Below are 54548 nucleotides of genomic sequence, written 5' to 3' on the forward strand. Positions count from 1 at the left end.
CCTATGAGAAGGCCCGCGCCTGGGCCGCGGCGAACCCGGACGAAACCGCCCAGATCCTTGCCGACGTCGCGGGCCTGGACCTCGCCGTCGCGAAGACGGTGGTGCTGGAACGCAGCAACCTCGACGTCGACCCGGCGCCGGGCGAGGCGCAGCGGAAGGTCCTCGCAAAAATCGGGCCGACCTTCGTGGAGACCGGCGATGTTGCAAGCCAGAAGCAGATCGACGACGCAGTCGCCTCCATACTTGATGACTCGCTGGTGAAGAAGGCGGACGCGTCCGCCATCAAGGATTCCTGATGTCACACCTCGGAAATCCCTTCCTCACCGGCAACAGTGTTGCGGATGGACGCGCTGCAGCCGTCCCCGCAACTCCAGCAGACGCCGCCCAGCCGGGCTCGCCCGATTCGGGACCGAGCGGCTCCCCGGCGAACGGATGGTCCCCCGCCGGGATTCTAGCCAACGGCTGGGCGCGTCTGCTCCTTGGACTGATCCTTCCGGCGGCGGTGCTGGCGGCCTGGCAGCTGTCCACCGCGGCCGGGATCTTCAGCGTCGTACAGCTCCCGCCGCCCGCCATGGTGTTGGAGGCCGGAATCGACCTGCTCCAGCGCGGGCAGCTGGGCCAGCACATTGCCATCTCCACCCAGCGCGTCCTGATCGGCTTCGCCGCCGGGGCTGCCCTCGGACTCGTGTTCGGCTCCCTCGTGGGGCTGTCCCGGTTCGCCGATGTTCTGCTGGCCCCGACCATCGGGGCGCTCCGGGCGGTACCGTCACTGGCTTGGGTTCCGCTTCTCATCCTCTGGATGAAAATCGGCGAGGACTCCAAGATCACCCTGATCCTGATCGGCGCCTTCTTCCCGGTCTTCACTACGGTCTCCCTGGCCCTGCGCCATGTGGACCGGAACCTCGTCGAGGCAGCGCGGGCCTTCGGACTCAAGGGTGTGAGGCTCCTGACCACCGTCCAGCTCCCGGCTGTCGTCCCCGCGGTCTTCTCCGGACTCCGGCTGGCGCTGGCGCAGGCATGGCTGTTCCTCGTGGCCGCCGAACTCATCGCCTCCTCAATGGGGCTTGGCTTCCTGCTGACGGATTCCCAGAACAACGGCCGCACTGACCGGTTGCTGCTGACAATCGTGTTGCTCGCGGTGATCGGAAAGATAACTGATGGCCTGCTGGGACTTGCAGAGAAATGGGCGGTGAAACGATGGGCCTGACGACGACCGCAACCCCGCTGACCGAGGCCGGCGTTTTTGCCGCCACCGCCCGCGGCGCCGCCCCCGGCACCGAGGCCGAACGCATCGCGTTCTGGGAGCAGGCCGCCCTGCGCCTGGACTGGGAGCCGGCGCCGGGCAGCCAGTCCGCCGGGCAGGACAAGCCGTGGCACACAGCGCACCGTCTCGTCCCCGCCGACGTCGAGGCCGGCACCGGCCCGGCCATCACCTGGTTCGAAGGCGGGAAGCTCAACGTCGCCTACAACTGCGTGGACCGCCATGTCGACGCCGGGCGAGGCGGGAAGGTGGCCCTGCATTTCGAAGGCGAACCCGGTGACCGCCGCTCCATCACCTACGCTGACCTCCAGCGCGAGGTGTCCAAGGCAGCCAACGCGCTGCTGGGCCTCGGCATCACCAAGGGCGACCGGGTGGTCATCTACCTGCCCGTCATCCCGGAAACCGTGATCATCACCCTGGCTGTGGCCCGCATCGGCGCCATCCACTCACTCGTCTTCGGCGGCTTCTCCGCCGAGGCGCTCAAGTTCCGGGTCGAGGACACCGGCGCAAAGCTGCTCGTCACCACCGACGGCCAGTTCCGCCGCGGCACGGCCGTGCCGGTCAAGGACAACGCCGACGCCGCCGTCTCCGGCGACAACGCGATCGAACATGTCCTGGTGGTCAACCGCACCACCGCACCGGAACTGCTGCACACTGTGCCGATGACCGAAGGCCGCGACGTCTGGTGGCACGACGCCGTCGGGCAGGCCTCCGAAGTCCACACGCCCGAAGCGTTCGACGCCGAGACGCCGCTGTTCATCATGTACACCTCCGGGACCACCGGCAAGCCCAAGGGCCTCGTGCACACCTCCGGCGGTTACCTCACCCAGGCGTCCTGGAGCTACGAACACCTGTTCAGCAATCCGGACCCTACGCTCCGCGACCAGGACGTCCACTGGTGCACCGCCGACCTCGCCTGGGTCACGGCCCACACCTACGAGCTGTACGGTCCGCTGTCCAACGGCGTCAGCCAGGTGATCTTCGAAGGCACGCCGAACACCCCGCACCCAGGCCGGCACTTCGAGATCATCGAACGCTACGGCGTGACCCAGTACTACACCGCGCCCACCCTGGTCCGCTCCCTGATGGGCTGGTTCCCCGACGGCGTCCCGGCCAGTTACGACCTCTCCTCCATCCGGCTGCTCGGCACCGTCGGTGAAGCGGTCAACCCCGAGGCGTGGCGCTGGTTCCGCGAGAATATCGGCGCCGGGACCGCTCCCGTGGTGGACACCTGGTGGCAGTCCGAAACCGGCGCCACTATCCTCTCCCCGGCTCCCACCGACACGGAGTTCAAGCCTGGCTGCGCGGCCCGCCCGCTGCCCGGGGTCGGCACCCGGATCGTGGACGACGCCGGCCGGACGGTACCGCCGGGCGTCCACGGCTTCATCGTGGTGGACGCCCCCGGCCCCGCCATCGCCCGAACGGTGTGGGGCAATCCGCAGCGGTACTTCGATTCGTACTGGCGCCAGTACGCGGCGCAGGGCTGGTTCCTTGCCGGCGACGGCGCCAAGTATGACGACGACGGCGATATCTGGATCCTCGGAAGGGTGGATGACACCCTCAACGTCTCCGGGCACCTGCTCTCCACCATCGAGATCGAATCGGCCCTCGTGTCGCACCCGGACGTCGTGGAGGCCGGCGTCTGCCCGGTTGCGGACCCGAAGACCGGCCACGCGATCGTCGCGTTCGTGGTGCTCCGGAAGTCGCACGCAAGCTTGGACATCACGTCAGACTTGAAGGCGCACGTCGCGAAGCGGATCGGGCCGATCGCCAAGCCGCGCGACGTCGTCGTCGTTCCCGATGTGCCGAAGACCCGCAGCGGCAAGATCATGCGCCGGCTGCTCACCCAGCTGTTCGAAGGAACCACGCTCGGCGACACCACCTCGCTCCAGAACGAACCATCCATCGCGGACATCCAGGATGTCCTGCGCAGCCGCACTAACCACGCAGAAATTACCGGAAGTAAGGAACACTCATGACTGAGATCAGCAACGTCGCCCGCCTTTCCGAACCGCTCAAATTCGCCTACTGGGTTCCGAATGTCTCCGGCGGTCTGGTGGTATCCACGATCGAACAGCGCACCGGCTGGGACTTCGACTACAACAAGAAGCTCGCCCGGATCGCCGAGAACTCCGGCTTCGAATACGCGCTGTCCCAGACGCGCTACGCCGCCTCCTACGGCGCGGACAAGCAGCACGAGGCGACCTCCTTCAGCCTGGCGCTGCTGGCCGCGACCGAGCGGCTGAAGGTCATTGCGGCCGTCCACCCTGGCATGTGGCACCCCGGGGTCCTGGCGAAATACATCATCACGGCCGACCACATCTCCAACGGCCGCGCGGCCGTGAACATCGTCTCCGGCTGGCTGAAGAACGAGTTCACCAACTTCGGCCTCGAATGGCTGGAACACGACGAACGCTACGTCCGCACCGAGGAATTCATCAAGGTCCTCCGCGGGCTGTGGACCGAGCAGGACTACACCCAGTCCGGCAAGTACTACAACATCACCGACTTCACGCTGAACCCGGCCCCGGTGGACGTGCCCGGCCGCGCGCACCCGGAAATCTTCTTCGGCGGCAACTCCACCGCAGCCCAGGCCACGGCCGGCCGCGTGGCCGACTGGTACTTCTCCAACGGCAAGGATCTCGAAGGCTTCAAGGAGAACATCGCCGGCGTGGTCTCCGCCGCAGGAGAAAGCGGGGGCGAGAGCAAGCGCGGAACCGACGGCGCACTCCCCGCCCCGCGCTTCGGCCTCAACGGCTTCGTGATCGCCCGGGATTCCGAGAAGGAAGCCCGCGACACCCTCCGCGAGATCGTGGCGAAAGCACACAAGCCCGCCGTCGAGGGCTTCCGCGCCGCCGTCCAGGAGGCCGGAGCGTCCACTAAGGACGGCAAGGGCATGTGGGCCGACTCGAGCTTCGAGGACCTGGTCCAGTACAACGACGGCTTCAAGACCCAGCTGATCGGCACGCCCGAGCAGATCGCGGAGCGGATCGTGGCGTACAAGAAGATCGGCGTGAACCTGTTCCTGACCGGCTACCTGCACTTCCAGGAGGAAGTCGCGGCGTTCGGCCAGGACATCCTGCCGATCGTCCGCCAACTCGAAGCGGACCTCGCCCGGAAGAACGGCATGGAACTGGACCTCTCCGGCGTTCCGGTCGCCCAGGTTGAGGTGGCTGCGTAATGGCTGACCGCAAGTTCGGGTTCCGCACCCGCGCCCTGCACGCCGGCGGCACGCCCGACGCCGAGCACGGCGCCCGCGCCGTGCCGATCTACCAGACCACATCGTTCGTGTTCAAGGACACCCAGGAGGCCGCGAACCTCTTCGCGCTGCAGAAGTACGGCAACATCTATTCCCGGATCGGCAACCCCACGGTCGCCGCGTTCGAGGAGCGCATCGCTTCCCTCGAGGGCGGCATCGGTGCGGTGGCAACGTCCTCGGGGATGGCCGCGGAGTTCATCACCTTCGCCGCGCTGACCCAGGCGGGCGATCACATCGTGGCGGCGTCCCAGCTCTACGGCGGCACGGTCACCCAGCTGGACGTCACGCTGCGGCGCTTCGGCGTGGACACCACCTTCGTTCCCGGCACCGACCCGGCGGACTATGCCGCCGCGGTGCGCCAGAACACAAAGGCGATCTTCGTCGAGGTGGTGGCCAATCCGTCGTCGGAAGTCCAGGACCTTGAGGGCCTCGCCAAAGTCGCGCACGACGCCGGCGTCCCCCTCGTCGTCGACGCCACCTTGAGCACGCCCTACCTCGTGCGGCCGATCGAACACGGGGCGGACATCGTGATCCACTCCGCCACCAAGTTCCTCGGCGGCCACGGCACCACCCTGGGCGGCGTGATCGTCGAAAGCGGCCGGTTCAACTGGGGCAACGGCAAGTTCCCGACCATGACCGAACCGGTAGCCTCCTACGGCAACGTCTCATGGTGGGGGAACTTCGGCGAGTACGGCTTCCTCACCAAGCTCCGCTGCGAGCAGTTGCGCGACATCGGACCGGCGCTCTCCCCGCAGTCGGCGTTCCAGCTGCTGCAGGGCGTCGAAACGCTCCCGCAGCGGCTGGACGAGCATCTGAAGAACGCGCAGGCTGTCGCGGAATGGCTGGAGGCCGACGAGCGTGTGGCCTACGTGAACTTCTCCGGGCTGCCCTCGCATCCCCACTTCGACCGGGCCAGGAAGTACCTGCCGCTGGGACCGGGCTCGGTGTTCTCCTTCGGAGTGAAGGGCGGCCGCGCCGCGGGCCAGAAGTTCATCGAATCCCTGCAACTGGCCTCGCACCTGGCCAATGTGGGCGACTCCCGGACCCTCGTGATCCATCCCGGTTCCACCACCCACCAGCAGCTGAGCCCGGAGCAGCTCGAATCCGCCGGCATCCCCGAAGACCTGGTCCGGATCTCGATCGGGCTGGAAGACATCGAGGACATCCTCTGGGACCTCGACCAGGCCCTCGCCGCGGCAGCCGAAGAGTCCGCCTCGGATGCATCCGAGGATGCGCGGTCGGCTGAATCCTGCACGATCGGAGCACTGTCATGAGCATGGAAGACCGCACCTGGACCGGCCCGTCGGCGCCGGAACGGCTGAACCTACTGCGTCAGGCGAAGTCCATCGCGATTGTGGGGGCCTCGGACAAGCCCTCCCGGGCCAGCTACTTCGTGGCCACCTATCTGCAGTCCTCCACCCGCTACAAGGTGTACTTCGTGAACCCCGTGGTGAAGGAGATCCTCGGCGAGCAGACGTACGCGTCGCTGGCCGATCTGCCGGAAAGCCCGGACATCGTGGACGTGTTCCGCAAACACGACGACCTGCCCGGAGTCCTCGACGAGGCCATCGCGGCGGGCGCCAAGACGCTGTGGCTGCAGCTGGGTTCGTGGCATGAGGACGTTGCCAAGGAAGCGGAAGCCGCCGGGCTCGACGTCGTGATGGACCGCTGCGTGAAGATTGAGCATGCCCGCTTCCACGGCGGCCTGCATCTGGCCGGCTTCGACACCGGCGTCATTTCCTCGAAGCGGCAGGTCCTGGCCTAGTCGCCCCGCTTCCTGCCGGCTCCGTCGGCAGGGAGCCGGCGCCAGGGGGCCGGCCCCGGCCTGCCCTGGGTATCAGGGCTCCGGGACGTCGGCGTCGTCCTGCAGGACCACCCTGTAGGCCTCGACTCTCCGGTCTGTAACCGTGGTGGGTGACTCCAGGTGCACGGCGCCGGACGGAAGGATGCCGGCACCGCCGAACTTCTCCATGACGCGCCACTGCGCCACGACGTCCTCCCCGGCGTGCTCCGGAGGCAGGAGCGGCCAGAAGCCGAATCCGCCGGTGGCGTCCAGCGCTTTACGGTCGTACAGGGTACAGCCACCCAGCCAGGCCACCTTGTACGGAACCCACTCACCCGGCCGCAGGCCAAGGTCCGCGCCCAGGTGAGTGAGGTTGGCGGCGCTGTGCAGCGGCCATCGCCCAAAGGCCGGGCTGTCCGGCCGGATCCTTTCCGGCTCAACGGTTCCTTCCCAGCGCTCGAAAGTCAGCACCTCCTGCGGTCGCCGGTCGTCCAGGAACGACAGTCCTTGGGGAGCCATCCCCACAAAGCCGCACCGCAACTGGGTCAGCGCCTCTGACATGCACTGCAGTGCGCCCGGTTCCAGCCAGATGTCGTCGTCGAGAAACAGGCACTGCGGGGCCTGTGCCTGCTCCAGCAGGAAGTGCCGGTGCTCGGCCAGGCCCCGCCGGGGTACATGTCGGAGAACCACTACTTCACGGCCTTGGGCCTGCAAAACACGGATCATCGCTGCCGGGGCCGGGTGCTGCCAGGCCGGCTGTTCCTGCGACTGGTCGCTGACCACCACCCGGAAGGACGGTTCGCGTTGGGCAGCCAGGCCGGCGAGGGTGACCCCCAGTTCCGCCGGACGGTCGCAGGTCGGAATCAGGACATCCACGCTGGCGGGGTCGGCAGCCGGGCCTGGGCTATGCGCCCACGAATCCGATGATCTTTGGCTCAAGATGTCCCCTCCCACGGTTTAGTGTCGCGATTCGTCCGCCGCTGCCAGGCGTTTGCCAGGCGCCGGCGCGCGGGATCCCGGAGCGCTAGCTGGCGCCGCGGCGCTCCCCGGCACCGGCTGGTGGCACGCGGTCCGTGTCCTCGCGATCCGGGCCTTCGGCAGGCTCCTGCGCATGGACCCGGATCTCCGAGATGTCCGCATCCGGATCCCCCTCAGCCGGCGCCTCGCTGTGGCGGCGCTCGCCTGCCTCTGGCATTTCACTCATCTCGAGTCCTTTCGTATCACGTCCACGGCGGCCGTTCCACGGTCGCTCCTTGGCACCCGCCCGGGGAATCCGGCAGCGCCGGAAAGTGCTTCTTTTGCTCATGGTGTCTTGGACACGATCCACGGTCAAGGTTTTGTTTAACGACGACGGCGGGCAACCCTTTCAGGTGACCCGCCGTCGTCGAGCGTCAGTTGGCAGTGCGTCAGTCGTTGATCAGGTCGTTGATCACGATCGTCTGGTCGCGGTCCGGGCCGACTCCGATCGCCGAGAAACGCGTGCCGGAAAGCTTTTCCAGGGCGAGCACGTAGTTCCTGGCGTTCTCCGGGAGGTCGTCCAGGGTGCGGGCACCGGTGATGTCTTCGGTCCAGCCCTCGAAGATCTCGAAGATCGGCTTGGCGTGGTGGAACTCGGTCTGGGTCATCGGCATTTCGTCATACCGGACGCCGTCAACGTCGTAGGCCACGCAGACCGGAATCTGCTCGATGCCGGTGAGCACGTCCAGCTTGGTGACGAAGTAGTCCGTGAACCCGTTGACCCGGGAGGCGTGGCGCGCCAGCACGGCGTCGTACCAGCCGCAGCGGCGGGGACGGCCCGTGTTGACGCCGAATTCGCCGCCGGTCTTCTGCAGGTACATGCCCATCTCATCGAACAGTTCCGTGGGGAACGGACCCGCACCGACACGGGTGGTGTAGGCCTTGATGATGCCGATGGAACGCGAGATCCGGGTGGGGCCGATGCCCGAGCCCACGGAGGCGCCGCCGGCGGTCGGGTTCGAGGACGTCACGAAGGGGTAGGTGCCGTGGTCGACGTCCAGGAACGTGGCCTGGCCGCCTTCCATCAGGACCACCTTGCCCTCGTCGAGGGCGGTGTTCAGGACGAAGGTGCTGTCGATCACCAGCGGGCGGAGGCGCTCGGCGAAGGACAGGAAGTATTCCACGATCTCGTCCACCTCGATGTCGCGGCGGTTGTAGACCTTGACCAGCAGTTCGTTCTTCTGGCGGAGCGAGCCCTCGACCTTCTGGCGCAGGATGGAGGCGTCGAAGACGTCCTGCACACGGATACCCAGGCGGGCCACCTTGTCCATGTAGGCCGGACCGATGCCGCGGCCGGTGGTGCCGATGGCCCGGCTGCCGAGGAAACGCTCGGTGACCTTGTCCAGAACCTGGTGGTAGGGCGCCACGAGGTGGGCGTTGGCGGAGACGCGCAGCTTGGAGGTGTCAGCCCCGCGGGCTTCCAGTCCGTCGATCTCCTGGAACAGGGCCTCCAGGTTCACCACGCAGCCGTTGCCGATGATCGGAACAGCGTTCGGGCTCAGGATGCCGGCCGGAAGGAGCTTAAGCTCATACTTCTCACCGCCTACGACAACGGTGTGCCCGGCGTTGTTGCCGCCGTTGGGCTTGACGACATAGTCAACCCGGCCGCCAAGCAGGTCAGTGGCTTTACCTTTGCCTTCGTCGCCCCATTGGGCTCCGACGATCACGATTGCTGGCATGGGATCCTCCCCCATTCGTTCGGGCTGACTTCCGTTGATCCACCGAGGAATGCACCCTAGTTGGATGCGCCAAGGTGATTCACCTGAGGTCAGCGCCGTTCATGAGAATGCCCCGAATCTACCGCTGTGCTCTTCCATCAACGCCAGAGTCCGGGGCTCTTACCACCCAAGTTTAGCCGATCAAGCCCATATGCAGGGTGTGGCGACGTTTTGCGCCTCCTAGCCTCGTGCGCGGCGCTCTTGGCCTACGCCCCGTCGCCACGCGGGCAGGGCAGGTGCCCCGCGGGCTGTGGCCGCCGGCCCGCGTCCGGTTCAGCATTTCGCAGGGCTTGATAGACTGGTAATGATCGACTCGGAATCGGTCTACCTCACATTTTCAAACCACATCGTATTTTGGCGTGCCCGCAATTGGGCGTTCCCGTGCACGGTCTGGCAGCTTGACCAATCCCGCAGGAGACTCAGCAATATATGACAGCCTTGGCCACTGAAAATTTTCGCGAACAGCTTCTGAACCGCCGCTACGAACCTAGTGTCGCGGCCGTCAACGAACTGTGCGACACGCTGCAGTCCGCCAAACCCGGCACGAATGTCCCGTATGTGGACCCGATGCACGACGTCGACGAGTGCCGCATCATCAGCCTCTACTCCAACATCGGCACCGCCGACCCGTCCGGCTTCATCACCGCCGGTGACGACGAAGCGGCAACCCGCATGCTGGGCGTCCAATGGAAGCTGGGCCTGCGCCCGGAGTTCGTCATGCCCTGGAACGTCCACCCCTGGCACATCGCGGGCGAGCCCAACGGCAAGTTCACGCCGGACCAGATCTCGGCCGGCCTGAAGCCGCTGCTGAAATTCCTGGCACTCGTGCCGCGCGCTTCCGTGATCGTCGCCCACGGCACCGAGGCCAACCGCCTGGCCAATCTGCTGCTGAAGACCGAAGTGCCCATGATCTGGCGCCGTGGCCTGAAGACCTACAAGGTCCGCTCACTCAGCGGCCGCGCCTTCGCCGGCACCCCGGCCCGCCAGGAGCAATACCTCGAGGAGATGCACACGGCCTACGCCGATGCCATGGCGCGCACCGGACTGACCAAGCCCAGCTAGTCCCCACCCCCTCCCTGACCTCGCAAGCTCGGCCAGGGAACCCCGCGGGTGTGGGCCCACCCACCCGCTCCCTGACCACCCGCACTAAAACGACGGCGGGCGCCCACCGAAAGGTGGACGCCCGCCGTCGTCGTTAATGCGCTTACTTGGCTTCGATCGCTGCCTTCGCGGTGGGATCGGAGTCCTTGAGGAACTTCTCGATCCGTTCCGGTTCCTCGGCTTCGCCGATCGCGGCGGAGGCCCGGCCCAGCGAGTACAGGGCCCGCAGGAAGCCGCGGTTGGGCTCGTGCTCCCACGGGATCGGACCGACGCCGCGCCAGCCGTGCCGCCGCAGGGAATCGAGGCCGCGGTGGTAGCCGACGCGGGAGTAGGCGTAGGAGTCAATGGTCCGGCCCTCGTTCCACGCTTCCTCGGCCAGCACGGCCCAGAGCAGCGAGGATGTCGGGTGCTTCTCCACCAGGTCCAGCGCTTCCTGGCCCGCGTCCAGCGCCGCGTAGATCTCGGTCTCGGCCGGCAGGAGCGTCGGCTCAGGACCCATCAGGTTCTTGCGGAACTCGTCGGACATTACTTGAGCGACTTGCCGGTGGAGCCGAGCTGCTGGGCGGCCTCCACGACGCGGGCCGCGAGGCCGGCTTCGGCGGACGCGCCCCAGACGCGGGGATCGTAGAGCTTCTTGTTGCCGACTTCGCCGTCAACCTTCAGCACGCCGTCGTAGTTGCGGAACATGTGGTCCACCACGGGGCGGGTGTAGGCGTACTGCGTGTCGGTGTCGATGTTCATCTTGATGGTACCGAAGGAGACGGCGTCGGCGATTTCCTTCTCCGAGGAGCCGGAGCCTCCGTGGAAGACGAGGTCGAACGGGTTGGCCTTGCCGATCTTGGCACCGACCTGCTCCTGGATGTCCTTGAGGATTTCCGGGCGGAGCTTGACGCCGCCGGGCTTGTAGACCCCGTGCACGTTGCCGAAGGTCAGCGCCGTGATGTAGCGGCCGTTTTCGCCGGCGCCGAGCGCGTCGATGGTGGCGAGGGCGTCCTCGACCGTGCTGTAGAGCTTGTCGTTGATGGCGTTCTCGACGCCGTCCTCCTCGCCGCCGACGGTGCCGATCTCGACCTCGAGGATCATTTTGGCGGCCGCGGTGCGCTCCAGGAGTTCACGGGCGATCCGCAGGTTTTCCTGCAGGGTCTCGGCGGAGCCGTCCCACATATGGGAGTTGAACAGCGGGTCGCGGCCGGCCTTGACCTCGGCCTCGGAAGCGGTGAGCAGCGGCAGGACGAAGCCGTCCAGCTTGTCCTTCGGGCAGTGGTCCGTGTGCAGGGCGACGTTGACGCCGTACTTTTTGGCAACTTCCCGGGCAAACGCGGCGAAGCCCAGCGAACCGGCCACCATGTCCTTGACGGAGGCGCCGGACCAGTAGGCGGCGCCGCCGGTGGAGACCTGGACGATTCCGTCGGACTCGGCCTCGGCGAAGCCACGCAGGGCGGCGTTGAGGGTCTGGGAAGAGGTGACGTTGACGGCCGGGAACGCGAAGCCGTCCGCCTTTGCACGGTCGATCATCTCGGAGTAGATCTCTGGGGTTGCAATGGGCATGCTGACTCCTAAAGTGAATTTCGTCTGCGGGTTGGGTTGACCCTGGAGTGAACCTCGTCGGCTAGGAACCATCCTAGCCATTCCTGCGCGCGGGGCCGTGTTTCTCCTCACTCGGCCCTGTAATACTGGCGCCCTAGCCCGGGAGCTGGTTGAAGACGTGGCGGCGGATCCACGCGTGCATCGCAATGGCCGCGGCGGAGGCCGCGTTGATGGACCGGGTGGAGCCGAACTGCTCGATGGACAAGGTGTCCACAGCGGCCTCGTGGACCTCAGGGGTCAACCCCGGACCCTCCTGGCCGAACACCAGCACGCAGTCCTTGGGCAGTTCGTACGTCTCCAGCGGCACGGAATCCGGGAAGATGTCGATCCCGATGATCGCCAGCCCCTCCCCCTGCGCCCAGGCCACGAAGTCGTCCACTGTGGGGTGGTGGCGGACATGCTGGTAGCGGTCGGTGACCATGGCCCCACGGCGGTTCCACCGGCGTCGGCCGATGATGTGCACTTCCTTGGCCAGGAACGCATTGGCGGTGCGGACGACGGTGCCGATGTTCATGTCGTGCTGCCAGTTTTCAATCGCGATGTGGAAGTTGTGCCGCTTGGCGTCGAGGTCCGCCACGATTGCCTCGTGCTTCCAGTAGCGGTATTTGTCCACGACATTCCGCCGGTCGCCGTCGGCCAGGAGGTCGGGATCCCAGTGCCCGCCGGCAGGGCGCTCGCCTTCCCAGGGACCGACGCCGACCTCCGCCTTGGCCTCTTCCTCGAGAGCAGGGTTGGCAGGGGGGCCGCTGGGGGTCTCCGGTTCAGTCACCACTCAACATTAGACTGGGACGCAGTTAGCGGCACACTATCGGCGGAGGACACCATGGCGGACCAGCGGAGACACGAACGAACAGATCCGGACCAAGTACGTTCCATGGCGTCGGTGTACCGCAGCGGCCAGGAGATCGAGTGCTGGCTGACCGACATGGACGGCGTGCTGGTGCATGAGAACCAGCCCATCCCCGGCGCCGCGGAACTCATCCAGCGCTGGGTGGACACGTCCCGGCGCTTCCTCGTCCTGACCAACAACTCGATCTTCACTCCCCGGGACCTCGCCGCCCGGCTCAAGAGTTCCGGCCTGGAAATCCCGGAGGAGAACATCTGGACCTCGGCCCTGGCCACGGCCCAGTTCCTCAAGGACCAGGTGCGGGGCTCGGAATCCGGGAACCGTGCCTACACGATCGGCGAGGCCGGACTCACGACGGCGCTGCACGAGGCCGGCTTCATCCTCACCGACCAGGACCCCGACTTTGTGGTGCTCGGCGAAACCCGCACCTACTCCTTTGAGGCCATCACAATGGCGATCCGGCTGATCCTGGGCGGCGCGCGCTTCATCGCCACCAACCCGGACGCCACCGGGCCCTCGAAGGACGGCCCGATGCCGGCCACCGGCGCCATCGCCGCACTCATCACCAAGGCGACCGGCCGCGAGCCCTACATCGTCGGCAAGCCGAACCCGATGATGTTCCGCTCCGCAATGAACCAGATCGATGCCCATTCCGAGACCACCGCCATGATCGGTGACCGCATGGACACCGACATCATCGCCGGCATGGAAGCGGGGCTGCACACGGTACTGGTGCTCAGCGGCATCACGCACAAGGACGACATCGCCGCATACCCGTTCCGGCCGAACCAGATCCTGAACTCCGTGGCGGACCTGAAGAACCAGATCTAGGCCGAAGCGGCAACGCCCCTGCCGGCCTACTAGAAGACCGTCTTCCTGCCGCCCCCGGAGGGCAACGGGAACAGCCCGTCCTGCAGCTTGTCGATGATCGGCCGGTAGACGAAAGGGCTCCAGCCCGGGCTGGCGTGCGCCGGCCGTGCGCCGTCGGTGTGGAGCGTTTCCGGCGCCATGTTGTCTTTGAAGGTCAGTGTCCAGGAGTCTTTGGCGGTCTCGTAGTCCACGGTGCGGTCACGTGGGTTGCCGATGAAGGCCATCCGCGTAGCGCCGAGTTTCCCGGCGAAGCGGCTGGCATTGAAGTGATAGATGTAGGCCGACTCGGACTGGACCAGGACGCTGGACGGGGCGATCGGCGCGAGCTGCTCCAGCGTCTGGTCCAGGATCTGGCCCCAGCTGCGCTCATCCTTGTGCAGCATCCGCTCACCTAGTTCGTAGCCGCCGCGCAGTACCGTGGGGAAGCGGAAGCCGCTCTCATAGAGGAGAACAACACCCTCGAACCAGCTCTGGTCCAGGACATCGTATTTACTGTACGGGCTGGAATCGAGCAGGATAAACGCCACTTCGAGGCCGTGCAGCTCACGGAGCCGGGCGGCGACCTGGGTTGCCACCATGCCGCCGAAGCTGTGGCCGTAGAAGTACAGCTGGTTCAGTTTGTGGGTCCGCGCATGCTCGACGACGGCGATCACGATCTGGTCGATGTCGAGGCCCATGTTGGAGTATCCGACGGCGGCGAGCTGGCCGCGCTTGTTCAGCGAACCTCGCAGGGCGTTCAGGATCCACAGCGCCTCCTCCCAGCTCGTTTTGTAGCCGGGGAACAGGAACCAGCTTGCATTGGGGAAGTACTTCTCGGCCGTTTCGTCCGGGACCGTGAGGATCTTGTGGACGCGTCTCTCGGCCTGGACCCGCCGGGTGAACAGCATGTCCGCCGCCAGCAGGGATGCGGAGCCGGTGCCGACGAGGAAGGTCCGGCGCGAAAACCGCTTCAGGTCCGCGGCGTGCCGAAGTATGCGGGCCTCGGCAGAACCGGGACCCCAGAGATCACTTTCCCTCTCACGCGGCACACCCCTACCGTATCCACTGCCGAACTGGGATCAGAAGCCCAGAGCGGATAACAGCTCAGCCACAGCCTTCGCGGCGGAACCCGGTCTACGCGGGTTCCGGCTGTCGTCCGTCCCCGCGCCTGGAGACCCCGGTCGGGTCCGGCAGCGCCCCGGCAACGTCCGGGGTTATGGGAGCTGATGCCCATGTGGCGTACACGCTGGATAGTCTGCAACAGGGAGGGACACGATACCCGCGTGAGGCTCCCCCGGAGATCCGTCCGGACAACATCCGAGGCGATGTCGATCAGCCGCACCTGCTCAGACAGCCTCTTTCGGGCCCGGTTCGTCGAAGTGCGTGCGCGCTGCGGACCCTCCCACTGACCGCACGAGGGAAGCCGCGATCTCACGGAGTTTCACGTTGCCATTGCTGGACGCGTCGGTGAGGATCCGGACGGCGGTCTGCTGGCTGCAGCGGTTTTGCGCCATCACGATCCCGATGGCCATGTCAATGACGGTGCGGGATTCCAGCGTTGCCCGGAGGTTCGCGGCGCTGTCGGTCTGCAGGGAGAAGCGGACCGCCAGTCGCAGGGCCTGGGAGATCTCCCGGGTGTAGCCGCGGGCGCGGGCGGCGAGGTCGCCGTCGAATTTGTGCGGCACGTCGGAATACAGGTTGAGGGCCGCCTTGGCGTCGCCCTGAAGGTGGAACGGCACGGACAGCACCGAACGCAGCCCGTGCGAGGCCACCGCCTGGGCGTAGTCGGGGCCCCAACCGTCCTCATCAAAGAGGTCCGGGACGTAGACTTCGCGTTCCTCCTGGGCCGCCGTCAGGCAGGGTCCCTGGGACAGCGAGTACTGGATCTCGTCCACCTCGCGGGCGGAGTCGCTGCTCCAGCCGATGGTTGCGGCTTTGCGGTTCCGCAGGAGCGTGATGCCGCACAAAGCGTCCTCGCCGGAGCCGGCCATCTGGTGCGCCGAAAACCGGGCCAGTTCGTTCAGGAACGCCTCGAAGTCGGCGCTGTCCAGGATCAAATTCTGGATCTGCTCGACGGTACTCAGCGGCACCTCGGAACGCGGCGATGCACCCGTAGGCGGGGACTGTTCGAATGGGAGCATGGGCGCGTGTTCTCCAAAGGTAAGTACTGACCGGTAATTAGGCAAATGATAGGTCAGTCCTCCGCACCGGTCCACATGCCCCGCCCGGGGTCGGCGGGGTCAGCTGAGGCCGAGTTCATCCTTTCCGAAGGCGAACAGGTAGGGAACGCCGGCCTCGGCTTCGATTTTTTCCTTGGCGCCGGTATCGCGGTCTACGATCACGGCCACGGCCACCACGTTGCCGCCCGCCTTGCGGACACCTTCGACGGCGGTCAGTGCGGAGCCGCCGGTCGTGGAAGTGTCCTCCAGGACCAGCACCTTCCGGCCCTCAACAGAGGGACCTTCCACCTGGCGGCCCATGCCGTAGGACTTCTGCGCCTTCCGGACCACGAAGGCGTCGACCGGACGGCCGGCGTCGACGGCGGCGTGCATCACGGCCGTGCCGACGGGATCCGCACCCATGGTGAGGCCACCGGCGCACTCAAAGTCGATCCCGGCGTCGTCCAGCAGTGAGAGCATGACCTGCCCGACCAGCTTGGACGCTTCGTGGTGCAGGGTGATCCGGCGCAGGTCGATGTAGTAGTCGGCCTCCGCGCCGCTGGAGAGGATGACCTTGCCGCGCACGACGGCCAGTTCCTTGATCAGTTCAAGCAGGCGGACACGTGCGAAGGCAGCGTCAGCTGCAAAGTTACCGGTGGAAGTCATGGGTTCCAGTTTAGTGGGAGCCCGGCGGCGGAAATCCAGCCGTGCGCCCAGCAGCCGGCGCCCAGATCCCGGCGCCGCTTTGCGGGCGCCAGTTTGCGGGCGCCAGTTTGCGGGCGCCCTTTTTACGGGCGCCATTTTTACCGGCGCCCTGTCAGGCGCTGTCAGGAGGGCCGTTCAGGTGGAGCGTTCCGAGAGGCGCCTCAATAGGGCGCCTGCACACGCCGGGCAAACGCGGGCGCATGTTCGGGCCGCGGGCCGAACGCGATGAACCGCGGCGCCAACCGTCCGACTGCCGGAACGCGCCGCGCCAGAAACAGCAGCACGGCCGGGGCGCCGGACCGCTTCCCGGTCATGATTGGCTCGAACAGCACGCGGTGCAGCAACCGCTGGACCGTCTGCACGACGACGGTGGGCGGGCGTCGCCGTCGTTCGACCCTGGCGAGGTCTTGTCGGCGCACCTGGCCCCGGAGGAGCACCGGCGCCGTGACGTCCGCGGCCGCGACGGCGTCCTGGATGGCGAGATTGATCCCCACCCCGCCTGCCGGGGACATTGCATGGGCGGCGTCGCCGATGCAGAGCATCCCGTTGATGTGCCATTTGCGCAGCCGGTCCAGGCGCACGTCCAGCCAATGCAGATCCTCCAGCGATGCAATGGCGTCCACCCTGTCGGCGAGATCCGGACGGAGCGCCGCGACCCGGCGGCGGAATCCCTCGACGCCCTCGGCCCGGATCCGCGCGCCCGTGCCTTTGGGTGCGAGGTAGCCCATCTGGAAATAGTCGTCGCGGAACAGGGCCAGCAGCGCTTCGCCCCGTCCGAAGGCCGGCACGATTCCCGCCACTTCGCCCCGCTCGGAAGGATAGCGCGGCAGCCGGAACCACCAGGTGTCGAAGGGCACAGGATATTCCTTCGGCACCAGCCCGGCCTGGCGGCGCAGGATTGAATGGCGGCCATCCGCAGCGACCACCAGATCTGCCTGAATCTCGCCGTCGACGCCGTCAGCGGTCCGGTAACGGACTCCTGTGACGCGGCCGCCGTTGCGGACCAGCGCGGTGCTCTTGTGGCCCATCCTCAAGCTGAAGGACGGTTCCTGGGCAGCGGCTTCGGCAAGGAAGTTCAGGAAGTCCCATTGCGGCATCATCGCGACATAGTTGTACGGCGGACGCAGCGAATCGAAGTTGCCCATGGTCACGGGCGGCCCGCCGGGCACCGGGAAGGCGACGCTGTTCAACCTGCTCTGCGGGAGCCGGCGGAACTCATCGCCAAGGCCGAGTTCGTCGATCAGCCGGATGGTCGCCGCATGGACGGTGTCGCCGCGGAAGTCGCGGAAGAAGTCCCCGTGTTTTTCCAGCACCGTCACGGCCACACCGGCGCGCGCCAGCAGCAGGCCCAGCATCATGCCGGCCGGTCCGCCGCCGGCCACAACGCATCCGGTCTTCTCCATGGCCTCACGGTACGCCGCCGCGGCCCCGAGCGGGAGCAGTTTTCGCGGCGGATTCGCCCCGGCGCTGCGCAGAATGCCCGGCGCTACCGGTATTCCCGTAGCGTCTGGCACTCCCCGCAGCGCAGGACGCATTCCATAGCGACTGGCACTCTCCGCAGCGCTAGACGCATTCCATAGCGACTGGCACTCCCCGCAGCGCAGGACGCATTCCGTAGCACAATCCGTTCCGCGCAGCGCGGCGCACTCTCCGCAGCGCTATTCGGCCGGACACAGTTGAGCGTCATTGACACTGCTGGCTAGGCTTTGAGTCATGCGTGAACTCCAGGCGAAGATAGTTGAAGAAATGGGCGTGCAGCCCCGGATCGACCCCGCCGAGGAGGTGCGCAAACGCGTCACGTTCCTGAAGGAGTATCTCAAGGCGACTCATACCAAGGGTTTCGTGCTGGGAATCTCGGGCGGCCTGGATTCCTCCCTGGCCGGGCGGCTGGCCCAGCTGGCGGTCAACGAGCTCGAAGCCGAAGGGGTGGAGGCGAACTTCGTGGCCGTCCGGCTTCCCTATGGCGTGCAGCATGACGAGCACGACGCGCAGGCCGCGCTGGACTTCATTGGCGCGGAAACGGAGTGGACCTTCAACATCGCGCCCGCCGTGGACGGCTTCGAGCAGGAATTCGAGAAGACCACGAGCGAGCAGGTGTCGGATTTCACCAAGGGCAACATGAAAGCCCGCTCCCGGATGATTGCGCAGTACGCGCTCGCCGGCCAACACAACTACCTGGTAATCGGCACGGACCACGGCGCCGAATCCGTGACCGGCTTCTTCACCAAGTATGGCGACGGCGGCGCCGACGTGCTGCCGCTGTTCGGGCTCAACAAGCGTCAGAACCGGGCGCTGCTCGCCGAGCTCGGGGCGCCGGCGCGGATCTGGGACAAGGTGCCCACCGCCGACCTCCTCGACGGAAAACCGGGCCGGACCGACGAGGACGAACTCGGCCTGAAGTATGACGAGATCGACGATTACCTTGAGGGCCGCGAGGTCCCGGACGAGGTGGCCGAACGCATTGAGCAGAAGTACCTGCGCACCCGCCACAAGCGCACCGTTCCGGTCACCATCGGCGACACCTGGTGGAAGCACGAAGGCCCCGAGGAGCCCCGGGTAGGGCTTTGAGTTGAGATGAACCACGACGCTCCATCGCTCCGGGGGCACTTTGAGCCAGGGTTTCGCGCTATCCGGCCCTTCGGCCGGCGTGTCCGCGTCAATGTGCCCCGCGACGGCGCCGAGCCCGCCAAAATACCTCCGGAAAGCTGAGCTGGGCTGAACCACGACGTCGAGGCGTACCTCGCTGGGAAGCCCGCCCGCCGTCGCACTCTTCCGGGCCTTCCGGCGGTTGGTGCTGGCGGCCGGCGAATGCGAGGAACGCGTCCACCCGACCGAGGTGGCCTGGGCGGACAAACGCGTCTTCGCCTCGGCGTTCATCAAGTCCGGCCGGCTCGAGATCGCGATCGACCTGCTCCGGACCGTGGACCATCCCACCTTGCGCCAGGCCTTCCCGACCACCCGGAAGGTCTACACACACCGCTTCACCATCACCACGGCAGAACAGTTGGACCAGCAGATCCGCGACTGGCTGGCGGAAGCCCACGACAGTGTGGGGCCGGGAACCCGCTGATCATCAGCGGGCCGGCCTACCCGTGGCCCTGCAGCAGGGTCGAAATCCGGTGGGCTTCGTCCATCAGCAGCCGGCCCAGCTCCGCCTGCCGCTCCTGCCGGAAACGCGGCTCAATGCCGGTCAGGGACAAGGCCCAAGCGGGGCGTCCGCGCTGATCGAACACCGCGGCGCCCATCCCCCAGCTTCCTTCCAGCACCAGCCCCGGGTTCACGGAGAAGCCCGCCTGCCGCGTGGCCTGCAGGTTCCGGCGGACCAGCGACTCGGTGTGGACCGCCGCGAAGCTGCCCGCATGCGTGGCCCAGCCGGCCAGCAGCTCCTCCTGTTCCTCCGGGGGCAGGAACGCCATGATGGCGGTGCCGGCCGAGGCCACTCCCAGCGGGAAGCGCACACCCTCGTGCAGCACGAAGGAACGCACCGGGAAGCTCCCCTCCTCCCGCAGCAGGCACACCGTTTCGGCGCCGCGGCGGATGGAGAAGAAGGCGCTTTCGCCCGTTTCCTCGGCCAGCCGCCGGAGGCTGGGCCGAGCAATATCCTCCAGCGGGAACCGCGCCGAGGCCACCGAACCCATCAGCAGGATCTCGGGCCCCAGCACCCAGTTGCCGCTGTGCGGTTCCTGGTCCAACAGGCCCTCGGCCGCCAGCGAGCTGAGCAGCCGGTGCACCGTAGGTCGGGTGAGCCCGGATTCGCGGACCAGTTCCACTAACGGAGAGCCTTCCGGCCGGCGCCCGACAATGCGCAGCAGCGCCGCGACCCGGCTGACCACCTGGGCGCCCTGTACTGGTGCGGAGTTCATCTTTCACCTCTGGATTCCTCAAACTATCCATATTGTGGACACGACCCATCCTAGCGTCCACGTTGTAAAAATGCACCAGGAATGGAAGAATGCGGGCGTTGACAGCGGTTCACGGCGCACCGTAGGCTCCTTCTTCAGACGAACAGTCCACAAAGTGGACTTCTGCCTAGAGCTCAATGAGGAGATGCAATCTCAAAGCTACAATCCGGAGCGGCCGCCGCGCTCCACGACGTGCTGCGGGACGGCATGACGCTCGCCGTCGGCGGCTTCGGCCTCAGCGGCATCCCCGCGGACCTGATCGAGGCCGTGCGCGACTCCGGCGTCAAGGACCTCACGGTCGTGTCCAACAACATGGGCGTGGACGGCAAGGGGCTGGGTGTCCTGATCGAGGCCGGCCAGGTCCGCAAGGTGATCGCCTCCTACGTGGGAGAAAACAAGCTCTTCGCCGAGCAGTACCTCGCCGGAAAGCTGGAAGTGGAGTTCACTCCGCAGGGCACGCTCGCCGAGCGCCTCCGCGCCGGCGGTGCGGGCATCCCCGCCTTCTACACCAAGACCGGAGTCGGCACGCTCGTCGCAGAAGGCAAGCCGCTGGCGGAGTTCGACGGCGAGACGTACGTCCAGGAGCGCGCCATCAAAGCCGATGTCGCCCTGGTCCACGCGCACACCGCGGACACGGACGGCAACCTGATCTACCGCTATACCGCGCAGAACTTCAACCCGGTGGTGGCCACCGCGGGCGCCGTGACCGTCGCGGAAGCCGAGGTGATCGTCGAACCCGGCAAGCTCGACCCGAACCACATCGTCACCCCCGGCGTCTTTGTCCAGCGCCTGGTGCAGGCCGACGGCCGGGTCAAGGACATCGAACAGCGGACGGTCCGGCCCCGGGCCGAGGCCGCCGAGGCCGCCCAGTCCGCACCGTCCGGCGTGCCGGCCTGAACTGCGCCGGCCTGAACCGCCGCCCCCAAAAACCTGAGGAGAACACCATGGCCTGGACCCGGAATGAAATGGCTGCCATCGCGGCCGAAGAACTGAACGACGGCGACTACGTCAACCTTGGCATCGGCATCCCCACGCTGGTCGCCAACAACCTGCGCGAGGGCGTCCGCGTCGTCCTGCAGAGCGAGAACGGCCTGCTCGGCATGGGCCCGTTCCCCTACGAAGGTGAAGAAGACGCGGACCTGATCAACGCCGGCAAGCAGACCGTCACCGTCCTGCCCGGCGGCAGCATCTTCGACTCCGCGACGTCCTTCGGCATGATCCGCGGCGGCCACGTCAAGGTCGCCATCCTCGGCGCCATGCAGGTCTCCGGGGCCGGTGACCTCGCCAACTGGACCATCCCCGGCAAAATGGTCAAAGGCATGGGCGGCGCCATGGACCTCGTCGCCGGCACGCCGCGCGTCGTGGTCCTCACCGAGCACAACGCCAAGGACGGCACGGCCAAGATCGTTAAGGAATGCACCCTGCCGCTGACCGGCCTGAGCTGCGTGGACCGCATCATCAGCGACCTGGCGGTGTTTGACCTGGACAGGCCCGAACATGAAACAGGCGGCGGCCGCCGGCTCACGCTCACCCGCCTCGCCCCGGGCGCCACCGTGGAGGAGATCCGCGAGAAGACCGAGGCAGCGTTCGACGTCGCTCTCGAGGACGCCGCGGATGCAGCGCCCGAGCTCGAGGGAGCACCGGCATGAGCCTGCGCGAACAGTTCGGCAAGGACGTCCTGCTCACCGGTTGGGGCCACAGCCGCTTCGGGAAACTGACCGACGAGACCCTCGAATCCCTGATCGTCCAGGTCGCCACCGAGGCGATCGGAAACGCCGGCATCGAGCCCGGGCAGATTGACGAGATCTACCTCGGCCAGTTCAACTCCGGCATGATGCCGCTGGCCTTCCCGTCCTCGCTCGCCCTGCAGGCGTCCGAGCAGTTGGCCAATGTTCCGTCCACCCGGGTCGAGAACGCCTGCGCCTCAGGATCGGCTGCCTTCCAGCAGGGCACCAAGTCCCTGCTGGCCGGCACCGCCAAGACGGTGCTGGTGATCGGCGCGGAAAAGATGACCCAGGCAGGCGCCGACGTTGTGGGCGCCGCGCTGCTGGGGGCCGACTACGACATGGCGGGCAAGTCCTCCACCACGGGCTTTACCGGGCTGTTCGCGGAGGTCGCCAAGCACTACGAGAAGCGTTACGGCGACGGTTGGGGACAATTGGGCTACGGGAAGCTTGGTGACGCCCTGGGCACGATTGCGGCGAAGAACCACCGCAACGGCGTGGACAACCCCTATGCCCAGCTCCGCAAGGACCTCGGTGAGGAGTTCTGCCGGACCGTCTCGGACAAGAACCCCATGGTGGCGGATCCGCTCCGCCGCACCGACTGCTCCCCCGTCTCCGACGGCGCCGCCGCCGTCGTGCTGAGCCTCGCCCCGACCGGTGGGGCCGCCGCCCCGGTCCGGCTCGCCGGCTTCGGCCAGGCGAACGATTTTTTCCCGGCAGAACGCCGGGACCCGACTGCCTTCGCCGCGACGCGCGCGTCGTGGCAGCGCGCGCTGGCGATGGCCGGCGTCGGGCTGGAGGACCTGGACTTCGCGGAGGTGCACGACTGCTTCACCATTGCCGAACTGCTGATGTACGAGGCCATGGGACTGACCGAACCCGGTCAGGGCGCCCGCGCCCTGCAGGAAGGCTGGGTCTTCAAGGACGGCAAGCTCCCCGTCAACGTCTCCGGCGGGCTCAAGGCCAAGGGCCACCCGGTCGGCGCCACCGGAGTCTCCCAGCACGTCATCGCCGCGATGCAGCTCACCGGCACTGCCGGTGACATGCAGCTGGGCACCGCCCGCCGCGCCGCCGTCCAGAACATGGGCGGCGTGGGTATCGCCAACTACGTCAGCGTGCTGGAGGCGGTCTGAGGGGTAGGGAGACGCCGCGGCGCACAATCACCCCGGCTGTTCCCGCTCCCGGATCAGCTTCGCGATGGCGCCGAAGCCCAGCCGCTCGGCGTTCTGCAGCGCGGTGCGCCCCTGGGGGTCCCGGATGTCCGGGTCGGCGCCGGCAGCGAGAAGTTGCCGGACCACTTCCTGCTGTCTGGGACCTCCGTTATTCAGGAGGATTGCCTCCTGCATCGCCGTCCAGCCGAGATTGTTGACGTGGTTCACCGGAACCCCGGCGGCGATGAGGATCCGGACTGTGTCCACGTGTCCGTGCTCACTCGCCGGAATCAAGGCTGTGCCGCCGAAGCGGTTGGTGCTGGCCACATCGGCGCCGTTCGCGAGCGTCAGCAGCAGGATTTCGTTGAACCCCTCCGCCCCGGCATACAGGAACGCCGAATCCTGGATGGCATCCTTGGCGTTGACATTCGCTCCGGACCGGATCAGCTCTGCCGCGAGGGCCGCGTCGTTGGCTTTCGCGGCCGCCACCAGACGCTGATCAAGCTCCTGCTGGACCTGTGGCGGAAGCGGGGGCGGGGTTGCGGTCGACGGCGGCACCGGCCTGGGGACCTGGACCTCGGACGGGGACGCCGGGGGAACGGCTGGCGCCGATGGACCGCCCGATGACACCTGCACAGCGGGCGGCGACGTAACCGGCACCGGGACGTCTTCGTCTGCGCTGCAGCCGGCGAGAACTGCGACCAGGACGGCCCACCCGACAGCCGAGTACCGCACCGACGGCCGAAGGCCCAGACCCTCGGGGGGATTCATACTCCGAGCCTACGTGGCCCCAAATCCCCGGGCTAGACTCGGAGAGAATTCAGCCCCTCAACGCCAGGAGCCGTCATGCGCGCCACGATCATTTACGGCCCCGGTGACATCCGGGTCGAAGACCGGGAGTACCCTACGGTCCAGCTGCCCAGCGACGTCATCGTCAAGGTGACCGCGTCCTGCGTCTGCGGCTCGGACCTTTGGCCGTACCGCGGCGTCAAGCCCACCCGCCGGCCCTCAGCAATCGGGCACGAATTCATCGGCACCGTGGAATCCATCGGCGACGCGATCACCAGCCTGGCGGTCGGCGACCTCGTGATCGCCCCGTTCGTCGTCAGTTGCGGCGCCTGCCCGCAGTGCCTTAACGGCGTCACCGTCGCATGCGACCACCTGGCCGGCTGGGGCGGCAAGGACGATTCCGGCCTCGCCATCGATGGCGGACAGGGACAGGCGGTCCGCGTTCCGCTGGCCGACTCCACCCTGGTCAAAGTTCCCGGCGTTACGGAGCCGGACGACGCGCTCCGGAACAGCCTGCTGACCCTGTCCGATGTGATGGCCACCGGCCACCATGCGGCCCTCGCCGCGAAGGTCGGTCCCGGCCGGACCGTCGTGGTGGTGGGAGACGGCGCCGTCGGACTGTGCGGCGTGTTGGCGGCCAAGCGGCTCGGGGCGGAGCGGGTCATCGCTATGTCCCGGCACGCCGACCGCCAGGCTATTGCGCGGGAGTTCGGTGCCACCGATATCGTGGCCGAGCGTGGCGAAGACGGTGTCGCCAGGGTCCGCGAACTCCTCGGCGGAGTGCTGGCCGACTCCGTACTGGAGTGCGTCGGAACCAAGGAGTCCATGGAGCAAGCCCTCCACAGCGTCCGTCCCGGCGGTGCACTCGGCTTCGTCGGCGTCCCGACGGGCGGCGCCGAAGCCCCCCTGCGCTACCTCTTCGACACCAACATCTCAATTGCCGGCGGGATGGCCCCGGCACGGACCTACATTCCGGAGCTGCTGGCCGATGTACTCGACGGCACCATCAACCCGGGACGGGTTTTCGACGTCGTTCTGCCGCTGGAGGAGGCGCCCGAGGCGTACCGGGCCATGGACGAACGGCGCGCGATCAAGGTCCTGCTGACCCCCTAGCCGGGTTGCGGCCGACGGCGGCCACGGCGGCGGACGCCACACTCAGTGCCGACGCCTGCCATGGCACCGGACTGCCGCCACGGGTACACTCATAAGTGACCTTACTAATTTTTGGTTGGCGGATCGATAAGTGAAGGAGTTCCAAATGAACTTGGGCAACATCATCAAGAATGCCGCTGGACGATACGCGGGCAGGACGAGGGGCACCACCGGGCGTACGCCGGGCGCCGGCCGCTACAATGCTCCCGCCGGACGTGCGGCGGGCAGCACCGGCGGCGCCGCGGGCGGAATCACCCGCCGGATTCTGGAGATGCTGAAGCGGCGTTAGCCCCTTCCGGTGGGCGCAGCACGCCGCGCCCGCCGGCAGAACGCACGGAGCAGGCCCCGGGCAATCCGGGGCCTGCTGGTTTGCCGGGTGGCAGTGGCTCGATCTATTGCACTGCCCGGGGCAGAGGTCTAGCCTGATGCGCATCAGCATCCGCCGCCGTCAAGGAGCCGTCATGGCCAGGTTTGTGCAGATCATTGAATTTAGGACTTCGCGCTTCGAGGAAATTGAAGAGCTCGGCCGGCCGTCCCGGACGGAGGGTAGCACCGCACCCACCTTCGGACGCATCCTGGCCACCGCAGACCGCGACCATCCCGGAACCTATCTGATGATCGTCGAGTTCGAGTCCTACGAGTCGGCGATGGAAAATTCCAACCGGCCGGAAACCTCCGACTTCGCCGCCAAGATGGCTGCCCTGTGCGATAGTCCTCCGGTCTTCCGCAATCTGGATGTGTTGTGGGAGGACACCGCCGGGGCGGCAGACAATTCCTAGGTGCGGACATGGTGGCTGCAGACCGGACTCCCCCGGCCAGTCCTGCGGCGGATGACCTTTTGGTTGCGCCCCTCGTGATCGACCTCAAAGAAGCCGGCTCGGCCCAGCTGCGGTTCGTGGGTGGTAAGGCGTTGAACCTCGGCAAGCTCCTGGCTGCCGGGTTCCCGGTCCCGTCCGGATTTTGCCTGACGACGGAGGCCTACGAACGGGCGCTTCCGGCGGAAATAGCGGACCTGGCGTCGCAGCTCGAGGCGGCGCAGCGGGCGAGGGAACTGATCGGATCTTCCCCGGTCCCGCCCACGGTGGAGACCGCCCTCCGCGCGGCCTATGCCGAACTCGGCGACCTTCCCGGCGAGGAGCCCGCCGTCGCTGTGCGGTCGTCAGCAACGGCCGAGGACCTGCCGTTCGCGAGTTTCGCCGGCCAGCAGGACACTTATCTGGGCGTTGCGGGCGCCGACGCCGTGATCGACGCCGTCCGTCGGTGCTGGGCGTCCGTCTGGAGTGAGCGGGCGGTCGCCTACCGGTCCGCCAACCGGGTCAGCCATCGCAACGTCGGACTCGCCGTCGTCGTCCAACGACAGGTCGACGCCGCCACCGCGGGCGTTCTGTTCACGGCCAATCCGGTCACCGGAACGCGGACCGAGACCGTCATCGACGCCAGCCCGGGCGCGGGGCAGGCCGTCGTCTCCGGGACGGTCAATCCGGACCACTTCGTGCTGGACACGGCGACGGCCTGGGTCCTGCACCGCACCCCGGGCGGACCTGAACACGCCCGGCCGCCCAGCCTCAGCGATGCCCAGCTGAGCGAGCTTACGTCCTTGGGCGACCGCGTCCAGCGCCTGTTCGGAACCCCGCAGGATGCGGAGTGGGTCATTGATGCTGCGGGCAGGATCTGGCTGACCCAGTCCCGGCCAATCACCACGCTGTACCCGCTGGAGGACCCGTCAACCAGCGGGCGGGAAGGCCCTTCTTCCGAGTCCGACGCCGGGACCCGGGTGTACCTGTGCGGCACCTTGCTCCAGGGGCTCACCCGCCCGCTCACGCCGATGGGGCTCTCCGTCCTGGGCCGCGTGGGAAACCGGAACGGGCCCTGGAAATACCTCAACCCCGGGCTGCGCATGTTTGTGGACCTGACGCCGGCCATGCGCAGCAAGCTCGGCCGTCGCTACCTTCTGCAGGTCCTGCCGCTCGCGGACGGGAGGTCCGCGAGCGTTTTTCCGGCGCTGCTGGAAGACCCGAGGTTCCGGGTGGTGAAGCCTACAAGGAAGTTTGCGGCCAAAGCGGAGCGGTCCGGCCGCCCCGCGCGAACCCGGAGTGCGGAGCGAACCCGCGGTGCGGAGGTGACCCGGAGCACGGAGCGAACCCGGGGTGCGGAGGCGACCGCCGCCCTCGGACTGTTCCTCAAACTGGTACCGGCGCTCGTCAGGGCCGCAGTTCGACCCGAGGCGGAGCTGCGCCGGGCGAAGGCCTACGGAAAGCGGCTTGAAGCCGAGCTGGCACTACCCGAACCTGCCACCGCTTTCCAAAGGCTCGACTACGCCCAGCACATCCTGGACCGGATGGTTAACGGGTTGATCCAGGCCACCCTTCCCGGTCCCGCCACCGGCTACATCATGCTGGCCCTGGCCCGAAGGCTGCTGCGCGGTATTGCCCAGCCTCGGGAGCTGGAAGCGGTCCTGAGGGGACTGCCACACAATGTGACCACCGAGATGGACCTGGAACTCTGGGACGTCGCACGCGCCGTGAGCGCTGATCCGGCTTCCCGCGAGGCGTTCCTGCAGCGGCGCCCCAACGAACTCACCGTCAGCTTCCGTGCCGGCGCCCTGCCTCCGGCGGCACAGGCCGGGGTCCGCCGTTTCCTCGCACGGTACGGCCACCGCGCCGTAGCGGAGATCGACCTCGGCATGCCGCGGTGGGCCGAGGAACCGGACCACATTCTGGGCATGATCTCGAACTACCTGCGGGTGGAAGACCCGGAACAGGCACCGGACCGGCAGTTCGCCCGGGCAGCGGAACACGCCGAAGCCCGGATCGGCACCCTCGTTGAGCGGGCCGCGTCCCGGAGCCGCTGGCGGGCACTGCTGCTGCGGCTGGCCCTGCGCCGGGTCCGCGAACTGTCGGGCCTGCGCGAGCTGCCCAAGTTCAACATTGTGATGGTGCTGGCGGAAATGCACCGGCAGCTCAGCAGGATTGGCACGGAGCTGGCAAGGAACGGCAGCATCGCAGCCCCCGACGACGTGTTCTTCCTGGATTTCGATGAAGTCCGGGTCGGCCTGCGGGGCGCCGAGCTCTGGGGCATCGTTGCTGGCCGCCACCGGCTCTACGACAGGGAACTGCGACGCCGTCATATCCCCCGGATCCTGCTGTCCGACGGCACAGACGTCGAGGCGGCCATGATGGCGAAGTCCCCGCCAGCCGACGGCCTCTCCGGCACCCCTGCCTCGGGCGGCACGGCCACCGGGAAGGTGAGGGTGGTTCTGGACCCGGTGGGCGCACACCTTGAACCCGGTGAAATCCTGGTGACGCCCTCCACCGATCCTGGGTGGACCCCGTTGTTTCTGACCGCCGGGGCCTTGGTCATGGAAATGGGCGGGGTCATCTCGCATGGCTCAGTCGTAGCCCGCGAGTACGGCATCCCCGCCGTCGTGGGCGTACCGGACGCCACCACGCTGCTGCACACCGGGCAGATGGTCACCGTGGACGGCTCGGCCGGCACCGTCCGCCAGTGACGGATGCGCATGCCGCTTGCGGGACATACCGCGCCGGGCGACGCTGCAGACACCAGGAGCCGACACAGCGCCGCCGGAGATGGCACAACCGTGCCAAATGGATCACCGTGACGTCGTCGCGGGCAGGTTGGGCCTGCCCCGCCGGGCAGGCTGGGAGGAATTAAGGTGGTTCCGGGAGGGGACAAACGACCGGAATTATTGACCCCGCGGAAGGACCAAAGAGTCCCGGCGGAACGAAATGGCCCCCCCGGGCCTCTTGCACGCTAGCCCGGCGCCCCGTACGTTTGGGACAGCGGACGAATGTCTCCGCAGCCGTTGGCCCCAGGGCCGCCGGAGATCAGCAGCGTTTCAGAAGGATATGGCATGGCTACAGGCACAGTTAAATGGTTCAACGCCGAAAAGGGTTTTGGCTTCATTGCCCCGGATGACGGGTCGGCCGACGTTTTCGCCCACTACTCGGCAATCTCCAGCAGCGGCTACCGCTCGCTGGACGAGAACCAGAAGGTCGAGTTCGACGTCACCCAGGGTCCGAAGGGCCCGCAGGCTGAGAACATCCGCCCGCTCTAACGACTTAGGAGGGCGCGCCCGGCCAGCCCGGGACGCCTTCCGCGAAGACCACAAACGCCGCTTCGGAGGATTCCTCCGGAGCGGCGTTTGTCGTTTCCGATTTCTTACCTGAGCCCGGCCCGCCCTAAACGAAGGCCGATTTCCCGGTCACGGCCCGGGCCACGATCAGGGAGTTGATCTCGTAACTGCCCTCGTAGGTGTAGAGGATTTCGGCATCGCCGAAAAGCTTGCCCATCTCGTAGTCGCTGCTGATGCCGTTGCCGCCCAGAAGGGAACGGCCCATCGCCACGGACGCCCGGGCCAGCCGGGTGGTGGTGGACTTGGCCATCGCGGCCTGGACCATCTCCAGCTTGCCCTCCTCCTGGATCCGGGCCAACTGCGCCATCAGCGCCAGCGAGGCCGTGGCGTTGCCCAGGATCTCGGCCAGCTGCTGCGCGATGAGCTGGAACCGCGCCAGCTCCTTGCCGAACTGCTTCCGCTCCAACGAATAGGAGCGTGCGACGTCGAACGCGGCCAACTGAATGCCGGCAGCCTGCCAGCCCACCCAGGCGCGGGAATCGCGAAGCAGCTCGTTGGCCCTGGAGAAGTCCGTGGCCCCGGGCAGCAGGTTGGACGCCGGGATCCGCACCTCGTCGAGCACGATGTCCGCATTCTGCATGATCCGCAGCCCGATCTTGTTGGCGATCTTCGTGGCGCTGTAGCCGGGGCGGTCAGTCTCCACGATGAAGCCCTTGATCTGCTGGTCCGCGACATCCCGGGCCCAGACCAAGGCGAAGTCCGCAATAGTGCCGGCGCCGATCCAGCGCTTCGCACCGCTGATCACCCACTCGCCGCCCTCCAGCCGCGCCGTGGTGGCGAGTCCGCCGGCGATGTCCGAGCCGTGGTCCGGCTCGGTGAGCGCGAAGGCGCCGAGCTGGGTAAAGGCGGTGAGCCCGGGCAGCCAGCGCGCCTTCTGCTCTTCTGAACCGAGCTGGTCGATCATCCCGACGATCAGCTCGTTGTGGATGCCCACCAGGGCCGAGAGCGAGACATCCGCCCGCGCCACCTCGACGTACATCAGGCCCTTAAACAGCTTGGAGGTGCCGTCCGTCTGCAGGCCGCCCAGACCGTACTTTCCCAGCTCTGCCAGCAGGCCGAACGGGAACTCCTCACGGTTCCAGTACTCGATCGAGGCCGCCCGGACCCGGGACTGCAGGAAGTCCCGCACCTCCTGGTACCGGAGTTGTTCCTCCGCGGGCAGGAGGTCCACAACATACATCAAGTCGGCATCCGGGAACGGCGGTGTGGCCACATCCCCCGGCTCCGCCCCCGGCAGCGCCGTCCCCTCCGGGGGGGCCGCCTGTCCGCTGGCACGTCCTTGTGTCTGCACGGGCATAGATCCCTTCCTGATGGGCCGCTCTGCGGCAGCCTCGGCTCTTCCAAACCCTTGGATGTCCTAGTATATTGCACAGTGACGGGGATCACTAGGAAGCAGGCGGTTCCCTGGCAACGGCGCCAGCCGGCAAGGCTTCGCCAGCAGACTTTCGAAGGGTTCATCATGACTGTCACTGAAGAGTTCCGCGCAGCGCGGGACAGGCTGCTCACTCTCCGGGAGGACTATTCCGCGGCGCGGAGCGACTTCCAGTGGCCCCGGTTCGAGGAATTCAACTTCGCCCTCGACTGGTTTGACCAGATCGCCGCGGATCCGGCTAAGGCTGCCAGGCCCGCCCTCGTGATCGTCGAGCAGAACGGTACAGCGACGCGGCGCAGCTTCGCTGACCTCTCCCGCCGCTCAGCCCAGGTGGCCAACTGGCTGCGCAGCCAGGGCGTCCGGCGCGGCGACCGCATGATCATCATGCTTGGCAACCAGGTGGAGCTCTGGGAGCTCATGCTGGCCGGTATCAAACTCGGCGTCGTGATGATTCCCACCACCACGCTGATGGGCCCTGCCGACCTGCAGGACCGGGTGGAGCGCGGCGAAGCGGACTGGGCCGCCGTCGGAAGCGCCAACATCGGCAAGTTCGCCGAGGTGCCGGGCCGCTACACCCTGATAGAGGTCGGCGCCGGCGAGCGCAGCGGCTCCGGCCCGCTGCAGTACGCCGATTCCCTGGGCGCCGACGCGGCCTTCACCCCGGACGGACCGACGCTGGCGGATGAGACCCTGTTGCTCTACTTCACCTCGGGCACCACCTCCAAGGCCAAGCTGGTGGAGCATACACATACCTCCTACCCGGTGGGCCACCTCTCCACGATGTTCTGGATCGGGCTGGAACCCGGCGATGTGCACCTCAACGTGGCCTCCCCGGGCTGGGCGAAACATGCCTGGTCGAACGTGTTCGCCCCGTGGATCGCCGAGGCCTGTGTGTTCATCTACAACTACGAACGCTTCGACGCCAAGGCGCTCATGGAGCAGATGGACCGCGAGTCCGTGACAAGTTTCTGCGCCCCGCCCACCGTCTGGCGGATGCTCATCCAGGCCGACCTGACCCTGCTGAAGAACCCGCCCGCCAAGGTGGTCTCCGCCGGCGAACCGCTCAACGCCGAAGTGATAGACCAGGTCCACCGCGCCTGGGGCCAGACCATCCGCGACGGCTTCGGCCAGACCGAATCCACCGTGCAGATCGCCAACACTCCGGGACAACCGATCAAGATCGGCGCGATGGGCCAGCCGCTGCCGGGCTACGACGTCGTCCTGGTGGATCCCGCAACCGGGAATGAGGGCGACGACGGCGAGCTGTGCCTGCGCCTGGACCCTCGGCCTGTCGGGCTGATGAAGGCCTACTACGGCGACCCGGGGAAGACCGCGGAGGCCTTCCGGAACGGTTACTACCATACCGGGGACATGGCGCGCCGGGACGAACGCGGGATCATCACCTACGTGGGCCGCGGCGACGACGTCTTCAAGTCCTCCGACTACCGGCTCTCCCCCTTCGAGCTGGAGAGCGTGCTGATCGAGCACCCGGCGGTGGCGGAGGCCGCCGTCGTACCCTCACCCGATCCGCTGAAGCTGTCGGTACCCAAGGCGTTTGTGGTCCTGGCCGCCGGGCACCAGCCCGGCCCGGAGCTGGCCGAGGAAATCCTGCAGTATTGCCGCGACCACCTGGCCCCGTTCAAGCGGATCCGCCGGCTGGAGTTCACCGAGCTGCCCAAGACGATTTCCGGCAAGATCCGGCGCATAGAGCTGCGGCACAGCGAGGAGCTGCGCCACAGCGGCGGGACGGTTCCGGCCGGACTCGGAACCGAATATTCGGAGGCCGATTTCCCCGGCCTCAAAGGCCAGGGGTAGCTGTGGGAGCGCCGCTGCCGCGCGATCCGATCGCGGATGCCCGGCTGAACTGGGAGCGGCACGGCTGGTCCGACGTCGCCGCCCCGATGGCCGCCATCACGGCCATCATGCGGACCCAGCAGATCCTGCTGGCCCGGATCGAAGGTGTCCTCAAGCAGTTCGGCCTGACGTTCGCCCGGTACGAACTCCTGGCCCTGCTGAGTTTTGCCCGCAGCGGCGCGCTGCCGATGAACAAGGCGAGTGCACTGCTGCAGGTCCATCCCACCTCGGTGACCAACGCCGTCGACCGGCTTCAGAACGCCGGGCTGGTGCTCCGCTCCGCGCACCCCACCGACGGGCGCACCACGCTGATAGAGCTCACCCCCGAGGGACGGACGCTGGCCAAAAGGGCGACGGCGGTGCTGAACTCGGAGGTATTCGGCCGGTCCGGCTTCGCGGAGCAGGACGTCGACGAGCTGATCCGGATCCTGGGAACTTTCCGCCGCAACGCGGGCGATTTCAACGACTGAGGAGAACACAATGATTCCGGAAATCAACATCTGGGGCGTACTGGTGGCCACCTTGTCCAGCATGGTGGTCGGGTCCGTCTGGTACACGCCCAAGGTGTTCGGCAACTACTGGATGCGCGTCGCCAAGGTCACGCCCAGCGGGAAAGCCAAGGACGCCGTGAAACCGATCCTGATCACGCTGGTGGTCAGCTTTGTCACCGCCTGGGTACTGGCAGGTTCCGCCGCCCTCTCGCAACACTTCTACGGCGGAAATTTCCTGGCCAACACGCTGATCACGGCGGTGATCCTCTGGGCAGGGTTCACCGCGGCGCGTTTCATCACCCACGACGCGTTCGAAGACCGCCCGGCCGGCCTGACAATCTTGAACTGCGCCCATGAGTTGGTGACCCTGGCGGTCATGGCACTCATCATCGGCCTGTTCGGGATCAGCGCCGCGTAGTCAGACGGGCCCCTGCCTGGCTGCGTCAGGCAGGCCTCCCGCTGCGGAGATGACCTGGCGACGCGCAGATGTCCTGGCGCTACTGGACTTCCAGCCGCGCCAGGACATTTCCGCATCGCCAGGACATTTCCGCATCGCGGGGACATTTCCGCATCGCGGGGACACCTGCGCGTCGAAGCTGCCTAGCGGTGGTTGAATTCCGGCTGGCGCTTCTCGCTGAAGGCCGCCATGCCTTCCTTCTGGTCCTCGGTGGCAAAGAGCGAGTGGAACACGCGCCGCTCGAACAGCACGCCCTGGGCCAGCCCGGTCTCGAAGGCCGCGTTGACCGCTTCCTTGGCCACCATCGCCACCGGCTTGGACTTGGAGGCGATCACCTCGGCGGCCTTCAGTGCCTCCTCGACCACGTCCGCGGCCGGGACCACACGGGAGACCAGCCCGGAGCGCTCGGCTTCCTCCGCATCCATAAAGCGGCCGGTCAGGATCATGTCCATCGCCTTGGACTTGCCCACCGCCCGGGTCAGGCGCTGCGATCCGCCCATGCCGGGCAGCACGCCGAGGTTGATTTCCGGCTGGCCGAACTTGGCGTTGTCCCCGGCGATGATGAAATCGCACATCATCGCGAGCTCACAGCCGCCGCCCAGCGCGAAGCCGGACACCGCCGCCACGACGGGGATCCGGAGCCGGGTGAAGTCCTCCCAGCCACGGAACCAGTCCGCCGCATACATGTCCATGTAGCCCTTGGACTGCATTTCCTTGATGTCAGCCCCGGCGGCAAAGGCCTTCGCGGAGCCGGTCACGACCACCGCGCCCACCTCGGGGTCCGTGTCCATGGCTGTCACAGCGGCCACGAGCTCGTCCATGGTGGCCTTGTTGAGCGCGTTGAGTGCCTCGGGCCGGTTGAGCGTCACCAGGCCCACCCGGCCGCGGCGCTCCACCAGAATGTTTGTGTACTGCTCCGTCATGCCTGTCCCCTTTGGGTTGGTCTGGATCCAGAACCGAGGTGCCGGCCCGCTAGTGCGCGGACTTGTCCCGGATGTCGGTGATGATGCCGGAGAAGTCCCGTCCGGCACCGCCTTCCGCGGCAAAAGTATCGTAGATTTCGGAGGCAAGGGGTCCCAGCCGGGCGGCGACCCCGGTGCTTTCGAGGGCATTGAGCGCCAGCTTGAGGTCCTTCGCCATCAGGGCGCCGGCGAATCCGGGCTGGTAGTCGCGGTTGGCGGGGCTCGTTGGCACCGGTCCCGGCACCGGGCAGTTGGTGGTCAGCGCCCAGCATTGTCCCGAGGCCGCGGAGGCGACGTCGAACAGGGTCTGGTGCGTCAGCCCCAGCTTCTCGCCGAGCACGAAGGCCTCGCTGACGGCGATCATGGAAACCCCGAGGATCAGGTTGTTGCAGATCTTCGCAGCCTGTCCCGCACCGTGCTCCCCGCAATGGACCACGCGCTTTCCCATCACCTCGAGGATCGGCTTCACCGCTTCGAAGTCCTCGGGCAACGCCCCGACCATAAACGTCAGGGTGCCCGCTTCGGCCCCCACGACGCCGCCGGAAACCGGCGCGTCCACCGCGCGGTGGCCTGCGGCGAGAGCCAGCGCGGCAGCCTCGCGGGCCTCGTCCACGTTGATCGTGGAACAGTCCAGGAACAGCGTGCCGGCGGCCGCGGTCTGCAGCAGCCCCGACTGCCCGTCGGTTCCGCGGTAGGCGTCCAGAAGGTGTTTGCCGCTTGGCAGCATTGTCAGCACGACGGCGGCTCCGGTGACGGCGTCGGCGGCGGTGTCCGCCGTGCTGATGCCATGTGCCCGGGCGGTGTCCAGCGCCGCCGGAACGACGTCGAACCCGGTCACGGTGTAGCCGGCCTTGACCAGGTTGACGGCCATCGGCCCGCCCATATGGCCAAGGCCGAGGAACGCGATGGAACCAGCGCCCGGCACGATCCCGGATTGGTGCGTCTCCGGCTGTACCGTCCCCGACCGGGGGGGTCCGGGCTGAAGTTTGTCAGACATTGTCCTTCTCCTTCGAAGAGAGCTGCAGTTCACGGTCGCCCAGCGGCGCGAAGTAGGCCTCGACATCGTCGCGGCTGACCTCCGCGAGCGTGGCCGGCTGCCAGCGCGGAGCACGGTCCTTATCGACGACCTGGGCCCGGATGCCTTCGCGGAAGTCCGGGCCGGCCAGGAAGCGCAGCCCCACCCGGTACTCCTGTTCGAGGGCCTCCTCGAGGCTCAGTCCCCGGACGCGGCGCAGGGACTCCAACGTGACTTTCACGGCCGTCGGCGACTTGGCCTCGATCGTGTCGGCCGCTTCGGCGGCTTCCGCTCCGGCTTCGCCGTCGAAGGCGCGCAGCCGGCGCAGGATCTCCTCGGCGTCGTCACTGGAGTAGCAGGCGTCAATCCACGCGCTCTGCGCCGCCAGCGCCGCGGGCGGCGCGTGTTCCGTGAAGCGCCCGACGGCGGCTTCCGCCGGCTCGGTCGCCAGCGCGGCCGCCAGTTCGGACAGGCGTCCGGAGGGCACGAACTGGTCCGCCAGCCCGAGGAACAGCGCGTCGGAGCCGCTCAGATGCGCGCCGGTCAGCGCCGCGTGGGTGCCGGACTCCCCCGGCGAGCGGGACAGCAGCAGGGTGCCGCCGACGTCGGGCGCGAAACCGATCGTGGTCTCCGGCATGCCCATCCGGGTGCGTTCCGTGACGATCCGGACCAAGCCGTGCGCCGAGATCCCCACGCCGCCGCCGAGCACCAGTCCGTCCATGAACGCCACATACGGTTTCGGGTAAGCGGAGATGAGGGCGTTCAGCCGGTACTCCTCCGCCCAGAAGTCCGCCGTGGCCGAACCCCCGTCGAGCATGTCCCGGTAAATGGCCACGATGTCGCCGCCGGCGCAGAGGCCCCGTTCACCGGCCCCGCGGACGAGCACCGCGGCGACGGCGTCGTCGTCGGCCCACCGCGTGAGCTGGTCCAGCATCGCCGAGGCCATGCCCGCGGTGAGCGCGTTGACGGCCTGGGGCCGGTTCAGGGTGACGATGCCAAGGTGCCCCCGGCGCTCGAACAGGACCTCAGCGGCGGACCCGGTGTCTTCCGGGACGACCTGCTCGGCCATCAGCTTCCTTCCGGCATGACGAAGTTGCTGCCGGAACGGATGCCCGAGGGCCACCGGGTGGTGACCGTCTTGGTCTTCGTGTAGAACCGGAACGCGTCGGCGCCGTGCTGGTTGAGGTCGCCGAAGCCGGAGGCCTTCCAGCCGCCGAAGCTGAAGTACGCGATCGGAACCGGAATGGGGACGTTGATCCCCACCATGCCCACCTGGACCCGGCTGGCGAAGTCCCGGGCGGCGTCGCCGTCGCGGGTGAAGATGGCCACGCCGTTCCCGAACTCGTGCTCGCTGCACAGCCTCAGCGCCTCGTCGTAGTCCGCCGCGCGGAGCACGCTCAGCACCGGACCGAAAATCTCTTCCCGGTAGATCTTCATGTCCTTCGTGACGTTATCAAAGAGCGTCGGGCCCACCCAGAAGCCGCCCTCGTAGCCCTCGACCTTCAGCCCGCGGCCGTCGGTCACGAGGCTGGCGCCTTCCTCGACGCCGGAGGCAATGTACCCTTCGATCCGCTCCTTGGCGGAGGGCGCCACGACCGGGCCGAAGTCCGAGTCCGCGGCGAGGGACGGGCCGACCTTGAGGTCCGCAATCCGCTCCTGCAGCTTGGCGACGAGCGCGTCGGCGGTCTTCCGGCCGACGGGCACCGCCACGGAAATCGCCATGCAACGCTCGCCTGCGGAGCCAAAGCCGGCCCCGATCAGGGCATCCGCGGCCATCTCCAGGTCCGCGTCCGGCATGATCACCATGTGGTTCTTGGCGCCGCCGAAGCACTGGGCGCGTTTCCCGTTGGCCGCCGCGGTGGCGTAGATGTACTGGGCGATCGGGGTGGACCCGACGAAGCCGATCGCCTGGACCCGGGGATCCTCCAGCAGCGCATCCACGGCTTCCTTGTCCCCGTTGACCACGTTGAAGACGCCGTCGGGCAGCCCCGCCTCGGTGAACAGCTCGGCCAGGCGGAGCGGCACGGAAGGGTCGCGTTCGGAGGGCTTCAGGATGAAGGAGTTGCCGGCTGCGAGGGCCGGGCCGGATTTCCACAGCGGGATCATGGCCGGGAAGTTGAAGGGTGTGATGCCCGCGACGACGCCGAGGGGCTGGCGCATCGAATGCACGTCGATGCCGGCGCCGGCGCTGTCCGAGAATTCGCCCTTGAGCAGGTGCGGGGCGCCGGCGGCAAACTCCACGACTTCGATGCCGCGCTGGATGTCGCCCTTCGCATCGGGGAAGGTCTTGCCGTGCTCGGAGGACAGCAGGGTGGCGAGTTCGTCCATGTTCTCGTTGACGAGGTCGACGAACTTCAGCAGGATCCGGCCCCGCCGTTGCGGGTTCATCGCGGCCCATACGAGCTGGCCCTTCTCGGCACTGGCAATCACGTTGCGCACTTCCTCGGCAGTGGCCAGCGGCAGCCGGGCCTGGACCTCGCCGGTACAGGGATCGTAGACGTCGCTGAAGCGCCCGGACGTGCCCTCCACGCGCTGACCGTCAATGTAGTGGGATAGTTCGCGCACCATGGTCGAATGCTCCTTTGCATGTGATCCAGATCATTTCTGCTGCTGAATATACTCGGACTTCCTACTAATTTCCAGAGAGCCGCCGACCCTGCACCGCTTCGCCCGGGAGCCAAGTTCGGTAAGTTAGGGACTGTGAAGATTGCTACCTGGAATGTGAACTCCCTCCGCGCCCGAGCCGACCGTGTGGAGGCGTGGCTTCAGCGCACCGATTGTGACGTCCTGGCCATTCAGGAAACCAAGTGCAAGGACGACAACTTCCCGTGGGAGCTGTTCGAGAACATGGGCTATGAGGTGGCGCACTACGGCGTGAGCCAGTGGAACGGCGTCGCGATCGCCTCCCGGGTGGGTCTTGCCGACGTCGAACGGACTTTCATCGACCAGCCGGTCTTCGGCAAGAGCGGCAAGGACGCCGTGCAGGAGGCCCGGGCGATCGGCGCCACCTGCGGCGGGGTCCGGGTCTGGAGCCTCTACGTGCCCAACGGCCGCGCCCTCGACGACGAGCACATGCCCTACAAGCTGAGCTGGCTGGACGCGCTGAAGAGGCACGCCGAGGGCTTGGTCACGAGTGATCCCGAAGCGCAGGTCGCTTTGGTGGGCGACTGGAACATCGCCCCGCAGGATGATGATGTCTGGGACATCGACCTTTTCCGCACCGGGGGGTTCACGCATGTCAGCGAACCTGAACGGGCCGCCTTTCACGCCTTCGAAGACGCCGGGTTCCGGGACGTCGTACGCCCGCACACTCCCGGGCCCGGCGTCTATACGTACTGGGACTACACCCAGCTGCGCTTCCCGAAGAAGGAAGGCATGCGGATCGACTTCGTCCTGGCCTCCCCCGCCCTGGCCGCACGTGTCACCGGCGCGTCGATTGACCGGGAGGAACGCAAAGGCAAGGGCGCCTCGGACCACGCGCCGGTCATCGTGGAGCTGAGCGACTGATGACCGGGGACCACGAGATCGCCGCGGACCGGGAGGGGGCTGCGCGCCGATGACGGGAAACCTCTACCGTGGACAGGCCGGACTGCCCTTCACTTCCGCCCTGCGGGTCTATGAACCGTTGGAAGCCTTCCCGGCGGAGCAGCAGGACGCACTCCGCACGTCGGCGGCCCGGAGGGACTCCCGCGCGGCGGTTGAAAACGCCGAGCTGCTCGCTTCCCTCGGCCGGATCACCCGCACCGGCGGTGATCCGTTCCCCACCGGACGGACAGATCTGGTGCGCGTTGTCCCCGCACCGCCCGCCAACGACGCGCCCCAGTCGCCCGCGCCATCCGGGGGCACCGCGGCCGCATCGGCATCCGCGCCCGGCGCTGAACCGGCCGGTGCCGGCACGCCGGACCGGCTGTTGTATTGCCCAAGTCAGCTGGTGCTCCGCGCCGGGCTCGCGGCAAACGCCCTGATGGAAGGCATCCACGGTCCGTTGGCGCAGCTGCTGATCCCTGAGGAGCAGCGCGACAAGCACCAGGAACGCATCGACGAAGTGCGGTCGCATGCCGGGCTGGGCCGGGTGCACACCCGGGCGTCGACCTGGGGAATCCCGTTCAGCTGGTTCTGCCTGTTCCAGGAATCCGACCCCACAGACGTGGTTGAAGCCGAGGGGCACATCGTCACCGTACGGATCCGCGCCACCATCGCCGAAGCGCTGGAACGGGTCCGCTATGCGGTGGCCCATCTGTCCAGGGCCGCACCGGACCTGGACATGCTCGAGGACCTGACCCAGCTCACCGAGTGGCTTGAACTCTTCCACCCGGGCTCCGTGGTGGAACTCGATTACGGTGCGGTGGCCGACAAGGTCTACCCGGATGACTCCCCGCTTGATGTCAGACTGGGCATCGAATGCCTCGCCGAGGGCGACATGACCGGCGCGGCCGCGGCGTACCGCCGGCTGGCCTCCCGCTGGATCCCCATCCGCCAGCTGGCGCGCGCCTCCTGACCCGGTAGCCCCGGGGGCGTCGCCGGTGTCCTAGGCGAGCGTGGCCCCGGACCGTGGCGGCGCCGTCGTCCTGCGGACGATCAGCTGGTGCGGCGCGACGGTGGAACGGACCGCCCCGGCCGCTCCGTCAAGCTCGTCCAGCAGCATTTTCGTCCCCAGCTCGGCCTGTTCGTCGGGGCGCTGCCCGACCGTGGTGAGACCCATGGCTTCCGAGAAGTCGTGGTCATCGATCCCGATCACGGACAGCTCCCCCGGGACCCGGACGCCGACCCGGGTCGCCTCGAAAATCACTCCCATGGCCATCTCGTCCGATGCGCAGAAGATCGCCGTCGGCTTCGGGCCGGGGCGGTCCCAGAGCCGGTTGAACGCGTCCTGGCCGCTGCGGACGGTGAAGTCGCCCCACTCGTCCCACTCCGGCCGCACGGCCAACCGGGCTTCCGCCATCATTTCCTGGAATGCCTTGATCCGGACCCGCGGGACGTCGAAGTTCAGGTCGGTCGCGTCGTCGCCGTGCAGCAGGGCGATGTCCCTGTGCCCGAGACTGATGAGGTGGCGCACCGCCGTTGCGGCGGCCGCATAGTCGTCAATGCCGATGTAGGGGCATTCCTCCACGTGCCCGCCCACCACGACGAGGGGGATATCGATCTTCTGGAGGTGCTCGATTTCCTCGTGTGTCAGGGCCATACAGAGGACCAGAAGCGCATCGATCTGCTTGTACACCATGGTCTTGCTGAAGAGCCGCTCACGGTTGCTTCCGTGGCCGCCGAGGTTGAACAGGGAGAGATTGTACTGGCGGGCGTGCAGTTCCCGGTCCGCGCCCTCGATCGCCTTGGAGAAGAACCAGCGGCTGACGAACGGCGCCAGGACACCGATGGTCCGGGTCCGCCCGGTGGCCAGTCCCGACGCCGACGACGACGCCACGTAGCCCAGGGCTTCCGCGATGCCCAGGATCTTTTCCCGGGTGGCCGGGGAGACCCGGGGCAAACCGCGGACGGCCCGGGACACGGTGGCGGTGGAGACTCCGGCCGCGGCTGCGACATCCTCAATACTGACGCCGGAGTGGCCGCCCCGCTGCGCTCTGTCTGTTGTCCGTGCCACCGTGTCCCTTTGTTCACTTGTCGGCGCGGGCCTCGCGGCCCGCGCAGAGCTGCCTTCGCTAGCCTTCCCCATGGCAACTGTCGATCGCGCCTCAGCTGCGCCGCGTCGCGGTCCTTTCGGGCAGCCGGCGGCGCAGCCGGATCATTCCGTACAGTGCCAGCACTGCGGCCAGCAGGCCGAGGGCCCAGCCGAGGGCAGGCTGGGCCGTCACCTCCATCCAGACGGTGACCACCAGCAGCACCAGCGCCCAGAAGCCCAGGAGCCCGATGATGATGTCGAAGTCCTCGCCGGAGCGCACCCGGCGGTGCTCGCTGCGCACGAAGCCATGGTTCGGCTTTCCGCTCATTGCCCGGCCGTCACTTCACCGCGCCGGCGGTCAAACCCGCGACGATCTTGCGCTGGAAGATGAGCACCAGGATCACCAGCGGAATGGTCACGATTGTTCCGGCGGCCATGATGGCGGTGTACGGAATCTGCTGGGGCTGGGCCCCGGCAAAGTTAGCGATAGCCACCGTCACGGGCTGGGTTGCGTCGTTGGAAAGCTGGCTGGCAATCAGGAACTCATTCCAGGACGAGATGAACGCCAGGATTGCGGTCGTGAAGATGGCCGGTGCCGCCAGCGGCATGATCACCTTGCGGAAGGCCTGCCCCTGGGTGCAGCCGTCCACGCGGGCGGCTTCCTCCAGCTCCCACGGCATTTCCCGGAAGAACGAGGTCATGGTGTAGACCGTCAGCGGGAGCACGAAGGAGATGTTGGGAATGATCAGCGCCTGGTAGGTGCCAATCCAGCCGATGTTGGTGAACAGCTGGAACAGCGGGGTGATGAGGGCGACACCGGGGAACATGGATGCCCCCAGGATGAAACCCAGCACCAGGTACTTGAAGCGGAAATTCAACCGGGCCAAGGCATAGGCCGCGAAAACGCCGATCACCAGCGAGATCACGGTCACCGTCACCCCGATGAACACGCTGTTGGCCAGCGCCTGGCCGAACCTGTTGCCGAACGAGGTGTCGAAGGCGGTGATGAAGTTGTCCAGCGTCACGTGAGTGGGCAGGAGCGAGGTGTCGTAGGTGAAGCCCACCTCGCGGAACGCGGTCACCACCATCCAGTACGCCGGTGCGAGGCACCAGACCAGGATGACGGCGGCGCTGATGTAGGTGCGCGCCTGTGCCCACTTCTCGCGGTTCTGGGCTACCTTCCGGCCCTGGTCCTGCCTGGCCCGGAGTTCGGTCGCGGCGGTCATTTCTTCCCCTTACCGGTGCCGCCGCTTTGCTCCACGACATTCGCTCCAAGGAAGCGGACGAAAATGAAAGCCACGACAAAGATGATGATGAACGTAATGGTGGACAAGGCGGCGGCTGCGTTGAAGCCTTGCCTGATCTGGTTGATCACCAGGATGGACAGCGTGGTGGTGTTGTTGGAACCTTCCGTCAGGATGTACGGAAGGTCGAACATGCGCAGTGCATCCAAGGTCCGGAAGAGGATGGCGACCATGAGCGCCGGTTTGACCAGCGGCAGGGTGATCATCCGGAACCGCTGCCATGCGGAGGCGCCGTCGACCTTGGCCGCCTCGTAGACGTCGGCGGGAATCATCTGCAGGCCGGCCAGGATCAACAGCGCCATGAACGGCGTCGTCTTCCAGGTGTCGGCGATGATGACCGCCCACTTCGCCGGCCATTCGCTGCCCGTCCACAGGATCGTGGTGTTGAAGAGCTTGTTAGCGATGCCCTCGAAGGCGAAGATGAACAGCCAGAGCTGGGCGGTGACGGCGGTGGGGATGGCCCAGGGAACCAGGACGGCGGCGCGGACGAGGCTGCGGCCTTTGAAGGTCCGGGCCATGATGAGGGCCATCCAGAAGCCGAGGATTGTCTCCAGCGTCACGGTGACAATGGTGAAGAAGAAGGTTGTTGCTGTGGCCGACCAGAACTGCGCGCCCAGCGTTCCGGGAGGGCAGGCTACGGTTCCGCCGCCGGGAGCGGCGCACTGCTGGGCGATCCAGTTGACGTAGTTCTGCACGCCCGCGGGTCCGCCGGCGGTGAACAGACCCGTGACAGGGTCAAGGCCGGCATCCTTCTGGAACGACATCACGATGGCGCTGATGATCGGGTAGACGATCACGACGGCGAGCGCGATGATCGTCGGCGTAAGGAGCCATGCGGCCCAGCGGCCCTGGCTCGCAATGCGGTTATCCTCCCCGACGCCCTTGGGCGCGTGGTGGATCGGGGTCCCGCCCGACGCCGGTTCCTTGACCGGCGTCGGGCCCAATTCGGTTGCCATAATGGAGCTACTGTCCCGCGCTAGCGGACTCGATGGACTTCTGCATATCAGACAAAGCGGAATCAACGGTCTTCTCGCCCTTGATGGCCGAGTACGCATTTTCCTGGATGGCCTTGGTGACGGCCGGGTAGAACGGGGTGACAGGACGCGGCACCGCGTTCTCGATCGAGGTCTTCAGCACCGGCAGGTACGGAAGCTTCGAGACGAGCTCCTGGTCATCGTAAAGTGCGCCGAGAACCGGGGCGAGCGAGCCCTGGGTTGCGTAGAACTTCTGGGTTTCCTCGGAGGTGAGGAACGTGAGGAAGTCCTTGGCCGTCGCCTTGTTCTTCGAGTAAACGCTCATGCCGGCGCTGTGTCCGCCGAGCGTCGATGCTCCGGGGCCTTCCTTACCCGGAAGGGCGGCCATGCCCAGGACATCCTTGACCTTCGAGGAGCCTTCGGTCACCGCCAGGTTGTAGACGTACGGCCAGTTGCGGTGGAACAGCAGCTTGCCGTCCTGGAAGGCCTGCCGGCCCTGCTCCTCCTGGAAGGTGATGCCTTCCTTCGGGATGTTGCCGTCCGCGTACGCCTTGGCCAGGTTTTCGAGGCCCGCCTTGGCTTCGGCGGTGGTCAGGCTCGGCTTGCCGTCATCGTCAAGCACGGAGCCGCCGGCCGAGTTGATGGCTTCGGAGGCGTTGACCGTGAGGCCCTCGTACTTGGCGTACTGGCCGGCAAAGCAGCCGATGTTGTTCGCCTTGGCGATGGAGCACATCTGCATCATCTCGTCCCAGGTCGTGGGCGCCGTGGGGACGAGGTCCTTGCGGTAGTACAGGATGCCACCGTCGGAGTTCTGCGGGGCGGCGTACAGGGTGCCCTTGTAGGAGGCACTGTCAACCGTGGGCTTCAACATCTTCGAGGTGTCGAGCGCCATTTTGTCCTTGAGCGGCTGGAGCCAGCCCTTGGCCGCGAACTCGGCGGTCCAGACGACGTCAACGCTGACGACGTCGTAGTTTGCGTTCTTGGCCTGGAAGTTCTGGACGAGGTCGTCGTGCTGCTGGTCGGCCTGGTCGGTCTGCTCCTTGAACGTGACCTTCTCGTTCGGGTGCGCGGCGTTCCACTTTTCGATCAGCGGGCGCACGACGTTGCTGTTGTCCTTGCCCTGGACATACGTGATGGGACCGCGGCCGTCGAGGCCTTGCTCGGCGTCGCCGCCGCCGGCGGTCGTGCCGCCGCCACCGCTCCCCCCGCCACAGGCTGAAAGGGTCAGGGCTAAAACGCCTGCCGTGGCTACGGGAAGTAGGAACTTAGGGGTTTTCATACTGGAGGGCTCCTCGCTGAGTACCGGTAAAGAGGCGGTGCTGTTGGTGTGGTGCCCATCACAGTAGTTAACCCTGCGTGAGGAATGCAAGCGTTTACATCACTCTTTATCAAAAGGAGACGCAGCCCAGCTGCCCCGTAGACCGCGTGAATCCGGCCTTTTGGACCGAACTTGGGCGGTGGAGTGCAAACCGGAACGTTACCGGAACTTAACCAAGAGTCAGCGGACGCGTTCGGCCCGGCCAAACCGGGACCGCGCTCCAGAGCTGATGTGGATGAGCACAGGCGTGCGTTTGCCGACCACTGCATCGAGCGCCTCGACAAGGGCCGACACCTCGGCCGCAAGCAAATGCGGAGCCACACCCTGGCGTGGCTGCACACGGATCTTGAGGGCAGGCTCCCCGCGGAGCTCATAGGTGGCGACGGTGACTCCGGCGAGGTCGGGCCGGTCGGCGAGCGCCGCCCGCAGGGCCTGCTCGGCGACGCCGCCGCCGATCCGGACGTTTCCCGCCACTTCGCCGGGATCCTCTTCGGCCGCCAGCAGGCTGGCGCGGCCTTTGCCCTGCTGCGCCGCCCAGGCCACCATGGCGCCCATCACGGCCAGAATCAGCACGGCCAGTACCAGCCACAGCCAGCTCTCCTGCCGGCCCGGGAAGCGCGTGCGCTCGAAAAGGTCCTGCCAATTGCTCCAAGCGCCGGCCGTCCAAGTCCGCCACCAGGCGCCGACCGCCGGAACGCTCGCGAGCAGAACCAGCAGCGTGCCGAGGGCAATCAGTATGGTGCCCAGGATGCCGATCAGGACGCGATTGAGGATTCTTGGGGTGTTGTTCATGCGCCGATGATTCCCCCTGAGGCCACGTTGATGCGGACATCCGGCAGCGGGGTCGGCTCCATCTCCCTCAGTTCCTCCTGCACCGCCGCCAGGACGGCCTCCGCATGCAGCGGGACTCCGGAGGTCGGAAGGACATTGACGAGTACATGGCTTCTCGAGACGATGACCATCACCTGCTCCTGCGTCACGTTGGCGGCCAGCCGAGCGCGGCGCGCCAGGGCGGAGGCAATCACTTCGTCGTCGACAACGACGGCGGCACGGCGGTCCCGCAGGAGGTGGCGCGCCCTGCGGCCCGGCAGCACGGCATTGAGAAAGAAAAACAGGCCGACCATCACCAGCACCGCACCGAGGACGCCGAGCAGGAGCGGCGGGACCCCGCCGGGGAGCGCCATGATCCGCTCCGCCGCGGCTTCCGGGTCCACGAGCCATGGCGGCTGGCCGATGGCACGCACTGCTGTTTCCAGGAGTGCATAGCCACACAGCACGATCACGAGAACGGCGGCGATGACAGCGGGCACCGCGCGCGAGGACCGGGTCTCGCGCTTCAGGATCCACTCCATCCCGGCGGCCCCGTTCCCGGGATCCGGCGGAGCGGCGTCGACCGCCGGGTTCCTGCGTTCCGTGGCATGGCTCAACGGACCCGCCTTCCTTCACTGACGCTGGCACCGCTGATCCGAATGTCCACCCGGCTCAGCCGGGCGCCGCTGAGCTCTGTCACGCGGCCGAGAATGGCCGCCTTGGCCGCCACGGCCCGGTCCCAGATGGAGCCGCCGAAGCCAGCCACCCGACCGGGGTCCCGGAGGACTGCCGCCAGCGAGGGCACCGTGATCGGGGTGACGAGGGACAAGGCCAGCAGGCCGTCGTCGTCGGACCATTCGGCCCGCACCTCGTGTGGTGCAACGCCGAGGGCCTCGGCTGCGGCGGCGCGTGCCAGGCTGGTCAGGGCCTGGGTGCTGATTCGGTTGTGGCCGGCAAGTGCCCGGCCGTGGACTGCCACCCCGGCCGTGCTGCTCATGAGGAGGAACGCCGGCCGGTCAGGGCGTCGAGCACGCCGCGCAGGTCCAGTTTCCCTTCCGCTGCCCGCCCCAGCAGGGCTCCGATGCCCATGAACAGCAGGGAACCCAGGAATCCCCAGGCCCCAAACTGGAAGGACATGAACGCCACGAAGGCGCCGACTGCTATCCCTACAACGGTCAGATTCATTGGATTGCCTCCCTCATGGGCCTGGCCTCACCGGCAACGGGGGGCTTCACCGGGCCGGGCAGGAACACGTCATGGATCTCGATGTTGACCTCAATGACCTGCAGCCCGACAAGCTCCTCAACCGCCGTGTAGACGGCAGCGCGGATTTGGTCCGCCAGGGCATGAAGCGGTGTGCCGTAGACCGCCACGAGGTCAATATCGACGGCCACCTGGGTTTCGCCTACTTCGGCCCGCACACCGGCGGCGTGGTCCGCCCCGCCGACCGCGTCGCGGATCGCCCCGAGGGCGCGGGACGGTCCTGATCCAAGGGAATAGACGCCGGGAACCGAGCGGGCAGCGATTCCCGCGACCTTCGCGACGGCGGCCTCGGAAATGACGGTCCGGCCCCCACCAGTTGGTGCGGCTGTGGGCAGCTCGGGCACGGAGCCCGCCCTGGGCTGGGAATTCTGGTATTCCACGAGGCACTCCCCCTTCTCTTTGACACCACCCTAGCCCCTGACGGCGGCAACAGGGCCGCGTGCCGCCGATGGAAAAGCCAGGGGATAGGCGATCCCGATCCCGGGAGGCAGACTCCAGGGGCTGGGCCGGATTGGGCCGGGTTGTCAGGCGCAACACCCGTCGCCCGTGGCGCATGCTGTCGCAAAGGACGTTCGATTCAGATGGCCCGTCCCGCAAGCTGGCTCCATCGTTTGAGACCATGGAGCCAGCCTGTGCGGAAAGCGGCATGGCGAGCACACCGTGTGGCCGTCCCCCATTTTGCCGGGTCGGGCCACGTCCCACCGCTAGAGTAACCACAGGTCAGCGAACCGGCAACGGCCTGCCGCCAGCCTCAGCTACGGCGACCATTCGTTTCGTAAGCTGGGGGTCCTTTCAGCCAGCCGCGAGGATGTGTGGGGTTCTTGCGGAATTTGTTCTTCAGGCCGCCGCTCGTTCAGCGATCGCGGCGTGGACATCGTTGGCGTACAGCGTGCCATTCCCGCTCTTCTCGGCTTGTTCCACCAATCCCGCAACGGCGTCCAGTTTCGCCGCCTGCTCCCTCACCAGGGCGAGGAGGTAGGCCCGGTCCCTCACCGACTGGGCCTCGACGCCGGTTACGGATGCGTTCCGGTCCCCGGTAAGCCGCGCGTCGATCTCGGCGAGCTCCTCACGCTGGCTCAGAGGCGTTTCGCTGAGGCCGTCTACCTGGTCGAGGTGGGAGTACTGGGGCCACGGGTCATCGGCAATCAGGTGCCGGCGGACAAACGTGCGGACCCAGGCGATCATCGGTACTCCTCGAACTAGACCGTGGCAACAGCGTACTGCTAGCCACGCGCGGCGGACCCTGTCTTTATGTGAACAGCTCCCCGGACCGTCTGCGTTTGCGCACATGCGGGCACCCGGGCAACGAAAAAAACCCCGCAACCCCCGTGTAAACATGGGAACTGCGGGATCGGGTGCTGACGCTGTCCATGCGACCAGGAGATCAATCGAAAGCGAGAACGCGGCCGCGAGGCATCTAGCTGTATTAACCACAGACGTTAGTGACGGTCGGCGTGGTGTGGTGACATGAAGAAGACCTCCGAGTGGAGTGGGGCTTGTCTAGAGTCCAATTCCACAAACGGAGGTCTTCAATGTCCCACCCTAATGCTTTTCTCGCCCGCAGGGGACGGATCGAGCTGGCAAAGTGCATTGTCGAGGACGGCTGGCCGTTACGTCGGGCTGCAGAACGTTTTCAGGTCTCCGTCCCGACCGCGGCGCGCTGGGCCAGCCGCTACCGGGAGCTGGGCGAAGACGGCATGGAGGACCTCTCCAGCCGGCCGTCCCGGTCCCCGCGCCGCACTCCTGCCCGGCGGGAACGACGAATCATCGCGCTGCGGGTCAACCGCCGCTGGGGGCCGGCGAGGATCGGTTACCTGCTCGGTATCCACCCGTCCACCGTGCACAAGGTCCTCTCCCGGTACCGGCTTGCCAGGCTGTCGTGGCTGGACCGGGCCACGGGCAGGGTGATCCGCCGCTACGAGCACCAGAACCCCGGGGACATGGTCCACGTGGACATCAAGAAACTCGGCCGGATTCCTGACGGCGGCGGACACCGCGTGACCGGCCGGGCCGCGGGGAACCGGAACAAGACCGGCACAAACGCCAACCGCAGGCCCGGCTACGCTTACCTGCATAACGCAGTCGATGACCACTCCCGCTTTGCCTACACCGAGATCCTCTCTGACGAGAAGAAAGAAACCGCCGCCGGCTTCTGGGAACGGGCAAACGCTGCCTTCAACGCCGCCGGGATCACGGTGAGCCGGGTCTTGACAGATAACGGCTCCTGCTACCGCTCCCGCGTCTTCGCCCAGGCTCTCGGTGCGGACATCAAGCACAAACGCACGCGCCCCTATCGCCCCCAGACCAACGGAAAGGTTGAGCGGTTCAACCGCACCATGCTCGACGAATGGGCCTACGCGAAGCCCTACGCATCAGAGGCCGAGCGTGTTGCCGCTTTCCCCGCCTGGTTGCACCACTACAATCACAACCGAGGCCACACCTCACTCAAGGGTCAACCACCCGCCAGCCGTGTCACCAACCTCCGTGGGTAATACATCTAGCTCAGGCGGCGGAGCGCTCACTCACTGGGCGACGGCGCAGCCCCGTCTTCTGGATCGCCGGCGGCACGTACGCCTGGTCGAGTGTGCCGACGTCGGTCCCGGGCGGGACGATTTCATCGATCCGGTCAAGCACGTCGTCTGAGAGGACGGTGCCCACTCCCGCGAGGAGCTCGTCGAGCCGGTCCCCGCTGCAACATCCGGTGGCTGCTTCCAGGCGGTTGTGCAGCTGCCCCACGAGCATGCCGCGTCCTCGCACTGGCCGGCCGGCTCGGGATGACAGGCCTCATCTGAGGACCTGCGGCCCCCGCTGCTCCGCGGGACTCCACCTTTGCAGCCCGGGCCGGTCGAACCCGTCCAGGAGCAGATCCAGCGCGGACGCGAAACCTCCGGCGTTTTGGCTATTGCGGGTCTTGGCAGCGGGGAGGACCATAGGCCTCAGCCGGCGCTAAAGAAAGTGCCGCGTGTTCTCTGTCATTGGGGCCACGGCCGCTCTACCAGCGCAGAGCTGCAACGCTGGCCCCGTTGGATGAGGCGAGACCCGTGTCTCAGCTTCGTTCGCCAAGACCCACTGGCCCAGAATTCACCGCGATTGATTACGGCCGGCATCGTCCTCCCTGCCCGCCGGGCGATGCCCGCTTCCAGCGCATCTACCAGCCCGGGCAGGAGGCTCCGGAGGCCATCCGCCTCCTTGTGCGCCCGGAAGGTCAGGGGAAAGGGGCGCGCAGTCACCGTCTGAGCCGTGATCTGCCGGACTCCCCGGTTATCACGTCGGCACTTTTTGGAACCAAGGTCAGCCACACTACAAAAGGGACAGGGACCATGCACAACCAGATACGGACGAATGCGCTGGCACGCAACGGCATCGGATCATATAGAACAACCGCCAGGACCGTGGGGGCGATCTACCTGGCGGGGATGTTTATTGGCATTCCTGGAAACATTCTCGTTCTGTCCGTCCTTTCCGCGCCGGACCGGCTCGCCTCGCTTTCGGAAAACGGCACGCTGCTGGCAACCGGAGCGGTGGTTGCTGACCGTGGTCGGCGACGCCGCTCACGGGATCCTGATGTTCCCTGTCCTGAAGCAGCACAACGAGCGCATGGCCATCGGCTACCTGAGCTTCAGGATCATGGATGCCACCTTCATTGCCATCATGGGCCTTTTGATCCTTGCCCAGATTCCCATCGGCAGATTAAGCACACAGGCAGAAGCATCCGAGGCGCTCCACCTGCAAGGCCTGAGCACGGTCTTCATGCAGACACACCTTTATGCGTACAGCATCGCCATGCTTACCCTGGGCATAGCCGGCCTGCTTGTGTGTTATGTCTTCTACAGGACGGGCCTGCTTCCACGGCCGTTGGCCGTCTGGGGCCTCGCCGGGTACGCGGTCATTCTGTGCGGGTCCGTGCTGGAAGTCTTCGGGTTCGATCTGCTGTCGATCCACGCGATTCCGGGCGGCCTCTGGGAGGTGTTCGTCGGCGTATGGCTGATCGTCAAGGGCTTCACCCCCATAACCGGCCCTTCCGCATCGCCCACGTCCTCCACGACACCCGACCCGATGCCGCTCCCCGCGCCCAACTGACGCCCGACGAGAAGGCGACACAGGCGCAAAAGACGCGATGAAGGCCGAGGGCGCTGGATTCAGCTGGCGGCCGCAATACTCCGGCTGGGAGGCCGGCCTACCGGCCGTCATCATTCCGCCGGCGCCAAGCTCATGCCATTTGGATTAACCCAAACCAGGCGGGTGCGTTGAGCGCCCCGACCAGAGAGTGCAAGCCATGAACGCGGCAACCATTCCCGGTCCCGCCAATGGCCCTGGACCCGGCGCTCGTGCCCGCCGCCTGATCTTCGTCAGCCTCATCCCGCCGACCACCGGCGGGCTCGCGAATACAGCGCAATGCGTGATCCCGGGACTCAATTCGCGGTCACGTTACGCACGGCTGATGGAGTCGTCTTTCGACTTGGGCGGCGGGTCGGCGTGTTTGATGTCCTCGCTGTTTCGACGCCTCGTCCCGGCGGACAATTTGCGACAGGCCGTAGCGCAATATGGTCGGACAAAAAATACTTGAGTTCGGTTGCTCATGGCTTTCCTGCGTGGAGCCCTGCGGTGACGGCTTCCGCGAATGCGTCCGTCTCGGCTGAGCGTCGGCTCTTGAGCCAGATGGCCGACGTCTGCCATGCCAATGGGTCACCTTCCAAAGGCCGCCATACGATGCCGTCGGGCAGCTCGGTCCAAGGGCTCTCGTTGAAGTGCACTCCGCGTCCCGCGAGGATCAGTCCGTGGGTGAAGTGCTGGCTGCGCGCGTGCACAATGGCGGACGGCAGGTAGCCCGCGTCCCTGCATGTATGCAGGAAATGGTCATAAAGTGGCGGGGCCATGAGTCGCGGAAAGATGATCAGCGGGTTGCCCTGGAGGTCCCGTAACCGGATCGAAGATTGTGATGCCAACGGGTGCGAGGCGTTGAGGACCACCCCTAGGGCGTTTGAGGATACCGGCCCCGATTCGAAGCCGACGCTGCTCAACGGGTGGCGCACCACGGCCACATCCAGTTCGCCGTCGCGCAATCTTTCCACTTGCTCCATGGTGGTGAGTTCGTGGAGATTCAATAGCACGTCAGGTACAGCGGAGGCGAAAGATTCCACCATCACCTTCAGCGATCTGGGGTTAGTGTCCGGCGGCACGGCTACCTGCAGAACACCGGAAGCACCGGGACGGATCCGCCGGATCGATTCCTGCGCCATCGCGACGTTCTCGAGCACGTTCCGTGCGTGTTCCAGGAGTAGCGCACCCGGTTCCGAAAGTTCCACGCCCGTCCGCCGGCGGTGGAACAGTTGGACTCCCAGTTCCTTTTCAAGGTCCTTGATTCGCTGCGACAGTGGTGGCTGGGCCATGTGCAGCCGCTGCGCCGCCCGGCCGAAATGGAGCTCCTCGCTGAGCACCACAAAATACTTGAGATGGTGAAGGTCCATGAGCTTGACCATATCAGTTTGGTATCAGGGCGAGTAGATATTGATGTTAGACCGGTCACATCGGGAGGTGTTCTGATGGATGCAATCCCGCAGGAACCATGAAAGGAAACACCACCCGTGTCCCAGGATGTCATCTTCACCCAGACCGATTCGACCGCCATCGTCACTCTTAACCGCCCGGACAAACTCAACGCCTGGACCGAATCCATGCGCAACGAACTCATCGCCCACCTCGAAGGGCTCAAGGGCAATACGGAGATCCGCTGCGTCATCCTCACGGGCAGCGGTCGGGCCTTCTGCGCCGGGCAGGATCTCGCCGAGACCGCGTCCATGGACCCGGAAGACCACGCGGCCGCCGAGGCCTGGATCGATGGTTTCGACCGCCTCTACCGTGCGGTCCGTAACCTGGACCAAATCACCATTGCCGCAGTCAATGGAGTCGCGGCCGGCTCCGGTTTCCAGTACTCGCTCCTCGCTGACCTCCGCGTAGGAGATTCGAAAGTACGTATGGGCCAGCCCGAGGTACTTTCCGGCATCCCCAGCATCACCGGGATCTGGGCCATGTGGAGCATCCTGGGTAAATCCAAGACCTCCCAGTTTGTCCTCACCGGCGAACTCGTGGACGCAGCCGAGGCCCAGCGGCTGGGACTGTTGAACTATCTGGCGGACGACGGCGGGGTGCTGGACTACGCGAAGGAACTCGCTTCCCGTCTCAGCCTGCTTCCCCCGGGCGCCGTGCGCCTGACCAAGAACCGCCTCCGCAGCCTCGAGGAGGACGACCTCAGCGATGCCATGGCCGAAGCTAAGCGGGTCCATCGCGAGGCATACGGGACGGGCGAACCGCAGCGCGAAATGGCCCGCTTCCTCGCGGGCCGCGGACGCTAAGGCGGTCGAAATGATCACAACACCATCTCTGGTCGAAGATCACTACGCCAAGATGCTCGCCTCCCACAACTGGGAGGTCCCCGAGGTCTATAACATGGCCGTGGACGTGGCGGACCGCCACCCGCGTCACAAGCGTGCCCTGATCCTTGAGTCCACGATTGAGGGACGCCGGGACGTCAACTGGGGCGAAATCCAGGACCGCTCCCGCCAGATCGCAGCCACCCTGCAGGATGCCGGCATCAAAAAGGGCGACCGCGTTGCCGTCCTGCTTCCGCAACGCGCCGACACTCCCGCCGTCTACCTCGGCGTGCTGAGGACCGGGGCCATCCTGGTCACCATGTCGCTCCTCTGGGCCCCGGAACCCATACGTTTCCGATTGGGAGACAGCGGCGCCACTGTGATCATCGCCGAAGAGGCCAGCAAGGACCTGTTTGCCGGGTACACCGGGGCCTTCATCGACGTCGACAGCCCCGCCATCGCCGAGCGTCCCGCAGTGTTCCAGGACGTCCCTACCAAGGCCGATGACCCAGCCCTCATCTTCTACACCTCCGGTACCACCGGCCGCGCCAAGGGAATAGTCCATGCGCACCGCACCCTCCTGGGCCACAACGAGTTCGATTACTGCCATGCTCTCGGCGACGGTGATGTGTTCTACGGCGCGGGTGACTGGGCTTGGTCCCTGGCCAAGCTCATGGGTCCGCTGCGGGCCGGCGCAACGCACCTTGTGTTCCGTCCGGCCGGCGGCTTCGATCCCGCAGCCCTGCTGGACAGCCTGCAACGGAACAAGGTCACCAGTGCCCTGGTCAACCCCACCTTCCTGCGGAAAATGCGGGAGGACGTTCCCGACGCCGGCACCCGCTTCCCGCTGTCTTTGCGTACGGTCTGCTCCTCCAACGAGCCGCTGACACCTGACCTCATTGACTGGTTCCGGGTCCAGTTCGGAACCACCCTGCTCGACTACTACGGATCCACCGAGTCCTACCCCTTGCTGGGCAACTTCCCTGACGTCCCCGTGAAGTCCGGCTCGATGGGACGCCCGCTCCCCGGCTGGGAGGTCCGGCTTTTGGATGAAGGAGAAAACGAAGTTCCCGTGGGCGCCACCGGCGAGATCTGCCTCCGGGCCCGTTCCAACCCCCAGTACCCGTTGGGATACTGGAACATGCCCGAAGCGTCGGTGGCCGCATTCGGCGGTAACTGGTACCACACAAAGGACCAGGCCTACGCTGATGACGACGGGTACTTCTGGTTCCTGGGACGGATCGACGATGTGATCAAGACGTCCGGTTACCGGGTAGGACCCTACGAACTGGAAGCTGTCATCAGGGAACTTGACCCCGTCAAAGACGTTTCAGTGACGGGCGTTCCGGATGAGCTCCGCGGCCAATCCATCAAAGCATGGGTGGAACTGATGCCGGGCCACAGCGGCGACGCCCAACTGAACAAGTCGATCGTTGCCCACGTTAAGGAGAACTTCTCCCGCTTCGCTTATCCGCGCTACATCGAGTACGTCACCGCGCTGCCGAAATCGGCAACAGGAAAAGTTCAGCGGGCAGAGCTTCGTGCACTTCCCGACCCAGCACCGTCAGACCGCAATGAAGGACTAG

At 66.6% G+C, this 54548-nt stretch carries 57 protein-coding genes (2 of these 57 running past the window's edge); 27 read left to right on the forward strand and 30 right to left on the reverse strand.

Going from position 1 to position 54548, the window contains the following annotated elements; genetic code table 11:
- The 6 genes in view from QFZ69_RS18820 to QFZ69_RS18845 are tightly spaced (each overlapping or abutting the next) and all read left to right on the forward strand, a layout consistent with a single transcriptional unit that may run on beyond the window.
- A protein-coding gene (locus tag QFZ69_RS18820) for an aliphatic sulfonate ABC transporter substrate-binding protein (RefSeq protein ID WP_306913543.1) crosses the window boundary here: on the forward strand, positions 1 to 296 show its end. 763 nt of this gene lie to the left of the window's left edge; only the last 296 of its 1059 coding nucleotides appear in the window; its start codon lies off the left edge, out of view; the stop codon is at positions 294 to 296.
- On the forward strand, positions 296 to 1207 hold the full coding sequence (locus QFZ69_RS18825; RefSeq protein WP_306913544.1) for an ABC transporter permease: 912 nt from the start codon (positions 296 to 298) through the stop codon (positions 1205 to 1207). Before QFZ69_RS18820 ends, QFZ69_RS18825 begins: the two co-directional genes overlap by 1 nt.
- Entirely contained in the window at positions 1183 to 3240 is a 2058-nt protein-coding gene (acs, locus tag QFZ69_RS18830) for an acetate--CoA ligase (protein WP_306913545.1), read from the forward strand. Before QFZ69_RS18825 ends, acs begins: the two co-directional genes overlap by 25 nt.
- A complete protein-coding gene (sfnG, locus tag QFZ69_RS18835) occupies positions 3237 to 4442 on the forward strand; it encodes a dimethylsulfone monooxygenase SfnG (protein ID WP_306913547.1) in 1206 nt (401 codons plus the stop codon). The genes acs and sfnG overlap by 4 nt, the downstream gene beginning before the upstream one ends.
- Positions 4442 to 5794: an O-acetylhomoserine aminocarboxypropyltransferase/cysteine synthase family protein gene (locus tag QFZ69_RS18840; RefSeq protein ID WP_306913549.1), complete on the forward strand. Its 1353-nt coding sequence runs from the start codon at positions 4442 to 4444 to the stop codon at positions 5792 to 5794. Before sfnG ends, QFZ69_RS18840 begins: the two co-directional genes overlap by 1 nt.
- On the forward strand, positions 5791 to 6285 hold the full coding sequence (locus QFZ69_RS18845) for a CoA-binding protein (RefSeq protein ID WP_306913551.1): 495 nt from the start codon (positions 5791 to 5793) through the stop codon (positions 6283 to 6285). Before QFZ69_RS18840 ends, QFZ69_RS18845 begins: the two co-directional genes overlap by 4 nt.
- Positions 6286 to 6357: 72 nt before the next feature.
- Here QFZ69_RS18845 and QFZ69_RS18850 read toward each other — a convergent pair whose 3' ends face one another.
- From QFZ69_RS18850 to QFZ69_RS18860, 3 genes are all read right to left on the reverse strand, one after another.
- The gene (locus QFZ69_RS18850) at positions 6358 to 7242 is read right to left on the reverse strand and encodes a glycosyltransferase family 2 protein (RefSeq protein ID WP_306913553.1); all 885 of its coding nucleotides are present in this window, start codon (positions 7240 to 7242) and stop codon (positions 6358 to 6360) included.
- 85 nt (positions 7243 to 7327) lie between these two features.
- Positions 7328 to 7507, reverse strand: a complete 180-nt coding sequence (locus QFZ69_RS18855; RefSeq protein ID WP_306913554.1) for a hypothetical protein — start codon at positions 7505 to 7507, stop codon at positions 7328 to 7330.
- 202 nt (positions 7508 to 7709) lie between these two features.
- Positions 7710 to 8999 carry an adenylosuccinate synthase gene (locus QFZ69_RS18860; protein WP_306913555.1) on the reverse strand — a complete coding sequence of 430 codons (1290 nt, stop codon included), beginning with the start codon at positions 8997 to 8999 and terminating at the stop codon, positions 7710 to 7712.
- Between the two features lie 468 nt (positions 9000 to 9467).
- Between QFZ69_RS18860 and QFZ69_RS18865 the strand changes: the two genes are divergently transcribed.
- Positions 9468 to 10100, forward strand: a complete 633-nt coding sequence (locus QFZ69_RS18865) for a uracil-DNA glycosylase (protein WP_306913556.1) — start codon at positions 9468 to 9470, stop codon at positions 10098 to 10100.
- Between the two features lie 142 nt (positions 10101 to 10242).
- On the opposite strand, the gene QFZ69_RS18870 is transcribed toward QFZ69_RS18865, so the two are convergent.
- The 3 genes from QFZ69_RS18870 to QFZ69_RS18880 form a co-directional block, all read right to left on the reverse strand.
- A complete protein-coding gene (locus tag QFZ69_RS18870) occupies positions 10243 to 10665 on the reverse strand; it encodes a DUF3151 domain-containing protein (protein WP_306913558.1) in 423 nt (140 codons plus the stop codon).
- Positions 10665 to 11687: a class II fructose-bisphosphate aldolase gene (fbaA, locus tag QFZ69_RS18875; RefSeq protein ID WP_306913560.1), complete on the reverse strand. Its 1023-nt coding sequence runs from the start codon at positions 11685 to 11687 to the stop codon at positions 10665 to 10667. The genes QFZ69_RS18870 and fbaA overlap by 1 nt, the downstream gene beginning before the upstream one ends.
- Before the next feature lie 133 nt (positions 11688 to 11820).
- A complete protein-coding gene (locus QFZ69_RS18880) occupies positions 11821 to 12495 on the reverse strand; it encodes a TrmH family RNA methyltransferase (protein WP_306913562.1) in 675 nt (224 codons plus the stop codon).
- 54 nt (positions 12496 to 12549) lie between these two features.
- Here QFZ69_RS18880 and QFZ69_RS18885 point away from each other — a divergent pair, with 54 nt between their 5' ends.
- Positions 12550 to 13404 carry an HAD-IIA family hydrolase gene (locus tag QFZ69_RS18885; protein WP_373461732.1) on the forward strand — a complete coding sequence of 285 codons (855 nt, stop codon included), beginning with the start codon at positions 12550 to 12552 and terminating at the stop codon, positions 13402 to 13404.
- Positions 13405 to 13433: 29 nt separating this feature from the next.
- Here QFZ69_RS18885 and QFZ69_RS18890 read toward each other — a convergent pair whose 3' ends face one another.
- The 4 genes from QFZ69_RS18890 to QFZ69_RS18905 form a co-directional block, all read right to left on the reverse strand.
- On the reverse strand, positions 13434 to 14471 hold the full coding sequence (locus tag QFZ69_RS18890; RefSeq protein WP_306913564.1) for a thioesterase domain-containing protein: 1038 nt from the start codon (positions 14469 to 14471) through the stop codon (positions 13434 to 13436).
- Between the two features lie 297 nt (positions 14472 to 14768).
- Entirely contained in the window at positions 14769 to 15563 is a 795-nt protein-coding gene (locus tag QFZ69_RS18895) for a GAF and ANTAR domain-containing protein (RefSeq protein ID WP_306913565.1), read from the reverse strand.
- A 99-nt stretch (positions 15564 to 15662) separates the two neighbouring features.
- Positions 15663 to 16247 (reverse strand): orotate phosphoribosyltransferase, encoded by a 585-nt coding sequence (pyrE, locus tag QFZ69_RS18900; RefSeq protein WP_306913567.1) that lies wholly within the window; start codon positions 16245 to 16247, stop codon positions 15663 to 15665.
- A gap of 200 nt (positions 16248 to 16447) precedes the next feature.
- Complete coding sequence (locus QFZ69_RS18905) at positions 16448 to 17689, reverse strand: FAD-dependent oxidoreductase (RefSeq protein WP_306913569.1); 1242 nt, start codon at positions 17687 to 17689, stop codon at positions 16448 to 16450.
- A gap of 310 nt (positions 17690 to 17999) precedes the next feature.
- Here QFZ69_RS18905 and nadE point away from each other — a divergent pair, with 310 nt between their 5' ends.
- On the forward strand, positions 18000 to 18854 hold the full coding sequence (gene nadE, locus QFZ69_RS18910; protein WP_306913571.1) for an ammonia-dependent NAD(+) synthetase: 855 nt from the start codon (positions 18000 to 18002) through the stop codon (positions 18852 to 18854).
- A gap of 175 nt (positions 18855 to 19029) precedes the next feature.
- Complete coding sequence (locus QFZ69_RS18915; RefSeq protein WP_306919502.1) at positions 19030 to 19356, forward strand: DUF5655 domain-containing protein; 327 nt, start codon at positions 19030 to 19032, stop codon at positions 19354 to 19356.
- A gap of 16 nt (positions 19357 to 19372) precedes the next feature.
- On the opposite strand, the gene QFZ69_RS18920 is transcribed toward QFZ69_RS18915, so the two are convergent.
- On the reverse strand, positions 19373 to 20149 hold the full coding sequence (locus tag QFZ69_RS18920; RefSeq protein ID WP_306913572.1) for an IclR family transcriptional regulator: 777 nt from the start codon (positions 20147 to 20149) through the stop codon (positions 19373 to 19375).
- A 189-nt stretch (positions 20150 to 20338) separates the two neighbouring features.
- Between QFZ69_RS18920 and QFZ69_RS18925 the strand changes: the two genes are divergently transcribed.
- Genes QFZ69_RS18925 through QFZ69_RS18935 form a run of 3 tightly spaced genes read left to right on the forward strand, consistent with a single transcriptional unit; the run spans position 20339 to position 23045 of the window.
- Positions 20339 to 21085, forward strand: a complete 747-nt coding sequence (locus QFZ69_RS18925; RefSeq protein ID WP_306919503.1) for a CoA transferase subunit A — start codon at positions 20339 to 20341, stop codon at positions 21083 to 21085.
- A 47-nt stretch (positions 21086 to 21132) separates the two neighbouring features.
- Positions 21133 to 21837, forward strand: coding sequence for a CoA transferase subunit B (locus tag QFZ69_RS18930; RefSeq protein ID WP_306913574.1), 705 nt, complete (start codon positions 21133 to 21135; stop codon positions 21835 to 21837).
- Complete coding sequence (locus QFZ69_RS18935; RefSeq protein ID WP_306913576.1) at positions 21834 to 23045, forward strand: acetyl-CoA acetyltransferase; 1212 nt, start codon at positions 21834 to 21836, stop codon at positions 23043 to 23045. The genes QFZ69_RS18930 and QFZ69_RS18935 overlap by 4 nt, the downstream gene beginning before the upstream one ends.
- Before the next feature lie 27 nt (positions 23046 to 23072).
- Here QFZ69_RS18935 and QFZ69_RS18940 read toward each other — a convergent pair whose 3' ends face one another.
- Positions 23073 to 23834, reverse strand: coding sequence for an ankyrin repeat domain-containing protein (locus tag QFZ69_RS18940; RefSeq protein ID WP_306913578.1), 762 nt, complete (start codon positions 23832 to 23834; stop codon positions 23073 to 23075).
- Positions 23835 to 23909: 75 nt separating this feature from the next.
- On the opposite strand from QFZ69_RS18940, the gene QFZ69_RS18945 reads away from it, so the two are divergent.
- The 5 genes from QFZ69_RS18945 (at position 23910) to QFZ69_RS18965 (ending at position 29079) form a co-directional block, all read left to right on the forward strand.
- Positions 23910 to 24965: a zinc-dependent alcohol dehydrogenase family protein gene (locus QFZ69_RS18945; RefSeq protein ID WP_306913579.1), complete on the forward strand. Its 1056-nt coding sequence runs from the start codon at positions 23910 to 23912 to the stop codon at positions 24963 to 24965.
- 145 nt (positions 24966 to 25110) lie between these two features.
- On the forward strand, positions 25111 to 25293 hold the full coding sequence (locus tag QFZ69_RS18950) for a hypothetical protein (RefSeq protein WP_306913580.1): 183 nt from the start codon (positions 25111 to 25113) through the stop codon (positions 25291 to 25293).
- A gap of 172 nt (positions 25294 to 25465) precedes the next feature.
- Positions 25466 to 25783, forward strand: coding sequence for a hypothetical protein (locus QFZ69_RS18955; RefSeq protein ID WP_306913581.1), 318 nt, complete (start codon positions 25466 to 25468; stop codon positions 25781 to 25783).
- A gap of 8 nt (positions 25784 to 25791) precedes the next feature.
- Positions 25792 to 28512 (forward strand): PEP/pyruvate-binding domain-containing protein, encoded by a 2721-nt coding sequence (locus QFZ69_RS18960; RefSeq protein ID WP_306913584.1) that lies wholly within the window; start codon positions 25792 to 25794, stop codon positions 28510 to 28512.
- 363 nt (positions 28513 to 28875) lie between these two features.
- Entirely contained in the window at positions 28876 to 29079 is a 204-nt protein-coding gene (locus QFZ69_RS18965) for a cold-shock protein (RefSeq protein ID WP_069950491.1), read from the forward strand.
- 124 nt (positions 29080 to 29203) lie between these two features.
- Here the strand turns inward: QFZ69_RS18965 and QFZ69_RS18970 are convergent, their stop codons facing one another.
- Entirely contained in the window at positions 29204 to 30337 is a 1134-nt protein-coding gene (locus tag QFZ69_RS18970) for an acyl-CoA dehydrogenase family protein (protein WP_306919504.1), read from the reverse strand.
- 279 nt (positions 30338 to 30616) lie between these two features.
- Between QFZ69_RS18970 and QFZ69_RS18975 the strand changes: the two genes are divergently transcribed.
- The 3 genes from QFZ69_RS18975 to QFZ69_RS18985 are packed head-to-tail and all read left to right on the forward strand — an operon-like array spanning position 30617 to position 33292.
- The gene (locus QFZ69_RS18975; protein ID WP_306913585.1) at positions 30617 to 32344 is read left to right on the forward strand and encodes an AMP-binding protein; all 1728 of its coding nucleotides are present in this window, start codon (positions 30617 to 30619) and stop codon (positions 32342 to 32344) included.
- A gap of 2 nt (positions 32345 to 32346) precedes the next feature.
- Entirely contained in the window at positions 32347 to 32853 is a 507-nt protein-coding gene (locus QFZ69_RS18980) for a MarR family winged helix-turn-helix transcriptional regulator (RefSeq protein WP_306913587.1), read from the forward strand.
- Between the two features lie 10 nt (positions 32854 to 32863).
- Positions 32864 to 33292 carry a DUF1761 domain-containing protein gene (locus tag QFZ69_RS18985; RefSeq protein ID WP_306913589.1) on the forward strand — a complete coding sequence of 143 codons (429 nt, stop codon included), beginning with the start codon at positions 32864 to 32866 and terminating at the stop codon, positions 33290 to 33292.
- 182 nt (positions 33293 to 33474) lie between these two features.
- On the opposite strand, the gene QFZ69_RS18990 is transcribed toward QFZ69_RS18985, so the two are convergent.
- From QFZ69_RS18990 to QFZ69_RS19005, 4 genes are read right to left on the reverse strand one after another with little or no spacing between them, the layout of a single operon-like run.
- The gene (locus QFZ69_RS18990; RefSeq protein WP_306913592.1) at positions 33475 to 34254 is read right to left on the reverse strand and encodes an enoyl-CoA hydratase; all 780 of its coding nucleotides are present in this window, start codon (positions 34252 to 34254) and stop codon (positions 33475 to 33477) included.
- Positions 34255 to 34303: 49 nt separating this feature from the next.
- Entirely contained in the window at positions 34304 to 35290 is a 987-nt protein-coding gene (gene mmsB / locus QFZ69_RS18995; protein ID WP_373461733.1) for a 3-hydroxyisobutyrate dehydrogenase, read from the reverse strand.
- Positions 35283 to 36377, reverse strand: coding sequence for an enoyl-CoA hydratase/isomerase family protein (locus QFZ69_RS19000; protein ID WP_306913594.1), 1095 nt, complete (start codon positions 36375 to 36377; stop codon positions 35283 to 35285). Before QFZ69_RS19000 ends, mmsB begins: the two co-directional genes overlap by 8 nt.
- Complete coding sequence (locus tag QFZ69_RS19005; protein ID WP_307000334.1) at positions 36377 to 37876, reverse strand: CoA-acylating methylmalonate-semialdehyde dehydrogenase; 1500 nt, start codon at positions 37874 to 37876, stop codon at positions 36377 to 36379. Before QFZ69_RS19005 ends, QFZ69_RS19000 begins: the two co-directional genes overlap by 1 nt.
- A gap of 132 nt (positions 37877 to 38008) precedes the next feature.
- On the opposite strand from QFZ69_RS19005, the gene QFZ69_RS19010 reads away from it, so the two are divergent.
- Together QFZ69_RS19010 and QFZ69_RS19015 are read left to right on the forward strand one after the other, a co-directional pair.
- On the forward strand, positions 38009 to 38815 hold the full coding sequence (locus tag QFZ69_RS19010; protein ID WP_306913595.1) for an exodeoxyribonuclease III: 807 nt from the start codon (positions 38009 to 38011) through the stop codon (positions 38813 to 38815).
- A 49-nt stretch (positions 38816 to 38864) separates the two neighbouring features.
- Positions 38865 to 39806, forward strand: a complete 942-nt coding sequence (locus QFZ69_RS19015; RefSeq protein ID WP_306913597.1) for a hypothetical protein — start codon at positions 38865 to 38867, stop codon at positions 39804 to 39806.
- Positions 39807 to 39836: 30 nt separating this feature from the next.
- Here the strand turns inward: QFZ69_RS19015 and QFZ69_RS19020 are convergent, their stop codons facing one another.
- The 11 genes from QFZ69_RS19020 to QFZ69_RS19070 form a co-directional block, all read right to left on the reverse strand.
- Positions 39837 to 40904, reverse strand: coding sequence for a LacI family DNA-binding transcriptional regulator (locus tag QFZ69_RS19020; RefSeq protein ID WP_306913599.1), 1068 nt, complete (start codon positions 40902 to 40904; stop codon positions 39837 to 39839).
- A gap of 91 nt (positions 40905 to 40995) precedes the next feature.
- Positions 40996 to 41250: a hypothetical protein gene (locus QFZ69_RS19025; RefSeq protein WP_306913601.1), complete on the reverse strand. Its 255-nt coding sequence runs from the start codon at positions 41248 to 41250 to the stop codon at positions 40996 to 40998.
- Between the two features lie 10 nt (positions 41251 to 41260).
- Positions 41261 to 42148 (reverse strand): carbohydrate ABC transporter permease, encoded by an 888-nt coding sequence (locus QFZ69_RS19030; RefSeq protein ID WP_306913603.1) that lies wholly within the window; start codon positions 42146 to 42148, stop codon positions 41261 to 41263.
- A complete protein-coding gene (locus QFZ69_RS19035; RefSeq protein WP_306913604.1) occupies positions 42145 to 43182 on the reverse strand; it encodes a carbohydrate ABC transporter permease in 1038 nt (345 codons plus the stop codon). Before QFZ69_RS19035 ends, QFZ69_RS19030 begins: the two co-directional genes overlap by 4 nt.
- Before the next feature lie 7 nt (positions 43183 to 43189).
- The gene (locus tag QFZ69_RS19040; protein ID WP_306913606.1) at positions 43190 to 44479 is read right to left on the reverse strand and encodes an ABC transporter substrate-binding protein; all 1290 of its coding nucleotides are present in this window, start codon (positions 44477 to 44479) and stop codon (positions 43190 to 43192) included.
- A gap of 219 nt (positions 44480 to 44698) precedes the next feature.
- A complete protein-coding gene (locus tag QFZ69_RS19045; protein WP_306913607.1) occupies positions 44699 to 45310 on the reverse strand; it encodes a hypothetical protein in 612 nt (203 codons plus the stop codon).
- On the reverse strand, positions 45307 to 45945 hold the full coding sequence (locus QFZ69_RS19050; RefSeq protein WP_373461734.1) for a hypothetical protein: 639 nt from the start codon (positions 45943 to 45945) through the stop codon (positions 45307 to 45309). The genes QFZ69_RS19045 and QFZ69_RS19050 overlap by 4 nt, the downstream gene beginning before the upstream one ends.
- On the reverse strand, positions 45942 to 46325 hold the full coding sequence (locus QFZ69_RS19055) for a hypothetical protein (RefSeq protein WP_306913609.1): 384 nt from the start codon (positions 46323 to 46325) through the stop codon (positions 45942 to 45944). The genes QFZ69_RS19050 and QFZ69_RS19055 overlap by 4 nt, the downstream gene beginning before the upstream one ends.
- On the reverse strand, positions 46322 to 46513 hold the full coding sequence (locus tag QFZ69_RS19060) for a hypothetical protein (RefSeq protein ID WP_264355849.1): 192 nt from the start codon (positions 46511 to 46513) through the stop codon (positions 46322 to 46324). Before QFZ69_RS19060 ends, QFZ69_RS19055 begins: the two co-directional genes overlap by 4 nt.
- The gene (locus QFZ69_RS19065) at positions 46510 to 46971 is read right to left on the reverse strand and encodes an Asp23/Gls24 family envelope stress response protein (protein ID WP_306913612.1); all 462 of its coding nucleotides are present in this window, start codon (positions 46969 to 46971) and stop codon (positions 46510 to 46512) included. The genes QFZ69_RS19060 and QFZ69_RS19065 overlap by 4 nt, the downstream gene beginning before the upstream one ends.
- A 457-nt stretch (positions 46972 to 47428) precedes the next feature.
- Positions 47429 to 47776: a hypothetical protein gene (locus tag QFZ69_RS19070; RefSeq protein ID WP_306913613.1), complete on the reverse strand. Its 348-nt coding sequence runs from the start codon at positions 47774 to 47776 to the stop codon at positions 47429 to 47431.
- A 347-nt stretch (positions 47777 to 48123) separates the two neighbouring features.
- Between QFZ69_RS19070 and QFZ69_RS19075 the strand changes: the two genes are divergently transcribed.
- Positions 48124 to 49083, forward strand: coding sequence for an IS481 family transposase (locus tag QFZ69_RS19075; protein WP_306913615.1), 960 nt, complete (start codon positions 48124 to 48126; stop codon positions 49081 to 49083).
- A 10-nt stretch (positions 49084 to 49093) separates the two neighbouring features.
- On the opposite strand, the gene QFZ69_RS19080 is transcribed toward QFZ69_RS19075, so the two are convergent.
- On the reverse strand, positions 49094 to 49333 hold the full coding sequence (locus tag QFZ69_RS19080; RefSeq protein ID WP_306913617.1) for a hypothetical protein: 240 nt from the start codon (positions 49331 to 49333) through the stop codon (positions 49094 to 49096).
- A 792-nt stretch (positions 49334 to 50125) separates the two neighbouring features.
- Here QFZ69_RS19080 and QFZ69_RS19085 point away from each other — a divergent pair.
- The gene (locus QFZ69_RS19085; RefSeq protein ID WP_306919507.1) at positions 50126 to 50671 is read left to right on the forward strand and encodes a DUF4386 domain-containing protein; all 546 of its coding nucleotides are present in this window, start codon (positions 50126 to 50128) and stop codon (positions 50669 to 50671) included.
- Between the two features lie 497 nt (positions 50672 to 51168).
- On the opposite strand, the gene QFZ69_RS19090 is transcribed toward QFZ69_RS19085, so the two are convergent.
- Positions 51169 to 52059, reverse strand: coding sequence for a LysR substrate-binding domain-containing protein (locus tag QFZ69_RS19090; protein WP_306913618.1), 891 nt, complete (start codon positions 52057 to 52059; stop codon positions 51169 to 51171).
- Positions 52060 to 52176: 117 nt separating this feature from the next.
- Here QFZ69_RS19090 and QFZ69_RS19095 point away from each other — a divergent pair, with 117 nt between their 5' ends.
- Entirely contained in the window at positions 52177 to 52944 is a 768-nt protein-coding gene (locus tag QFZ69_RS19095) for an enoyl-CoA hydratase/isomerase family protein (protein ID WP_306913620.1), read from the forward strand.
- Between the two features lie 10 nt (positions 52945 to 52954).
- Positions 52955 to 54548 carry the 5' portion of an acyl-CoA synthetase gene (locus tag QFZ69_RS19100; protein WP_306913621.1) on the forward strand. 8 nt of this gene lie beyond the right edge of the window, so only the first 1594 of its 1602 coding nucleotides appear in the window; it begins with the start codon at positions 52955 to 52957; its stop codon lies beyond the right edge, outside the window.

The sequence above is a fragment of the Arthrobacter sp. V1I7 genome (assembly GCF_030817015.1).
Classification (GTDB): domain Bacteria; phylum Actinomycetota; class Actinomycetes; order Actinomycetales; family Micrococcaceae; genus Arthrobacter.

Excerpts from the sequence above, each read along its gene's own strand:
- QFZ69_RS18935 (WP_306913576.1), top strand. The coding sequence starts at position 21,834 with ATGAGCCTGCGCGAACAGTTCGGCAAGGACGTCCTGCTCACCGGTTGG.
- QFZ69_RS19015 (WP_306913597.1), top strand. The coding sequence starts at position 38,865 with ATGACGGGAAACCTCTACCGTGGACAGGCCGGACTGCCCTTCACTTCC.
- QFZ69_RS18970 (WP_306919504.1), bottom strand. The coding sequence starts at position 30,337 with ATGTATGTTGTGGACCTCCTGCCCGCGGAGGAACAACTCCGGTACCAG.
- QFZ69_RS18905 (WP_306913569.1), bottom strand. The coding sequence starts at position 17,689 with ATGGAGAAGACCGGATGCGTTGTGGCCGGCGGCGGACCGGCCGGCATG.
- QFZ69_RS18945 (WP_306913579.1), top strand. The coding sequence starts at position 23,910 with ATGCGCGCCACGATCATTTACGGCCCCGGTGACATCCGGGTCGAAGAC.
- QFZ69_RS18865 (WP_306913556.1), top strand. The coding sequence starts at position 9,468 with ATGACAGCCTTGGCCACTGAAAATTTTCGCGAACAGCTTCTGAACCGC.
- QFZ69_RS19080 (WP_306913617.1), bottom strand. The coding sequence starts at position 49,333 with ATGCTCGTGGGGCAGCTGCACAACCGCCTGGAAGCAGCCACCGGATGT.
- QFZ69_RS19060 (WP_264355849.1), bottom strand. The coding sequence starts at position 46,513 with ATGAATCTGACCGTTGTAGGGATAGCAGTCGGCGCCTTCGTGGCGTTC.
- QFZ69_RS18840 (WP_306913549.1), top strand. The coding sequence starts at position 4,442 with ATGGCTGACCGCAAGTTCGGGTTCCGCACCCGCGCCCTGCACGCCGGC.
- QFZ69_RS18930 (WP_306913574.1), top strand. The coding sequence starts at position 21,133 with ATGGCCTGGACCCGGAATGAAATGGCTGCCATCGCGGCCGAAGAACTG.
- QFZ69_RS19055 (WP_306913609.1), bottom strand. The coding sequence starts at position 46,325 with ATGAGCAGCACGGCCGGGGTGGCAGTCCACGGCCGGGCACTTGCCGGC.
- QFZ69_RS19075 (WP_306913615.1), top strand. The coding sequence starts at position 48,124 with ATGTCCCACCCTAATGCTTTTCTCGCCCGCAGGGGACGGATCGAGCTG.
- QFZ69_RS18955 (WP_306913581.1), top strand. The coding sequence starts at position 25,466 with ATGGCCAGGTTTGTGCAGATCATTGAATTTAGGACTTCGCGCTTCGAG.
- mmsB (WP_373461733.1), bottom strand. The coding sequence starts at position 35,290 with ATGTCTGACAAACTTCAGCCCGGACCCCCCCGGTCGGGGACGGTACAG.
- QFZ69_RS18920 (WP_306913572.1), bottom strand. The coding sequence starts at position 20,149 with ATGAACTCCGCACCAGTACAGGGCGCCCAGGTGGTCAGCCGGGTCGCG.
- QFZ69_RS18860 (WP_306913555.1), bottom strand. The coding sequence starts at position 8,999 with ATGCCAGCAATCGTGATCGTCGGAGCCCAATGGGGCGACGAAGGCAAA.
- QFZ69_RS19005 (WP_307000334.1), bottom strand. The coding sequence starts at position 37,876 with ATGGTGCGCGAACTATCCCACTACATTGACGGTCAGCGCGTGGAGGGC.
- QFZ69_RS19035 (WP_306913604.1), bottom strand. The coding sequence starts at position 43,182 with ATGGCAACCGAATTGGGCCCGACGCCGGTCAAGGAACCGGCGTCGGGC.
- QFZ69_RS18975 (WP_306913585.1), top strand. The coding sequence starts at position 30,617 with ATGACTGTCACTGAAGAGTTCCGCGCAGCGCGGGACAGGCTGCTCACT.
- QFZ69_RS18960 (WP_306913584.1), top strand. The coding sequence starts at position 25,792 with ATGGTGGCTGCAGACCGGACTCCCCCGGCCAGTCCTGCGGCGGATGAC.
- pyrE (WP_306913567.1), bottom strand. The coding sequence starts at position 16,247 with ATGACTTCCACCGGTAACTTTGCAGCTGACGCTGCCTTCGCACGTGTC.
- QFZ69_RS18845 (WP_306913551.1), top strand. The coding sequence starts at position 5,791 with ATGAGCATGGAAGACCGCACCTGGACCGGCCCGTCGGCGCCGGAACGG.
- QFZ69_RS19070 (WP_306913613.1), bottom strand. The coding sequence starts at position 47,776 with ATGATCGCCTGGGTCCGCACGTTTGTCCGCCGGCACCTGATTGCCGAT.
- QFZ69_RS18985 (WP_306913589.1), top strand. The coding sequence starts at position 32,864 with ATGATTCCGGAAATCAACATCTGGGGCGTACTGGTGGCCACCTTGTCC.
- QFZ69_RS18825 (WP_306913544.1), top strand. The coding sequence starts at position 296 with ATGTCACACCTCGGAAATCCCTTCCTCACCGGCAACAGTGTTGCGGAT.
- QFZ69_RS19000 (WP_306913594.1), bottom strand. The coding sequence starts at position 36,377 with ATGGCCGAGCAGGTCGTCCCGGAAGACACCGGGTCCGCCGCTGAGGTC.
- QFZ69_RS18885 (WP_373461732.1), top strand. The coding sequence starts at position 12,550 with ATGGCGGACCAGCGGAGACACGAACGAACAGATCCGGACCAAGTACGT.
- fbaA (WP_306913560.1), bottom strand. The coding sequence starts at position 11,687 with ATGCCCATTGCAACCCCAGAGATCTACTCCGAGATGATCGACCGTGCA.
- QFZ69_RS19090 (WP_306913618.1), bottom strand. The coding sequence starts at position 52,059 with ATGGACCTTCACCATCTCAAGTATTTTGTGGTGCTCAGCGAGGAGCTC.
- QFZ69_RS19040 (WP_306913606.1), bottom strand. The coding sequence starts at position 44,479 with ATGAAAACCCCTAAGTTCCTACTTCCCGTAGCCACGGCAGGCGTTTTA.
- nadE (WP_306913571.1), top strand. The coding sequence starts at position 18,000 with ATGCGTGAACTCCAGGCGAAGATAGTTGAAGAAATGGGCGTGCAGCCC.
- acs (WP_306913545.1), top strand. The coding sequence starts at position 1,183 with ATGGGCGGTGAAACGATGGGCCTGACGACGACCGCAACCCCGCTGACC.
- QFZ69_RS19030 (WP_306913603.1), bottom strand. The coding sequence starts at position 42,148 with ATGACCGCCGCGACCGAACTCCGGGCCAGGCAGGACCAGGGCCGGAAG.
- QFZ69_RS18855 (WP_306913554.1), bottom strand. The coding sequence starts at position 7,507 with ATGAGTGAAATGCCAGAGGCAGGCGAGCGCCGCCACAGCGAGGCGCCG.
- sfnG (WP_306913547.1), top strand. The coding sequence starts at position 3,237 with ATGACTGAGATCAGCAACGTCGCCCGCCTTTCCGAACCGCTCAAATTC.
- QFZ69_RS18950 (WP_306913580.1), top strand. The coding sequence starts at position 25,111 with ATGAACTTGGGCAACATCATCAAGAATGCCGCTGGACGATACGCGGGC.
- QFZ69_RS19025 (WP_306913601.1), bottom strand. The coding sequence starts at position 41,250 with ATGAGCGGAAAGCCGAACCATGGCTTCGTGCGCAGCGAGCACCGCCGG.
- QFZ69_RS18895 (WP_306913565.1), bottom strand. The coding sequence starts at position 15,563 with ATGCTCCCATTCGAACAGTCCCCGCCTACGGGTGCATCGCCGCGTTCC.
- QFZ69_RS18965 (WP_069950491.1), top strand. The coding sequence starts at position 28,876 with ATGGCTACAGGCACAGTTAAATGGTTCAACGCCGAAAAGGGTTTTGGC.
- QFZ69_RS18870 (WP_306913558.1), bottom strand. The coding sequence starts at position 10,665 with ATGTCCGACGAGTTCCGCAAGAACCTGATGGGTCCTGAGCCGACGCTC.
- QFZ69_RS19045 (WP_306913607.1), bottom strand. The coding sequence starts at position 45,310 with ATGAACAACACCCCAAGAATCCTCAATCGCGTCCTGATCGGCATCCTG.
- QFZ69_RS18990 (WP_306913592.1), bottom strand. The coding sequence starts at position 34,254 with ATGACGGAGCAGTACACAAACATTCTGGTGGAGCGCCGCGGCCGGGTG.
- QFZ69_RS18940 (WP_306913578.1), bottom strand. The coding sequence starts at position 23,834 with ATGAATCCCCCCGAGGGTCTGGGCCTTCGGCCGTCGGTGCGGTACTCG.